The organism is Agrobacterium sp. CCNWLW32, from assembly GCF_037083425.1.
GTDB classification, from domain to species: domain Bacteria; phylum Pseudomonadota; class Alphaproteobacteria; order Rhizobiales; family Rhizobiaceae; genus Agrobacterium; species Agrobacterium radiobacter.
This window is the reverse complement of record NZ_JBAOJM010000010.1, coordinates 115344-173014: the sequence shown is the minus strand read 5'-3', so window position 1 is coordinate 173014 and position 57671 is coordinate 115344. Positions and strand designations below refer to the sequence as shown.

The window sequence follows — 57671 nt, the reverse complement described above, 5'->3', positions numbered from 1 at the left end:
ACCGGCGACAGGAAATCGTCTTCATCGGCTCCGATCCGATGAGCGAGGCACGCATCCGCGCGCAGCTCGATGCCTGCCTTATCGATACCGAAGCATTCACGCCGGATGTATGGCGGCACCTGCCGGACCCCTTCGCCAGCTGGGACAGGCAGGCAGCCTGATTGACTCCACCGCCCGCATTTTAGCCGAGCGGATGCGTCTTTCGCCTTCTCCCCGCCGGGGAGAAGGTCGCGGCAGCGGGTTGTGGGGGCAAGCTCTTCGCAAATCTCTGCGCTTGCCCCCTCATCTGACCCTTCAGGCCATCTTCTCCCCGACGGGGAGAAGAAACAAGCACCACCGTTTCGCGAAAATGAGCGTACGAAACACTACAGAAAATTCAGCGTTACCAACGCCAGCACAAGATAGCGCCCGACCTTGGCGATGGTGACCAGCAGCAGGAAGACCGGTAGCCGCTCCTTCATGATGCCGGCGGCAACCGTTAGCGGATCACCGATCAGCGGCGCCCAGCTGAGCAGCAGGGACCATTTGCCATAACGACGATACCAGTTCTGCGCGCGCTCCAGCGTCGCCTCCCCGACCGGAAACCAGCGTTCACGCCGAAAGCGCTCAATGCCGCGGCCGAGCAGCCAGTTGGCAAAGGAGCCTGCAACATTGCCGGCGCTGGCCACGGCGACCAATAGCCAGACAGGCTGGGATTTAAGAAGGATGAGGCCCGCCAGTGCCGCCTCCGACTGCATGGGCAGAATGGTCGCCGCGATAAACGCCGTCAGAAACAAACCCGCATATACTGCCAGATCGGCCATTGCCTGCCCTTCATCATCCGCGAATCTCACGGTCTTTGCCGAAGTGCCGGATGACGCCCCCGGCGTCAAGCGGGCGACGTCTCACACGGCCGGCACATCGGCGGCAATGGCCTGAACCACATCATGGCGGGCTACATCCAGCAGCGCCTTATGAACCGACAATTGCCGGGTCTTGCCGGATGCGGACAGAATGAGGATTACGGTTTCCTTCGGCGGGCAATTCGGCAGCGCGCAGGAAATCTCGTGGACGGAGACGATGTCGTCTTCTGAAAGAAACAGCAGCTCCCGCGTCCAATCCTTCATGATGCGGGCCTGCGAGACGATCGCGGAGCCGCTGCGCGCAAGCGGATTCGTTTTTACCGTCATCGGAATGCCTTCCGCCCCGCCTGCGAGGCCAATGTATCGAACAGATCGCGGATCGGCTGCTGCGGCATATCCACGCCGATCAGGACGATGCGCGTTGCGCGGTTGCCATCCGGCCAGCTTTCCAACCGGGTCAGTGGATAAAGCCGATGCTGCACCGCATGGGCGACAACCGGCCGCTCCGGGTCGTCAGTCGCACCGAAAATTCCCTTGAGCCGCAACAGGCCGGAATGCACATTGCTGGTGACGAGTTCAAGAAAAGTGACAATCGCCTGCGGATCCAAAGCGCCGTCAAAGGCGAGATCGAAGGCCTCGACCCCGACACCATGGCGGTTGATATCGTGCTGATGGGCGGCATGAAGGCTCAGCCTGTCGGCCGCCAACCATCCCGGCGCATCCTCCGGCTTGCCGCGCAGCGAATAATCCGATGCCTTAAATAACGACATCAGGTCGAAGCCGGCCGCATTACGGTCATGAAACGACGCCGCAGGATTGAGATCGGCGAGGCTTTCGCGGTCAATAGCCGCAGCATCCGCAAGATCGGTTTTCGTCAGGACGACGTGGTCGGCAAAGGCAAGCTGTTTCCAGCCCTCGATAAAACTGTCGAGCATCGCCGGGCCGGCGACAACGTCGAAAGCCGTCACCACGCCTGAAAGATGGAAATGCCGGGCGACAATGTGATCACGCAGGCCAAGCGCCGGCGTGCCGCCGGCGATCAGGCTGTTGATGATCGGTGCGGGATCGGCAAGGCCGGTGGTTTCGATAACGACGCGCGATACACCAGGCACCACCCCTTCCAGAAAGGCCTGATGCAGCTCGTAAAGCGAGGTGCGGATATCGCTGGTGGCGGTACAGCAGATGCAGCCCGTCGTCGTTCTGAAATATCGTTCAGAACCCGTCCGAACCAGACCGTGATCGATGGGCACCGCGCCGAATTCATTGACGATGACAGCGGCATCCCCCATGGTCGGCTCAGCCAGAAGCTCGTTCAGCAACGTCGTCTTGCCCGCCCCCAGAAAACCCGTCAGCAGGGTGACCGGCACCGTGCTGACGGATGGCGCGACGGTTGCGTCGTCCCTGCGCTCCACCGCCTTCTTCCGCTTCATTCCGAACACGTCAGCACCTTCGCTATCCATAAGATTCACCGCACCATAATACGTAATGTAATAACATATCAATGACGATTACGGGATTTCCGGCGAGAGCAATTCCCTTATGCCGGATAAGAAAATGTCATGGCCACATGCTCCCAACTCTCGGGCGCATGAAAAAACCACGGAACGAAGGAAATGGAATAATAAATCCGTTTCCTTCACTTTCGTTTTAATCGTTCCACGTTCTCTTGCATTTTCGTTAGAGTTCGCTTTTAATCGGTAGTGCTAATACAGTAAAGATCACCCGCAGCCGGATCGAGGAGGATAGGCTGCAATTAAGGGGCTGTATCTTTTACTGTTTTCATAATGGGAGGAATCACCTTGAAAAAACTCAGCTACCGCCTCGCCGCGGCATCCGCGCTTTCGTTTTTTGTCACATCGAATGCATATGCAGTAACGGAAATCCAGTGGTGGCACGCCATGACCGGCGCCAATAACGAGGTCGTGGATACGCTGGCGAAAGAGTTCAACGAGAGCCAGAAAGATTACAAGATCACGCCCGTCTTCAAGGGCACCTATCCGGAAACCTTGAATGCCGGCATTGCCGCCTTCCGCGCCAAGCAGCCGCCCGCGATCATTCAGGTCTTCGACGCCGGCTCGGGTGTGATGATGGGTGCCGCCGGCGCCATCAAGCCGGTGGCGGATGTTCTGAAGGAAGGCGGTTATACCTTCAACAAGGACGAATATCTGGCCGGCATCGTCGCCTATTATTCCAAGCCTGACGGCACCATGCTGTCCTTCCCCTATAATTCGTCCTCTCCGATCCTCTATTACAACAAGGATGTCTTCCAGAAAGCCGGCCTCGATGCCGCCAACCCGCCGAAGACATGGCCGGAAGTTTTCGAAGCCGCCAAGAAGATCAAGACCAGCGGTGCCGCCCAATGCGGTTTCACCTCCACATGGCTCACCTGGATTCAGACTGAAAACTTCGCCGCGTGGAACAACGTTTCCTATGGCAGTAATGAAAACGGGCTTGGCAGCACCGATGTGAAGCTTGCCGTCAACGCGCCGCTCTTCGTTGAACACTTCCAGGCGATTGCCGATCTGGCGAAAGACGGTGTCTTCCGTTATGGCGGCCGTACTTCGGAAGCCAAGCAGCTGTTCATGTCCGGAGAATGCGGCATCCTGACCGAATCCTCCGGCGGCCTTGGCGATATCGTCAAGACCGGCATGAATTACGGCATCGGCCAGCTTCCCTATTATGAGGGCCATGGTCCGCAGAACACCATTCCGGGCGGCGCGAGCCTCTGGGTCTTCGGTGGCAAGAGCGATGCCGAATATAAGGGTGTGGCCGAATTCTTCCATTTCCTCTCCCAGACCAAGATCCAGGCGCGCCTGCATCAGGTCTCCGGCTACATGCCGGTGACGATCGCGGCCTATGAGGAAACCAAGAAATCCGGCTTCTACGACAAGAACCCTGCCCGCGAAACGCCGCTTCTGCAGATGATGGGCAAGCCGCCGACGGAAAATTCCAAGGGCGTGCGCCTCGTGAATCTGCCGCAGGTGCGCGACATCATGAACGAGGAGTATGAGGCGATGCTGGCCGGCAAGCAGGACGCAAAAACGGCGCTCGACAAGATTGTCACGCGCGGTGATGCGGCCATCAAGCAGGCCATCGGCAACTAAACGATCCCTGCCCCCGCCCGCATCCTTATCCGGTGCGGGCGGCACTCCCATCTCATCAGGAGATCGCCGTGCAAAGCGTCGTATTCCCCAACAAGATCCTGCCCTATCTGCTGGTCGCACCGCAGATCATCCTCACGGTGATCTTTTTCTTCTGGCCTGCAAGCCAGGCGCTCTACCAGTCGACCATGCGCGAGGACGCCTTCGGGCTGAGCAGCAATTTCGTCGGGCTGGCCAATTTTTCCGCCGTACTTTCAGACGAGAGCTATCTGAACTCGCTGCAGGTCACGGTCATCTTCAGCATCCTGACCGCACTCGTCTCCATGGGGCTGGCGCTGCTTCTGGCGACAGCGGCGGACCGCGTGGTGCGCGGCAAGGGCTTTTACCGCACCATGATGATCATGCCTTACGCCGTCGCGCCCGCCGTGGCCGGCATGTTGTGGCTGTTCATGTTCAACCCGGCCATGGGAACCTTCTCCTATATCCTGCGCCGCAACGGCATCATGTGGGACCCGCTGCTCAACGGCAATCAAGCCATGCTGCTCGTCGTCGCCGCCGCGGCATGGAAGCAGATCAGTTACAATTTCCTGTTTTTTGTCGCAGGCTTACAGGCAATTCCTAAATCATTGCTGGAAGCGGCCTCCATTGACGGCGCGCGTGGTGCGCGACGCTTCTGGACCATCGTTTTCCCGCTGCTTGCGCCGACAACCTTCTTCCTGCTGGTCGTCAACACTGTCTACGCCTTCTTCGATACCTTCGGCATCATCCATGCCGTCACCGGCGGCGGGCCTGCAAAGGCCACGGAAACGCTGGTCTACAAGGTCTATAATGATGGCTTCGTGAACCTCAATCTCGGCTCTTCCGCCGCGCAATCCGTGATCCTGATGGTGATCGTCATCGCGCTCACCGCCTTCCAGTTCCGCTTCGTCGAGAAGCGCGTGCATTACGGCTGAGGATTTCCCATGATTGAAAATCGCCCCGTCGCACGCGTGATCGCCCATCTGATGCTGGTACTCGGCATCATCATCGTGGCCTTCCCGATCTATTACACCTTCGTCGCCTCCTCGATGACGTCGAACGACATCATCCGCCCGCCAATGTCGCTGCTGCCCGGCGGCCATCTCGGTGAAAACTATACCGACGCCATGGTCGGAGGCGTCGAGCGTGTCGTCGGCGTCAGCCTCGAGCGGCTGCTGTTCAACAGCTTCGTCGTGGCGCTCGCCATCGCCATCGGCAAGATCGTCATTTCGTTCCTGTCGGCCTTCGCGATTGTGTTTTTCCGCTTTCCCTTCCGCATGGGCTTTTTCTGGATGATCTTCATCACGCTCATGCTGCCGGTGGAAGTGCGTATCCTGCCCACCTACAAGGTCATCGTCGATTTAGGCCTGATCGATACCTATGCAGGACTGACACTGCCGTTGATGGCGTCGGCAACGGCAACATTCCTGTTCCGGCAGTTCTTCCTCACCATTCCCGGTGAGATGGTCGAGGCGGCACGTATCGATAATGCCGGCCCGTTCCGCTTCATGCGCGATATCCTGCTGCCGCTGTCGAAAACCAATATCGCCGCTCTGTTCGTGATCCTGTTCATCTATGGCTGGACCCAATATCTCTGGCCGCTGCTCGTGACCAACGACGCCAAGATGAACACGATCATCATCGGCCTCAAGCGCATGGTGGATTTCACCGATGCCTCGACGCCCTGGAATTATGTGATGGTGACGGCGATCCTCGCCATCATCCCCCCTGTTATCGTTGTGGTGCTGATGCAGCGCTGGTTCGTCAAAGGTTTGGTGGAGACCGAGAAGTAATGGCAAAAATTGCGCTGAAAGACGTCCGCAAGGTTTATGGCGGCAATGTCGAGGCCATCAAGGGCGTATCGATGGACATCGCCGACGGCGAGATGATCGTGCTCGTCGGCCCCTCCGGCTGCGGAAAATCCACCCTGTTGCGCATGATTGCCGGACTGGAGGGCATTTCGGGCGGCCAGATCATAATCGGTGATCGCGTCGTCAACGATCTCGAACCATCCGACCGCGACATCGCCATGGTGTTCCAGAATTATGCGCTTTATCCGCATATGACGGTGCGGCAGAACCTTGCCTACGGCCTGAAGAACCGCAACACGCCGAAGGACGAGATCGATCGGCGTATCACCGAGGCGGCCAAGGCGCTCGAAATCGAACAGTTCCTGGAGCGCAGGCCGCGCCAGCTTTCCGGCGGCCAGCGCCAGCGCGTCGCCATGGGCCGCGCCATCGTGCGCAAGCCGGCAGCCTTCCTGTTCGACGAGCCGCTCTCCAACCTCGACGCCAAGCTGCGCGTGCAGATGCGCGTCGAAATCCGCCGCCTGCAACGCTCGCTCGCCACCACCAGCGTCTACGTGACCCATGACCAGATGGAGGCCATGACGCTGGCAGACCGGCTGGTGGTGCTGAATGCCGGCCGCATCGAGCAGATGGGCACGCCGATCGAGCTTTACGAAAAACCGGCCACCACCTTCGTCGCCACCTTCATCGGCTCCCCCTCCATGAACCTGCTCAACCACGGCACGGCGACGGCCAACGGCTCTTCCGGTTGGTCGGTGCAGGGAACCACTGCACTGCCACAGGGCGTCGCAACGCTCGGCATCCGCCCCGAAGATATCACCCTTGCCGATGAAGCCCCTGCGGATGCCGCCTTCACCGGCACCGTACAGGTGGACGCCGTGGAACTGGTGGGTGCGGAAAGTTATGTGCACGGATCCTTCGCCGATGGCACTGCGATCGTTTTCCGCGTCCACGGCCGTTCGCAGCTGCGCATCGGCGAGACGCTGCGGATCGCCGCACAGGCAAAGGATTTCCATCTGTTCGATGCATCGGGCAAGCGGATTTAGGCTTGGTCACAGAAACGGGACACCCGCCACTCGGCGGGTGCTTGCGCCATCGCTAGAACCTTCAGCGCCTCCTTACCAGACGAGTTCCACCTGCGGCCGACCGTTGGAGGTTTTCTCCACCGTCCGGCCGGATGTATCGACGTTGCAGTGAACCCGCTGCCGGAAGGCGGAAAAGCTTTCGAAAGTCACCACATCCACCGGATCGTCGAGATGCAGGGTCAGCCGGTAGCGTTCGGGATCGCCGCCGAGCGCCTGTACGCCCAGCACCGAAGCCACGAAGGGCTGGCCTAGATAAAAGCCTTCCACCCTTGAGCCCAGAAGGTAGGGGTTGAAGGCGGGGCGGTTGCCGGCTGATGCGTGGAGGGTATTCCAGTCGCGGAAGCCATATTGCGCGGCGATGAGTTCCAGCGCTTTCGAATGGGTGATTGCCTGCCCCTCGCCTGCGAGAGCGGCGCGCAGGCGTTTCGCCTGTTCCTTCAGCCCCTCAAGCGCGGGAAGCGGTTTGGACACGTACATAACGGTTCTCCAACATGCGCATGCCGAATGTTCCGAAGGGGGTCCGCGTTGCCATCGACGACATGCAAAACATGGGGATGACCGTTATTCTGAAAAGAGCTTCACCAGGGGCGCAAACGCCTGCGGACGGCCGGGGCTCTTCTGCCCGTGGCCGTCCCTATAGCCGATATGACGCCGCCCGTCAAAGGCGGCGCAGCATCGAACCGTGATCAGAAGCGATAAGTAATACCCGCGCCGATCAGCCAGGGATCGAGCTTGGCCTTGCCGCTGATCGGCGTGCCACCCAATTCGGCAGTCCAGTCGGTCTTCAGGAAGATCTTCTTCACATCGAAGTTCACGCCCCAATGCTCGTCCAGCATATAGTCGAAACCGACCTGCACGGCCGCGCCGAACTTGTTCTTGACGTCCAGATTGCTGAAACCCGGCTTTTCGGACTGGTTGTAGAACATCGAATAGTTCACACCCGCGCCGATATAGGGCTTGAAGGCGCCGAAATCGGTGAAGTGATATTGCAGCGTCAGCGTCGGCGGCAGCAGCCATGTCTTGCCCACTGGCGTTCCGGCGAGCACGCCCTCGCCGTTGATCTTGGCGTAGGTGGTGCCAAGAATAAGCTCGGCGGCGATATTCGGGGTGAAGAAATAGCTGATGTCGAGTTCCGGGATCACCGTATCCGAATAGGACAGGTCCGCGCCCGGCAAACCGTCGACGCTGCCGCTGTCATTGGTGATGACGCCGAGGCCGCGCACGCGCAGCATCCACGGGCTTGCCGCGGCAATCGCCTCTTCGGCGGTGGGCGCCGGCGCTGCCGGGGCCAGATCGGCCGCCATGGCATTGGCGGATATCAGCGTGGCCGCAACACCAGCCATGACACTGGCAAGCAAAGCGGTTTTTCTGTTTCTGTTCGTCATTCCATCTCTCCTATAGCGCACCGCAGCCGGGCAAGTCCCCGGAAACCGGCTGATGACGGCGGGCCTGGCGAATCGTCGCCTGCCGCAACCGCTTGGGAGCCACTATGACGACGGGAAAGGCAGGCCGATTGAGATGGATCAAACCGGGATACGGATCGCGCAAAGGAACTGAGAACCGGCGCGCATTGTGATAATTTCGCAACAGATACGTTCGCGGTCTAGGAGCGGTACACTGCGCGCCCGGCACATATTCTGGGAAATACAAAAAGGCCTGCATCAACAGGCCTTTTTCAGTGCATCACCTTTCTCACGCGGTCTGGGGCGTGAGGTGCGCGGAACCGGGCTTGCGCAGAAGCAGAACCGAGACGGCCGCGATCATGCACATCAGACCGGCAATCTGCAGCGCGGGCATATAGGTGTCGAAGTCGCTCTTGAAGAAACCGGCGCCAAAGGCGGCGGTGGCGGCTCCCAGCTGGTGGCCGGCAAAGACCCAGCCGAAAACGAGACCGGCCTTTTCGCGACCGAAATTCTCGGCGGCAAGTTTCACCGTCGGCGGTACGGTCGCCACCCAGTCCAGCCCGTAGAAGACGGCAAAGACAGAAAGTTCCACGAAGCTGAACCCCGAGAATGAGAGATAGAGCAGCGACAGGCCGCGCAGACCGTAGAACCAGAACAGCAGGAAGCGATTGTCGAACCGGTCGGAAAGCCAGCCGGCGAAGATCGTGCCGAAGAAATCGAAGATGCCGATTACCGCCAGTGTGCCCGCCGCTGTCACCGCTGCCATGCCGAAATCACCGCAGATTGAAATCCAGTGTGTCTGGATAAGACCGTTGGTCGAAAGCCCGCAGACAAAAAATGTGCCGAAAAGCACCCAGAAGACCGGGTTGGCCGATACGCTCTTCAGCGTCACCAGCGGCGATAGCAATGTGGCGAGAAGATTGTGATCCTGCTTGACCGGCTTTGCCACCACGGTCTCGCCATAGGCCGGCAGGCCGACATCGGCAGGATGGTCGCGCATCAAAAGCAGGACGAGAACCATGGCCGTGGCAATTACCGCCACGGACAGGGTAAGGGCGGTTCGCCAGCCATAGGCTTCCGTCAGCGCCGCCAGCAGCGGCAGAAAGACCAGCTGGCCGGTGGCGTTGCTCGCCGTCATGAGGCCGATCACCAATCCGCGACGCTTGGAAAACCAGCGAGCCGCCACGGTGGCGCCCAATACCAGGGCGGTCATGCCGGTGCCGACACCGATCACCACGCCCCAGAGCAGCAGCAATTGCCATACCTCGGTCATGAAGAAGGAGGCGACGATGCCGCCCATGATCAGGGCAAGCGCAGTGGACACCACCTGCCGGACGCCGAAATGATTCATGAAGGCGGCGGCAAAAGGTCCAAGCAGGCCAAAAAGCACCAGCCTGACGGCCATTGCCGAGGAAATATCGGCAATATCCCAGCCGAATTCCTGATGCAGCGGCTGGATCATCACCCCTGCAGATCCCATCGCACCGGCGGTGGCCAGCATGGTCAGAAAGGTGGTTGCGGCAACGAGCCAGCCATAATGCAGATTTCTGCCGGCCATCCAGCTGGCGAGGCGTGTGGAGAGCATGTTCAAATTCCCTTTCCAGCGGCCGTGGCCGATATTTTACGGGTATATACCCTATATTGCGGGCAGATACCCGCATATCCCCAAAAATTACAGGGCTGCGAGCAGTTCCTGCAATTGTGCTGTCTTTTCGGGCCCAAGCCGGGCCTCGATTTCATCCTGTACCCCATCCCAGAGCGGCGCACCCGCCTTCAGGATCGCGTGTCCTTCCGTCGTCACCGTCAGCATCGCTTCCCGCTGATCCTCGCCATGGCCGATGGCCACCAGACCCATACGAGCCAGCACCTTGGCATTGCGGCCAACGGTGGAGCGATCCAGTTCCACCCGCGCGGCCAGATCGGTTAGCGAGACGGGCGCGGTGCGGTTGATGTTCCGCAGCAGGCTGAACTGACCGATATTGACGCCAAGCGGCGCCAGGGCCTCGTCATAATAGGACGAGACCTTACGGGATGCTTTGCGCAACAGGATGCAGTGGCAACTATCGTTTGGCATTTGTCTCGGGTATATACCCGTAAATTTTTGCGCGCAAGAGGTGCTCGGGAATTATCGGCGGGCAACGGCCACCTCCCTTGGCCATATAGCAGAAACAATAAACCCCGGCTTTGGGTCGGGGTTTGATATCAGCAGCGAGGTTCGTTCAGGCAGAGAGCCTGCGGCCGCTTGCCACCAGCAGACCGGCAGCGCCTTCCAGCCAGCCTGCTTTCAGTTCCAGCGCCAGGAAACGGCTGCGCTCGAACGGGCCGGGCATGATGAGATGCTGGGCCTTGTCGGCGAAGAAGCCGAAACGTTCGTAATAAGGGGCGTCGCCAACCAGAAGAACGGCGCCGTGGCCGCGCTTGGTGGCTTCGCCAATGGCGGCACGCATCAGCGCCGAGCCGATGCCCTTGCCCTCATGGGCGGCATCGACAGCCAGCGGGCCGAGCAGCAGCGCTTCGACGGCGCGACCTTCGCGGGAGATACCGGCCTCGACATTCCACAGGCGCACCGTGCCGATGACATGGCCATCCTCATCGCGGGCGACGAGTGCCAGACCTTCGGCCGGAACGCGACCGGCGCGCAGCTTCTCGGAAGACTTGCGGCGGCGGCCGGCGCCCATGGCGCGGTCCAGCAGGTTCTCACGGGCGACGACATCGCCCGGATTTTCCTGATCGACATGAAACGTCTGCGGTGTGAAAAATGCCCGTACCGAATTCAAAAGAGCGGCCATCCTTGGCCTCCCGTCACACTACCGCCCACACGCGGCCCTTGATAAAAAAATGGTGGAGCCGTTCCGGCCCGCCGACACGCTTTCCTCGGCTGGAAGAGGTGCAGCAAGCAGGGATTTGCGCATCAGCACAATCGGCAAAGCCGGAACGGAAGCTTGGTCGAGACGCCGCCCTGCTCAGCGGACGGCGTTCGGATCAGATGATGTAAGCCTTCAGCGGCTCGAAGCCATTAAAGGCAACGGCCGAATAGGTCGTCGTATAGGCGCCTGTGCCTTCGATCAGAACTTCGTCGCCGATGGTCAGCGAGACCGGCAGCGGGTACATGTTCTTTTCATACAGCACATCGGCGCTGTCGCAGGTCGGGCCGGCCAGAACGCAGGGCTCCATCTCGTCCTGGTCGCGCTCGGTGCGGATCGGGTAACGGATAGCCTCATCCATCGTCTCGGCGAGACCGCCGAACTTGCCGATGTCGAGGAACACCCAGCGGTGGTTGTCGTTGTCGGACTTGCGCGACACGAGAACAACTTCCGCCTTGATGACGCCGGCATTGCCGACCATGCCGCGGCCCGGCTCGATGATCGTCTTCGGGATCTGGTTGCCGAAGTGCTTGCGCAGCGCCGTGTCGATCGCCTGGCCGTATTCTTCGGCAGCCGGAACGTCGCGCAGGTACTTGGTCGGGAAACCACCGCCCATGTTGACCATCTGCAGGTGGATGCCCTGCTTGGCAAGCGAAGCGAAGACGCGCTTGGCATCGGCCAGCGCCGCATCCCATGCGTCGAGATTCATCATCTGCGAACCGACATGGAAGGAAACGCCGTAAGATTCGAGGCCGAGCTGATGTGCATAGACCAGAACGTCGACAGCCATCTGCGGCACGCAGCCGAACTTACGCGACAGCGGCCATTCGGCGCCTTCGCCATCCGTCAGCACGCGGCAGAACACGCGTGCGCCGGGAGCGGCACGGGCAACCTTCTCGACTTCCTCGTGGCTATCAACGGCGAAGAGATCGATGCCGAGCGCATGAGCGCGTGCAACATCGCGTTCCTTCTTGATGGTGTTGCCGAAGGAGATACGGTCGGAAGTCGCACCCGCATCAAGCGCCATCTGGATTTCAGCCACGGAGGCGCAATCGAAGTTGGAGCCGAGCGAAGCGAGCAGCTTCAGGATTTCGGGAGCCGGGTTTGCCTTGACGGCGTAATAGATGGCGCTGTTCGGCAGGGAGTGCCGGAAAGCGTTGAAATTGTCGCGCACGACGTCGAGATCAACCACGAGGCAAGGGCCTTCGGGACGTCGGGTCTTGATGAAGTCGAGAATGCGTGCAGTCGTCATCGATATATTCCCTGTTAAACCGACTTCGGAAAAATCCGAAGGACAAAGGACGCTCGAGATATGCATACGAATCAGCCGGTGGAGGCGCAGACTCGATAGCATACGCTCAAGGCGCGAATGTGAACGACGCCCTGCCAGAGCATCATTCGGCTTTGTCTGCCATCGATTGGAGGGAATGACCCGACCGCACTTCAGGCAATGATGGTGTGCCTCTTCAGTACCCCGGCTGATGGAAAGCCGGCAGAGAACCAGAAAGGCCCGCACCGTCGTTGCTTCATATGTCCTCGCATTTCCCGGTTGGCCGGAATAGCGACTGGAGGGGTTAGTTCCAGGTACCTTACCGAAATCCTCACCACATCGAGGACTCGGCGGACACACATGGGCACGTGCGACTTTGGGCAGCACGGGAGATAAGAATATTCGCAGTCATAATCAAGAGGAATTTTTCACCAAAGAGCGGATTTTTTCAGCAGTGAATTAAGGGTTGAACAGTGACTTGCGCACGTTCAATTATATGGAACGAACCGGAGGATTTTCATGGACACGCTGACCCGCATCCGCGCCTTTATCGATGTTGTCGAAGCTGAGGGGTTTTCCGCCGCGGCGCGCAAGACCGGGCGCTCCAAGGCGCTTCTGTCCAAATATGTGCGGGAACTGGAAGATGATCTCGGCGCACTGCTCCTCAACCGCACCACCCGGCAGTTCTCGCTGACGGAAGCCGGTCATACCTATTACCGCACCGCTTCCGATATTCTGAAGGAGATCGATAACCTCGCCGATCTGGTGCGTGAAAAGAATGCCGATCTGAAGGGGAAGCTCAAAATTTCCGTTCCCCGCACCTTCATCGATGCCGATGTCGGCCAGAGCCTGATCGATTTTGCCAAGGAAAATCCGGAACTGTCGCTGGAAATCGTTGCGGAAGACCGATTCGTCGACCTGATCGAGGAAGGTTTCGATCTCGCGGTTCGAATCACCCGACTGGAAGATTCGGGTCTGATCGCCCGCAAGCTTTCCGATTTCCGGGTCTATGCGGTGGCGACGGCGGATTTCGTGGCGCAACACGGGCCGCTAGACGGCCCGCAGGATTTCTCCCGCGTGCCTTTCATCATCGACACCAATACGCGTTTTCATAATACAGTGCGGTATCTGGAGCCGGATGGCGGCTCGAATTCGGTCACTATCAGTGGGCCGATCGAGGTCAACAGCCCGCAGGCGACGTTGCGCGCGGCGCGCGCTGGTCTCGGCATCGCCTTGGTGCCGGATTTCATCGCCAGACCCTACATCCAGTCCGGTGAGCTGGTGACGCTGTTCGACGATTATATTTCCAAGGACAGGGGCATTTATGCGGTCTATCCGCATCGCCGCTACCTGCCCGCCAAGGTGCGCAGCTTTGTCGATTATCTCTCGGCGTGGTTCAGGAAGAACGGGTAAGCCACCAAATGAAACGCCCGCCTTGCGGCGGGCGTAGATGTTAGCTGAAAATCAGATCAGAACGGCGAATCCGGGAAGTAGAACTGCTCGGCATTGTCCTTGGTGATCAGGGTCGCATCGAGGATATACTCACCCGCGACCGGCACCTGATCGTAGAAATGCCCGGCCGTCAGCTGCATGGCTGTCGCCACCATTGCGGGCGGATAGAGCACGTCGACCGGGACCAGCTTGTCGCCGTCCATGACCTTCTTGATCATGTCCTTGGAACCGGCGCCCGCAACGATATACTTGATATCGGTACGTTTCGCCTGCTGGATAGCCTCCAGCACGCCGATCGCCATGTCGTCGTCCTGACACCAGACCACGTCGATCTTCTTGTATTTGGTCAGATAGTCCTGCATCACGCGGAAGGCGTCGTCGCGGTTCCAGTTGCCGTACTGGCGGTCGAGAACCTTGACGCTGGAACCGGCAATACCCTTGTCGAAACCATCCTGGCGCTGCTGGTCGATCGGGATCGGCAGGCCGCGAATGACCACGACTTCGGCATCCGGCGTCGTCTTCTTGATGTATTCGCCGGCCACCTGGCCAAGCGCGGGGTTGTTGCCGGCAACGTAGAGATCGCGGATCGAATTGTCGTTGACGCTCGGCGCGCGGTCGACGAGCGCGACGAAGGTGCCCTTGTCCTTGATCTCCTTGATGGCGTTGACGAGCGGATCCGGATCGGACGGCAGCACGACAAGTGCATCGAGCCCCTGCACGGCAAGGTCCTGAAGCGCATTCGCCTGATTGGCGGCATCCGGCGACGTCTTGACGATGATGTTGAGCCCCGGATGCTCCTGCATCAACAGCTTCGCCACACGCTCGGCATGATAGACGACGCCTGCCGTCCAGCCATGGTCGGCCGCCGGAATGGACACGCCGATGGTGACCTTCTTGTCCTGTGCGTGTACTGAACCCGCAAGCACCGTGGCCAGCGCGGCAAAGGCCACGCCGATGAATTTACTACGCATAGTCTCTTTCCTCCCAAGACCGGGGCGTTCCTCCTTCAACCGCGCCTGCCCCACATGGCGCGGCGTGATACGTCACCTGCGGCTGAGCGAGCGCTGCACCAGCATGGCGATGATGATGATCGCGCCCTGAATGGCGCCGATCAGATATTCGCTGACGAAGTTCGACAGGATCATGATGTTGCCGACGATCTCCAGAATGAAGGCGCCGCAGATTGTACCCCAGATGCGCCCTACCCCGCCTCTCAGCGCCGTGCCGCCGACGACGACGGCGGTGATCGCCTGCAGCTCCCACAACATGCCTGTCGTGGCCGAGGTGGAGGCAAGACGCGGCACATAAAGCAGCACCGCAACGGCGACGCAGAGCCCCTGCACCACATAAGCGATGGTGCGCACCCGTGCGACCGAAATGCCGGAGTAACGCGCCACATCCTCACTGGAGCCGACGGCCGTGAGATGCCGGCCATAGCGGGTGCGATAAAGCACGAAGGCGGCTATTGCGGCGGTGACGAAGATGACGATGACAGGCACCGGCACACCAAAGACATTACCGAAATAGACCGGGCGATAAAGCGTCTGGATTTCCGGGTTGCGCAGCGTGATCGCGCCGCCCTGCGACAGCCACGTGGTCAAGCCGCGATAAATGCCCATGGTGCCGAGCGTGGCGATGAAAGGTTCGATGCGGCCGATGGTAGTGATGAGGCCGTTTGTCAGCCCGCAGGCAGCCCCGATGGCGAGCGCCAGCGCCATGGCGGTAAGCAGCATCAAAAGCGGACTGGCGATGAAGGCGCTATTCATGAACAGGATCATCAGGCTGGCGACAAATGCGACCATGGCGCCGACCGACAGATCAAGCCCGCCTGACGTGATGACATAGGTGGCCCCGAGCGCGATGATGGCGATGAAGGCGCTGCGGGTGACGACATTCAACAGATTATCGATGCCGATGAAATTGGGATTGGCGATGGTGCCGAGAACCAGCAGCAGGGCCAGCGCCACGAAAGGCGCAACCGCTCGCAGGTCCCAGTCCTTCGAGGTCTTCGGCGTTTTGCCGTTATCAAATGCGGCCTCAGTCATGTTTTCCCTCAGTTTCTTTATCAGGCCATATTTCCCGCGACACGGGCGCTCAGGCAGGTTCCTGCGTATGAACGCCCGTCGCCAGCGCCACGATGTCGTTTTCGGTCATGCGCTCACCTGTCACCTCACCGACGATCCGGCCCGAACGCATCACAAGAATACGATCGCAGATGCCGATCAGCTCCGGCATTTCCGAGGAAACAACGATGATCGAGCGCCCCTCATCCGCGAGCTTGGCGATAAAGCGGTAAATCTGCTCCTTGGTGCCGATGTCGATGCCCCGTGTCGGTTCGTCGATGATGACGATGGAGGGATCGAGCAGCATCATCTTGGCGAGCAGCAGCTTCTGCTGGTTGCCGCCGGAGAGCTGGCCCGCAAGCAAATCCTTGCGGCCAGTGCGAATATCGAAGTCGCGCACCGCATCATCGAGCGCCGCCGTTTCGCGCCGCGTGTCGATCTGGAACATCCGGCTGAATTTCCTGAGCGAGGCCAGTGTCAGGTTGATCCGCAGATCCTTGCCAAGCAGCAGCCCCTTGCCCTTGCGGTCCTCGCTCAGATAAACGATGCCGGCCTTCAGGCTGTCTTCCGCCTTTGCGAAATGCACCGGCCTGCCGTGATGCCGCACGGTTCCCCGACCGGCGCGCAGGCCGAGTATTCCTTCCATGAGTTCCGTTCTGCCGGCGCCAACGAGACCGGCAAAACCGAGAATTTCGCCCCTGCGCAGGCTGAAACCGGCATCCTCTGCATAACCCGGAACGGTAAAATGCTCCACCTGCAGAACCGGCTCGTGCTCGCCGCCGGCGGCGCGGTCCGGATAAAGCTTGGCTACGTCGCGCCCCACCATGAGCCGCGCCATATCGGCAGGCTCCAGCGCCGATGCCGGATGGGAGGCGATCAGCTTGCCGTCACGCAGAACCGTCACCCGGTCGGCAATCTCCTTCACTTCCGGCAGACGATGCGAAATGTAAAGCACGGCCACGCCCTTTGCCCGGATGTCCCTGATGACATTCAGCAGTGCATCCGTTTCGATGGGCGTAAGGCTCGCCGTCGGCTCATCGAAAATGACCACGCGATGCGGCACAAGCAGAACGCGGGCGATCTGCACCAGCTGCCGCTGGGCAATCGACAGGCTGCCGACAATGGCGTCCGGATCGATCGTACCGCCAAGATCGGCGATCGCCTTGCGGGCGCCGGCGCGCATGGCGCGGTCGTCCACCATGGCGCCCCTGCGTACTTCGCGGCCGAGATAGATGTTCTGCGCCACCGTCAAATCGGGCGCCAGCAATATTTCCTGATGCACGAGAACAATGCCGCGATGTTCAGCATCCACAGGGCCGCTCAGCGCCACGGCTTCGCCATCGATGCGGATTTCCCCGCCCGACGGCTTTTCATTGCCGGCCAGAAGCTTCATCAGCGTCGACTTGCCGGCGCCGTTCTCGCCTATGATCGCGTGGACCTCACCGGCACGCACCGCGATCTCGATATCTTTCAAAACCTGTACCGGCCCGAAAGACTTCGACAGCCCAACCGTCCGGATAAGGGCATGGTCTGGAGATTCGTCAGCAAAAGCCATGTGCCGTCACCGGTGTCCCGCAGGAACGGACGGCGCTTGCCCCTTAATTTTATTTGAAATGACCATCTACGAACTCCTCCCAAAGCTCGAAGAAGAAGCTAGCGTCCGTTTTGAGGTACGTAAAGCAATTTTCGCTGGTGTTTTAGAATACACTCAAATTTGACCGTATGAACCGCAAGCCAGAAGGTCGTGAAAGTCCTGTCAGGATGCGGAGGAGCGCTGGAAACCCTTCATCAGACGGTGCACGGCTTCGGCGCCCTCCTTGGCCAGATCGAAACGCTTGCCGAACAGCAGCCAGTCGGAGCACATGCCTTTCAGCAGCCAGTAGAGCGCGTCGAGCGCAGAGTCCGCCGTCCAGTTGTCGTTGAATGCACCTTCCGCCTGCGCCCGCGCGAAAGCGCCCTCGAGCCGATCCTTGTGATACCGGTCTAGTTCCTCCTGCGCGTGCAGCACCGGGGCGAACTCATCCGAGTAATTGGTGCGCAGGCTGATGGTCATGATGCGCTGGCGTTGCTCATCTTTTGAAAGAAGCGTCAGCCACTTGCAGGCCGCTTCCTCGATCTTGGCCAGCAGAGCCAGCCCCTTGAGGTCGGGGTCGCCGAAATCGAGCAGATCCGATTCCGGCAGGGACACCGATTGATAGAGGCCGATAAAGAGATCGCTCTTGCTGGAAAAATGCCAGTAGATCGCTCCGCGCGTGACGCCGGCGGCAGCCGCCACCTCATCGAGAGAGCTGTTGGCAACACCCTTTTTGAAGAACACCCGCTCGGCAGCGGCAAGGATCGCCTGACGCGTCTCTTCTGCCTCGGCCTTGGTTCGGCGCATGCTCATGTCTCCTTCCAATCGCGGCACGGCGCTTTCGCACCGTGCCTTCTTTGCAGTGCCGGGCTGTCAATCAGATGAACGCATTCACATGACTTTTGGCCCGGCCTTCACACACGTTTTATTCCGCCGGCGATACGGCGTCAGCAGCAATCTCTTTCTCCTTCTTCCGATCCCCGAAAATCTTCATGACAAAGACGAAGAAGACGGGGACGAAGAAGATCGCGAGGATCGTCGCCGAGATCATGCCACCCAGAACGCCGGTGCCGATGGCATTCTGGCTCGCCGCACTCGCACCGGAGGCGATCGCCATTGGCAGCACGCCGAGCGAGAAGGCAAGCGACGTCATCAGGATCGGCCGGAAGCGCAAGTGCGCCGCCTCCACCGTCGCATCATAGGTGGATTTTCCTTCCGCCCGCAAATCCTTCGCGAATTCGATGATCAGGATCGCGTTCTTTGCGGACAGGCCGATGATGGCGACGAGGCCCACCAGGAAGTAGACGTCGTTCGGCATGCCGCGCAGCATGACAGCCGCCACCGAGCCGATGACGCCAAGCGGTACCACCAGCATCACGGAGAGCGGAATGGACCAGCTTTCGTAAAGTGCTGCGAGCAGCAGGAAGACGAAGAGAACGCTGAGCCCGATCAATGCCGGCGCCTGCGAACCGGACTGGATTTCCTGCAGCGACTGACCGGTCCATTCGAAACCGAAACCAGCAGGCAATTCGCTCGCCAGACGCTCCATTTCGGCAATGGCGTCACCGGACGAATAGCCCGGTGCGGACTGGCCGCCGATACGGACAGCCGGATAGCCGTTATAACCGACCACCTGCGAGGGACCGCGCACCCATTCCACCGTGGCAAACGAACTCACCGGCACCATTCCGCCATTGGCATTGCGGACGTTGAGGTTCAGGAGATCCTCCGTCTTCATGCGCTGGCCCTGCTCCGCCTGCACCGTCACGCGCTGCATGCGGCCGGCATTGGGGAAGTCATTGACGTAGGACGAGCCCATATTGGCCGAGATGGTGGCGTTGATATCGCTGAAGGTGACGCCGAACGTATTGGCTTTCTCACGGTCGATGATCAGGTTGACCTGTGCCGCATCCGGCATACCTTCAATGCGAAGGCCGGCAAGGATGGGGCTCTGACGGGCAGCGGCCATCAGTTGCGCACCGGCAGCGCTGAGAGCAGCCTGTCCCGCACCCGCGCGATCCTGCAGGCGGAAGGTGAAGCCGCTGGAATTGCCGAGGCCCTGGATTGGCGGCGGCGACAGCGCGAAGGACATGGCGTCCGGAAGCCCCCACAGCTTGGCATTGACGCGCGCCGATATGGCGGCGGCGGAATCATTCGGTCCGCGTTCGCTCCAGTCCTTCAAGGTGGCGAAGGCCAGACCGGCATTCTGGCCGGAGCCGGAGAAGGAGAAACCCGAAACCGCAATCACACGATCCACCGCCGGCTCTTCCATGAAGATCTTTTCGATCTGCTGGATGGATTGCAGCGTACGATCACTGCTGGCTTCCGCCGGCGCCTGAATGTCAACAATCAGGTAGCCCTGATCTTCGTTCGGAAGGAACGAGCTCGGCAGTTGCATATACGCCCAGCCGAGGCCGACCAGCAACGCCGCATAGATGACCATGAAGCGTCCGGAACGCTTGATGATGCTGCCGACGGACGAGGAATATTTGTGCGAGGCCTTGTCGAAGCCGCGGTTGAACCAGCCGAAGAAGCCTTTCTTCTCATGGTGCCCGGCCTTGATGGGCTTCAGGAACGACGCGCAGAGCGCCGGCGTGAGCGACAGGGCGAGGAAGCCGGAGAACAGGATCGACACCACCATGGTCAGGCTGAACTGCTGGTAGATGATGCCGACGGCGCCCGGGAAGAAGGCCATGGGCACGAACACGGCTGTCAGCACCAGCGTGATGCCGATGATCGCGCCGGAAATCTGGCCCATCGCCTTGCGGGTGGCCTCCTTGGGCGACAGATGCTCTTCCGCCATGATGCGCTCGACATTCTCAACGACGACAATCGCGTCATCCACCAGAATGCCGATGGCGAGAACCATGGCGAACATGGTCAGAACGTTGATAGAGAAACCCGAGACATACATGATGGCGCAGGTGCCGAGCAGCGCCACGGGCACCACCAGTGTCGGAATGATCGTGTAGCGGATATTCTGCAGGAAAACGAACATCACCACGAAGACGAGGATGATGGCCTCGAGCAGCGTGTGAATGACCTTCTCGATCGAAATCTTGACGAAGGGGCTGGTGTCATAGGGAATTTCGTATTCCAGACCCGGCGGGAAATACCGCGACAGCTCCTCCATCGTGGCGCGAACGCCCTCGGAGGTCTGCAGCGCATTGCCGGTGGGCGAAAGCTGTACGCCGATAGCAGCGCTCGGCTTGCCGTTCAGGCGGCTCGAGAAGTTATAGCTTTCGCCGCCCACTTCCACGCGCGCGACGTCGCGCAGCCGGACGGATGAGCCGTCCGGATTAGCGCGCAGCACGATGGAACCGAATTCTTCCGGCGAGGTGAGCTGACCCTGCACGTTGACGGTTGCGGAAATCTGCTGGCCGATGGGATTTGGCGATGCACCGATGCGGCCGGCGGCAACCTGCGAGTTCTGTGCCTGGATGGCGCTGATGACGTCGTTCGATGTCAGGCTGAGGCCCAGCATCTTGTCCGGGTCCATCCAGATGCGCATAGAGCGCTGGGTAGCGAACAATTGCGCGCTGCCGACGCCGGGAACGCGGCGCAACTCACCCAGCACGTTGCGGCTGAGATAATCGCCGAGACCGATGGCATCTGTGTTGCCGTCGACGGAGGTGAGCGCCACCATCATCAGGAACGACGTGCCTGCCTGCTCGACACGCAGACCCTGCTGCGTGACTGCCTGAGGAAGGCGGGGTTCAACGCGCGCAATGCGGTTTTGAACCTCCACCTGGGCTTCACCAATATTGGAGCCCGGCGCAAAGGTGACGTTGATGGAAATGCGACCCGAGGATTCCGACGTCGATTCGAAGTAGATCAGCCCGGGAACACCGTTCAGCTCTTCTTCGATGGGACGCGTGACGCTCTGGTAAATATCCTCCGGCGACGCGCCAGGATAGGTGGTCGAGACGGAGATCTGCGGCGGGGCGACATTCGGATATTGCGCAATCGGCAGCATGGGAATGGCAAGCAGGCCCGCGAGCATGATGAAGATGGCGACGACCCAGGCAAAAATGGGCCGATCGATGAAAAAACGTGCCATGAAATCGGTCCTTATTGCTTCGCAGCGGGAGCCGCGCTCTCACTGCCGGCGGCAGTGGCGACATCGGCCTCATCAGACCACGGTTCCGGCTTCACCTTCGCGCCCGGAGCGGTCTTCTGGAAACCTTCGGCCACGACGCGGTCGCCATCCTTCAGGCCCTCGGAAATTACCCAGCGATCGCCGACGGAGCGGCCAACGCTGACGCGACGCTGCTCGACCGTGTCTTCGGCATTAACGACAAGCACACTGGCCTGACCGCCGGCATCGCGCTGAACCGCCTGCTGCGGCACGGCGAAGGCGGCTTTCTGGATGCCCTGCTGGATCTGCACGCGCACATACATGCCCGGCAGCAGATCGCCGTTCGGGTTCGGGAATTCACCGCGCAGCGTCACCTGACCGGTGGTTTCATCCACCGCGGCTTCAGAAAACAGCAGGCGGCCCGGAACGGGGTAGCGGCTGCCGTCATCGAACAGCAGGTTGACTTCGGCTTCGTTCGGGCCGGTCATCAGCTTGCCATCCTGCAGGGCCTTGCGCAGCCGGATGAGATCGGCGGCCGGCTGGGTGAAGTCGGCATAGATCGGATCAAGCTGCTGGATCGTCGCCAGATTTTCCGAGCCGGTGGCGCTGACGAGTGCGCCTTCGGTAATACGTGCGCGACCAATCCGGCCGCCGATCGGGGCTTTGACATCGGCATATTGCAGATTGAGCTTCGCTTCCGCGACGCCGGCTTCGGCCACGGCTACCTCGGCATCGGCCTGCGCCAGCTGGGCGATGGCATTGTCGAATTCCTGCTGGGAACCAACATTGGACCGGCGCAGCTGCTGCTGCCTGTCGGCGGTCTGCCGCGCCTGAAGCTGCGCGGCCTGCGCCCGGCGCAACGTGCCTTCGGCGCTGTCGACACGCACCTGAAACGGCGCGGGATCGATCCGATAGAGAACATCGCCTTCCTGCACCAGCGAGCCCTGTTCGAACACCCGCTCCACGATGATGCCGGAGACACGCGGACGCACTTCGGCAAGCCGCGTCGGCGCAATGCGCCCGGGCAATTCGTTGGTAATGGGAAGCTCTTCCTGCTTCACCGTCACGATCTTCACGGCACCGGGCGGCGGCGCGCCGGGCGCTGAGGCCTGCTCATCGCTACATCCGACCAAAACGATGCCTGTCAACAACACCGCCGCGATCTGCCTCAATCTCTTCGCCATACTGCGCTCCGAATCCATAAAAAAGGTCACATTTACATACATACTAAGACGTATGTAAAATTTGGCAATGAAATTGTTGCAGTGCAAAAGCCGTCTCACGCGCTTGTGAAGGCGTGAGACGGTTTGGAAACGGGAATGGCTATTGCAGAAATCGGGAAGGAGGGCCGCCCTTGCGGGAAGCGCCTGTGGCGGCAGTGAACCTGCGCGTGGCCATATCGCCAGAGCATCAAACGGAAATGGCGCAAACGGGACGGCAATGTGCCGTTTCCCGCCCGCTTAGAACAGACGCTTCAGCGAGGTGGCTTCCGGCGGACCGTTCTTCGTCGTGTCGCTATTATCGGCGGATCTGTTGCGCAGGGCCGCATAATAGGCGTTCTTCTGCTCGTACATATTCATATCGGCGCGGCGCACCAGCGATTCCATCGTCTCGCCGGCCTCGCTGGTCGCCACACCCAGCGACAGGCTGAGCGGCGCGCTGGAATAGAACTGGTTGTTGATCTTCAGCAACTCATAAACGGTTTCGACCATGGCGGCGGCAACCTGCTTGTCGGCGCCGGGAAGAAGGATGGCGAATTCGTCACCGCCGATGCGCGCGGCATGGTTCGGCGCGGTCACGACGCCGTTCAGCACCTCTCCCATGCGCCGCAACAAAGCGTCACCGGCATCGTGCCCCAGCTTGTCATTGGCGTCCTTCAGGCCATTGAGATCGATAACGATCGCAGAAACCGGCCTGAGCGCGCTGCGCTCCAGCCTGTTCAACTCATCCGAATAGAAGGCGCGGTTGTGCAGCTTGGTCAGCACATCGTGCTTGCCGAGATATTCGAGATAGGCTTCAGCCTTCTTGCGCGCGGTAATGTCCGTCAACGCCACCTGCACCAGCGACCAGTCGTGCTCATGGCCCGGAAAAACGGAAAAATGCAGGAGAACGTGCCGCTCCGAACCGTCAAGCGCATAATTCACCACCTCGCGATGGTGGTTGAGATTGCCGTTCCAAAGCTCCATCAGCTGTTCGCGGAACGGCTTTTCCATCTCGCCGCGGAAAATATCGCCAAGCCGCTGCAACAGAACCTGCCGGTCCGGCGCGCAGAACAGGTCGAGCGTCGCGCGGTTGACGTCGATGACGCGAATTTCGCTCATGCATTGCCGCACGAATTCGGGATGAACATCCATGAACACGCGGAAATCGATGATGCCGCGCTCCCTGACCTCCTCGATCAATCGCCGCACCCGGCTGAAATCTTCCACCCACAGGGAAACGGGCGAATGTTTGAACATGCCTTCGGCGTAACGGCGGTTGAGACGCTCCTTGCGGCGGGCCTCCTCCCGCTCCGTCACATCCTCGGTGGTCAAAAGCAGCCGCCCGAGTGTTTCTTCGTGGCCGGGGATGACCGCACCGCGCAACTGAATATCCAGCCGCTTGCCGCCGATTGAATAATTGACCGCGTTGCTGGTGAATTCCGTCTTGCCCGCCCAGAGTTCGGAAAGCTCGTTCACATGGCTTTCCAGCATGTCGTCACGAAAAATCCGGTGCAGATTGTCAACGAGATGCGCCTGATCACGCGCCTCGAACAGCTCCAGCGTCCTGACGTTGACCTTGATCACACGGATTTTCTGGGAGCAGGCCGCAACCCTTGATAAATCTTCGAGAAGAAACGTCCTGATATCCTCGACGCCCTGCGACCGCCAGATATCGAACTGGCTTTTCACGTCGCTGAAATCTTCTATCCACATCGCCACGGGCGCGAGGTTGAAGATGTTGGTATCGATCGTCTCACTCATGCGGGCATTCTTCTTGAGGTAAATGCGGATGAAGGCCGAAAGGGTGCGGGGCGGCAATGGCCGCCCGCATCACCGGATTTATTAGAGATATTCGATTTAACGCAAGCATTTATCGCGCAAACCTTCGGATTGCGCGATAATTCCCGGGTTCTGTGACTATGATGCCCGTTACCAGAGCTTCACGTGCCGGTTCACATCCTTGTAGAGCAGGTAACGAAAGCGGCCCGGTCCACCCGCATAACAGGCCTGCGGGCAATAGGCGCGCAGCCACATGAAGTCACCCGCCTGCACTTCCACCCAATCCTCGTTCAGCCGGTAGACGGCCTTGCCTTCCAGCACATAAAGGCCGTGTTCCATCACATGGGTTTCCATGAAGGGAATGGTCGCGCCCGGCTCGAAGGTGACGATGTTGAGGTGCATGTCGTAACGTACATCCTCCGGATCGATGAAACGGGTCGTTGCCCATTTGCCGTCCGTGTCGGGCATGGGCGAGAGAGTGTTTTCATCTTCATGCGTGAAGATCACCGGCGGCGGCTCCAGACCCTCGACCGCCTGAAACGCCTTGCGGACCCAGTGGAACTTGACAGGCGCCTTGCCCGAATTGCGAAGCTGCCAGCGGGAGCCGGCAGGCAGGAAGGCAAAGGAACCCTCTCGCAGGCCATGCTGCACGCCTTCGAACTCCACGGTCATTTCGCCGTCAACGACGAAGATCGCCGCCTCGGCCCGTGCGTCCGGTTCCGGCCGGTCGCTGCCGCCGCCGGGCTGCACCTCAACGATATATTGCGCGAAAGTTTCGGAAAAACCCGTCATCGGCCGGGCGATGATCCAGGCCCGGGTGCCGGTCCAGTGCGGCAGCACACTTGTCACGATATCGGACATGACGGTTTTGGGGATGACCGCATAAGCGGTCTTGAACACCGCCTTGCTCGACAGAAGTTCCGTCTGTCCCGGCAAACCGCCCATATCCGAATAATATCTCTTCATTTCAGCCATTCCATCCTGCAACGCATTCGGCGCGGATTCTTAGGCCCGCGACGAGGTTTAAGCAAATAGTTATTGGCAAGCAGAGACTGGCCGAAGGATGTCACGCCTTCTTACGCATCGTTGCGTAAACGATATTGTGGTTCTCCCCGAAGAACACCTCCGCCTCGATGCTGGAAGGATCAGCGCTGGCATTGACGATCCGCCACATATCCGCCTTGGAGCGCAACAGCAGCGCCCAGTTCATGAAGGTCTCCATGTAACCGTCGACGACGATGTCTTCCGAGAAATTGGCGAAGAGGAACATGCCGCCGGGTTTCAGCATCTCCATGCAGCGCCGCGTGAGCTTGATCGCCACACGGTCGTTCAGATAATCGTAGAGACCGGCCGCATAGATCAGATCGAAGGTGCCGAGTTCCTGCGTGCGCAGCACGATATCGCGCACGGAACCGTCGATCGCCTCGATGCAGCTGCCGTTAAAATCCCGGGCGACGGAACCGACGCTCAAGGGATCCTGATCGAGCGCCACCCAGCGCTTGATCCCGCCCTCTTTCAACGCCATGGACGCATCCGCCTCGCGCAGATGGCCGGACGCGATGGTGAGGATTTCCGTCTCATTGCCGTGCCGGGCTGCGGCCTCGTCAACGAAGCGTGTCAGCAAATCGCGCCGCTCGCGCACGGCGACCGAGGAACTGGCATCCTTCGTATAATCGTAAAGGGCCGCACCTAGCGGCGTAGCCTTCTTCACCAGTTCGGCAACACTGTCGTGACCATAAATGAAATCGAGCAGCTGCGCATCGCCCGAATAACCCCGCGGCTTTTCGAAAGACCACCGCGTGAACGGGTCCTCCAGAAAATGGCTCGAAACGGGGTGATTCTGTACCAGCGGAATCAGTTCAGCCCACACGCTGGAGTGGAGATTTTCCCGCAGGCCATGAAGTGCACCCGCCGTTCTATGTATTATCTCACGTGCCGAAACACGATTGTCGAATTGCTGTTGTGCCAATTCGAGAATGAGCGCCACCTCTGCTTTCGCAACTGCGAACTGCTCATCGAATGTTTCCGTCCTGCGTGCAAAAATCTCTTTTGCGACAGTATCCGGGGTAATCAGACTTGCCCCGTCAAGATTTTTCTTCTTTACCCGCACCACTTCAGCCTCCAGTATTAACACATTGTTAACTATACGTTTCTGGGAGACGGAAGGCCACTCGCTTTCGATTTTTGTGCGGTGTAGGGATACATTAGTAGATTAGCGTATTTTTTTGGTCACACTCGTGAGTACGGGAGAAAGCAGATACGCGATTTAGTGAAACTTAATGTTGCGAACGTATGATGCGTTCTTCCTTTCCATGTTCTCGGCCCACATCGGCGGAGATCGACGGGAACCCGCACTGGGTGCGACAGCACACGGAAAAGTGGAATAAGCAGTTACTTAATAAAGTATACGCAACACTATGGGAAAGTGCATGAAGCACACATTGGGAGAGGTGAGTGGACAGCAAGACTATCGGCGGCCGGACTCCCGGTTTTCTGATGAACTTCTTGCCCTTTACCAGCAGGAAGGTGAGCGCAGCCGCCGTGGTTCAATCCGACGGGGCCTGTGGACCGCTGTTTTCATCTATCTGCTGTTTGCCGCAACCGACATCATTCTGATACCCGATGTCGCATCTTACACCATTCTCGCACGCTTTGCCGTCGTCATCTCATCGCTGCTGACGCTGGAAATTCAGCTGCGCAATGGCGCCAGCACTGCGGCGCTTGATCTTACCTGCGCTACCGCTCTCGTCATGGGCTATATCGGCTGGCTGCTGCCTTCGCTACTGACCGACAATACCGAAAACATGTCCTACTACATGGTTTTCGGGGCGATCTTCATGATGGGCGCCAATCTGTTTTTCACCTTCCGCTTCCACCTGTCGCTGGTGTCTTCAGGCATTATTCTCGTTACCTATTTTCTGGCGGCAACGCAGTTTCCCGAAGATAGCTTCTACAAGTTCGCCTTCGGCACCTTCTACATATCCTGCTTCGTCTTCACCTCTTACGTGAACTGGAACCTGAACCGGGAACGCTACCACGTCTTTGTGAACGGGCTGGAGGCAAAAGCCCAACAGAAGGCCGCGGACGAACGTGGCCAGGCGCTGCTGCGCCTTTCCAATACCGACTCACTGACCGGCCTGCAGAACCGCCGCGCCATTGATCATCATCTGCGCCTGCTGTGGGACAATTGGATCAGGAAGGAAGAAGGCTTTGCCGTTTTTCTGATCGACGTCGACTTCTTCAAGAAATACAATGATCGTTACGGCCATCAGGAGGGCGACAAATGCCTGATGACTGTTGGCACCGCCCTGCAGGACGCCATCACCGAACACGGCGCCTCAATCGGCCGCTATGGCGGTGAGGAATTCATCGTGCTGGCGCCGTTCAAGTCCAAGCAGCAGGTTGGCGAGTTGGCCGAGACGATCCGCCACACCGTTGAAAACCTGTCGCTCGCCCATGACCAGCGCCGGGACGGCACCTTCATCGTCACTGTCAGCATCGGTGCGTCCTTCACCCGCCCCAATCCGGACGCCAAGCTGGAAAAGATCATCAATGAAGCCGACCGCGCGCTCTATATTGCGAAGGGCAACGGTCGCAACTGCATGAAGCTGTTCGATCCCGATGATCCGCAGACCAGCGACGAGACGGAGAACATTGCCGCCCTGCTGAAAATCGCCATCGCGGAAAATCTCGTTTCCCTCGTCTACCAGCCGATTCTCAACATCTCGACCAATGAGACCGCGGGGGTTGAAGCGCTGATGCGGCTTCGCCTGCTGGACGGGAACCCTGTTGCACCCGGTATTTTCATTCCGATTGCCGAGCGCACCGGCACGATCATGGAACTGGGCCTGTGGACCATCAAGACCGTCTGCAAACAGATACTGGCCGATGACAAGGTGGCTGTCGTCAGCGTCAACGTCTCGCCGATGCAATTGAAAAATCCGGGTTTTGCCACCTCGGTCGCGGCCATTCTCGTGGAGGCCGGCATTGCCGGCAACAGGCTCGCCTTCGAAATCACTGAAGGCGTCGACATGGAAATGCATTCTGACGTGCTGCGGTGTCTGAACGACCTGAAGACGCTCGGCATCAATATCTGGCTGGATGATTTCGGAACGGGTTTTGCCGGCCTTTCGTGGCTGCGCATGACGGATTTCGATACCGTCAAGATTGACCGCTCCTTCCTGCATGACAGCAAGACCCCGCGTGGCCGGGCAATGCTGCAGGACATGATCCGCCTCATCCGCAACCGCGGCCACAGAATCCTGATCGAAGGCGTGGAGACTGAGGAACAGCTAAGGCTGGTGCGGCAGATGGAGATCGATTACGCGCAGGGTTACTATATCGGTCGCCCCGTCGTCGCCGAAAGGCTGGGCCCGGCCGCCACCGCCTATCCGCACCCGAACATGCTGCTGCGCCCCGCCTGACTCTGGGCTGAAGGCGGAAAGCCGCAGGCAGATTTAATGATAGGCGGGCGGGCTAACCGAGAATCTTGCCGCGAGCTCCGAGAACGCCTCCCGCGTGACGGGATCGACAGGAGCCCCTTCCCTCTCCCGTTTTGCGGCCACCGCCCACTCCCGGTCACCCGGCGCCATGACCTTGCAGTCTTCCCGCGCCGGTGATTCCCGCAGGACCTCGAGATAACGTTTCATGCCCTCATCGAACGCCTCCCGCTCCAGGAAGGCTTCCGGCTTCAGCGCCAGAACGAAGGCCCCAAGCCCGCGCGGCGTGGCAAAATCCGGCCCGCCCATGGGAGCGATATCGAAGCTGAGTTTCATGCCTGTCAGCACAGCGCTGAAAATCTCCACCATTCCCGCAAGCGCCGCACCCTTGAACCCGAACTCTCCGCCGACCGGGGCAAGCATTTCAACGGCATGCGGATCGCGCGTATCGACGCCGTCTCCATCAGAGGCAACGCCTTGCGGCAGCTGCTGGCCGAGGCTCCGGTAAAGCAGAACGCGATTATAGGGCACCGCGCTGGTGGCCATGTCCAGCAGCCAGGGCATGTCATCCGCTGCCGGCACGCCAATGGCGATGGGGTTGGTGCCGTGGAAGCGCATGGCGCCATCATGCAGGCGCACGAAACTGTCCGAATTGCAGAAGGCGAGGCCGATATAACCCCGCCGCGCCGCTTCCAGCGCATAAGCACCTGCCGGGCCGAAATGTGAGGAATTCCTGATCGCCACCGCGCCGATGCCGAATTTTTCCGCAAGCGCCATGGCGCTGTCCATGGCCGCATAGGTGGCGCGGGCGCCATGGGCGTGGTCGGCGTCGATCGTTTCCACTGCGCCGAAGCCGGAAACACGGGCGATCTGCGGCCGCCGATTGAGACGCCCGCCTTCAAGCGCGGTGATATAATGGGCAAGCAGGCGAACACCATGGCTGTCCACACCGAGCCTCGTGCCATGCATCATGGCGCGCGTCGCCGCATCGGCCGTTTCGTCGTCGGTGCCAGCGGCAAGGAAAACGGCGCGGCAAAACCGCTCCAGCTCATCCAGCCTCGCCAGGACGGTGGCTTTTTCATTGCTGTGCGCCATGAGGGAATCCTCCCAATTCCAGAATCCATGCCGCACAAGCTATTCACGGGGCGCGTTTTTGCAATCGAATATCGCACGCCCGAAGGCTCAATCAGTCTTCGGCCCCCATGGCATCATAGGAAGAGCGTTCGCCGGCGATGATCGCGCGTTTGCCGACATGGTTGGCAGGCCCGACAATGCCTTCCTGCTCCATGCGCTCGACGAGCGAAGCGGCGCGGTTATAGCCCACGGACAGGCGGCGCTGGATATAGGATGTGGAGCACTTCTTGTCGCGCATCACCACCTTGACGGCCTTTTCATAGAGATCATCGCTGTCGTCCTCACCCATGGCGGACTTGTCGAAAACAGCGGTTTCCTCTTCCACCTCTTCGTCGGTTTCGTCGGCGTCTTCGGTAACGGTGCCGAGATATTCCGGACGTCCCTGCGTCTTCAGATGCGCGACCACCTTTTCCACTTCCTCGTCCGAAACGAAGGGGCCGTGGACACGCGCGATGCGGCCGCCGCCCATCATGTGCAGCATATCGCCCTGGCCGAGCAGATGCTCCGCGCCCTGTTCGCCAAGGATGGTGCGGCTGTCGATCTTCGACGTCACCTGGAAAGAGATGCGGGTCGGGAAGTTCGCCTTGATCGTGCCGGTGATGACATCAACCGACGGACGCTGTGTGGCCATGATGAGATGGATGCCGGCGGCGCGCGCCATCTGCGCCAGGCGCTGGATCGCACCTTCGATTTCCTTGCCCGCGACCATCATCAGGTCGGCCATCTCGTCGACGATGACGACAATATAAGGCATGGCCGTGAGGTCCATTTCCTCCTGCTCGTAGACCGCCTCGCCGGTGGCGCGGTCAAAGCCGGTCTGCACGTTGCAGAACACGGTCTCGCCCTTGGCGCGGGCGGCAGCGGCCCTTGCATTATAACCGTCGATATTGCGCACGCCGAGACGCGACATCTTGCGATAGCGATCTTCCATTTCGCGCACGGCCCATTTCAGTGCCATGACTGCTTTTTTCGGATCGGTGACGACAGGGGTCAGAAGATGCGGGATGCCGTCATAGACCGAAAGCTCAAGCATCTTGGGATCGACCATGATCAGGCGGCACTCTTCCGGCTTCAGACGATAGAGCAGCGACAGGATCATGGTGTTGATGGCAACCGACTTGCCCGAGCCGGTGGTGCCGGCGACCAGAAGGTGCGGCATCTTCGCCAGCTCGGCGATGACAGGTTCGCCGCCGATGGTCTTGCCGAGGCAAAGCGCGAGCTTCTGGCGGGTCTCGGCGTAATCCGTCGCTTCGATCAGTTCGCGCAGATAAACCGTCTCACGCACGGGGTTCGGCAGTTCGATGCCGATGACATTGCGGCCGGGCACGACGGCGACACGCGCCGAAAGCGCCGACATGGAGCGGGCGATATCATCCGAGAGGCCGATGACGCGCGAGGACTTGACGCCAGGGGCGGGTTCGAACTCATACAGCGTGACGACCGGGCCCGGGCGGACATCGATGATCTCGCCCTTGATGCCGAAATCCTCCAGCACGCTTTCGAGAAGCCCGGCGCTCTGCTCCAGCGCTTCCGGCGTCATGGTCGTGGTCTGCTGGACGCGGGCCTCCTGCAGAAGATCGATGGAGGGGTATTCATATTCGCCGTCCGCAAAGACCGGCGCTTCCCGGAACATCGGCTGCGAGGCCTGGATGGGCGCGCGCGGCGTGAAGCGCGGCTCGGCCGCAATTTTCTCCACCGGCTGAACCTGCTCCACAGGTCTCTGTGTCTCGACAACCATCGGCGCCTCCGCCACCGGCGGCGGCGCGATTTCCGGTTCAACGACCTGAATGGGGGCCGGGATGGCGGAATGATGCACACCGATTTCGCGGTAAAGCCTGATCGCGGAACCGCCGGGCACGGTGACAACAGGAGGCTCGGACGAAAGTACGATCGCAGCGGCGGCGGGCGATGCAAAGGCGACCGGCGCGACGACAGCAGATGCCGTGACCGAATTTGCAAGAACGGCACGCGCGGACGCAGAGACGCCCTCGCCGGCGCTGCCCGGCAGATCAAGCGTCATCACTTCCCAGAACAGCTCATCCGGCAGATGGGCGGCGAAAGCCGGAATGACGGCCTGCGGTGCGGTGGTCTGAACTGCATCGATGGCGGGCTCGACGGATGGCGGCTGAACCGGCGAGAATATCTGCTGCGCGGGCGCTTCTGAAGCTAGGGAAATCTCCGTCTGAACCGGCATCCGGGCAGCGGCAGCCGCCTCTTCCGCCTGCTTGCGGGCAAGCTCCAGCCGCAATTTGTAGGTCAGCGCCCTCGCACCCCGGGCATCCGGCGGCTGTGGCAGGAACGGCATGCGCGGCGGCGGCATGCGCTGCTCCGCCGGCTTTATGACCGGTTGATTGACAGGAGCAACCTCCTGCTGCACAGCCTGTTGCTGCTCCACCACTTCCGGCTCCACTGCTTCAGGCGGAGCGACAGCCGGGACTTCCTCCTCCGGAATATTGGGAGTCTCGACCGGCATGCGCCGCGCAAACGCGCTTTCCGGCGTGCGGGTGAAACGGACATTCGGGCCGAGCACAAAAGCATTCTGCCAGCCGGGCATCTCGGCGCGGCCTTCGATGGCGTCGGCTGCGCTGACATCGGCATTCGGCTTGGGTGCCGCGCTGGCCTTCATCGCCGCCGTCTGTTGACCGGCAACCGACTGGCCGCCGGCATGACGAGCCTTCTCGCTCCCCTCCCCTACGCTATTGGACGAATTCTGGAATCTGGATCGGGAGAAGCTCATGGCAGCGTGCACACTCATCATAAACGTACATATTTCGGTCTCCCTGAAATAAAAAATAAAGGTTAATTACCCCTTTCCAAACGGGGTCGACGCGGCAGATTTTCGTTCCGTCCACAGGCGGCACGGGACACATGCCATCGAGGGCACGGCATTCCAACCGTTTAATTTTATTAGGTTATATCAAATTTTCAGAGCATTACCGAGGGCAAGAAGGCAAGGTGAGAAAAGCGCAGCACCGCCGGAAAGCATATTGTTTCCGCAAAGGCCCTCGCAACGTAAAATCATTGCTGTAAAGCCCGCGAATTAACGTGGACACTGCCGAGGTTGCAGCCTTAAGATCGGCCGGCCGCGGACCAAGCGGAAAGGCCCGCCCAGCCCTCATTTCCGGAGTGAATCATGTCGCCTGTCCACCTGTCCCGTCGCTCGCTTCTCAAGACCTCGCTTCTTCTTGCCGCAACCACGGGGCTTGCGGGCATCGCCGCTGCACAGCAGGCGACGCCCGGCGGAAGGCTGATCGTCGCGGCCGATTCGGAGCCGAAAAACCTCAATCCGGCGATCGTCGCCTCAAACGGCGTGTTTTATATTGCCAGCAAGATCATCGAGCCATTGGCCGAGGCCTCCTTTAACGGCAAGGACGGCCTGGAACCGCGCCTCGCAACCGAATGGGCGGGATCGGATGACGGGTTAAGCGCCACCTTCAAGCTGCGCGAGGGCGTGACCTGGCACGATGGCAAACCCTTTACCTCCGCAGACGTGGCCTTTTCGGCGCTCTCCGTCTGGAAACCGTTGCAGAATCTCGGACGGCTGGTCTTTGCCAATCTCGAGAAGGTGGACACGCCGGATGACCACACGGCGATCTTCCGCTTCTCCAAGCCAACGCCGTTCCAGCTCATTCGCAACGCGCTGCCGGTCATTACCAGCGTCGTGCCGAAACATCTTTATGAGGGCACCGATATCGCCACCAACCCGGCCAATACCAAGCCGGTCGGCACCGGGCCTTTCGTTTTTGCGGAATACAAGCCCGGCGAATATTATCGCCTGACCCGCAATCCCAATTATTGGGGCAAGAACCAGCCGCAGCTCGATGAGATCATCTATCGCGTTCTGCCAGACCGGGCGGGCGCCGCGTCTGCGCTCGAAGCAGAGGAAATCCAGCTCGCCGCCTTTTCCGCCGTGCCGCTGGCAGATCTCGACCGTATCTCGAAGGTGGCAGGCATCAAGGTCATAGCCGATGGTTACGAGGCGCTGACCTATCAGCTGGTGGTCGAAATCAACCATCGCCGCAAGGAACTCGCCGATCTCAAGGTCAGACAGGCCATCGCCCACGCCATCGACAAAAAATTCGTCATCGACAAAGTCTTCCTCGGTTACGCCACGGCATCCACAGGCCCGGTGCCGAAAAACGCGCCGGAATTTTATACCGACGATGTCGAGACCTATGATTTCGATGTGGCCAAGGCCAATGCCCTGCTGGACGAGGCGGGTTATGCGCGCGGCGCGAACGGAACACGTTTCTCACTGAAACTTCTTCCGGCACCCTATTTCAATGAAACCAGACAGTTCGGTTCCTATCTTCGTCAGGCGCTACAGGAAATCGGCATTGATGCCGAGCTGGTCAATAATGATTCAGCCGCCCATCAGAAGGCCGTCTACACCGATCATGCCTTCGATCTCGCCATCGCGCCGCCGGTCTTCCGCGGCGATCCGGCGATTTCCACCACCATTCTCGTGCGTTCCGGCATTCCGGCGGGCGTCGGTTTCTCCAATCAGGGCGGTTACGAGAACAAGACGCTGGACGAACTGATCGACAAGGCGGCGGTAACGGTGGACACGGCGGCACGCACGGCGCTTTACAAGGATTTCCAGAAGCAGGTCACTGCCGATCTGCCGCTGATCAACGTCGCCGAATGGGGTTTCATCACGGTGGCACGCGATACGGTCAAACATGTCGCCAGCAATCCCCGCTGGGCCGTTTCCAACTGGGCGGATACGACCGTCGACACCTGAGGTCTCGCCGTGAAGCGTGCAACGACATTGCTGAAGCGAAGGGCAGTCAGCGCCATTCCGGTGTTGCTGATTGTTCTCGTCTTCACCTTCGTGCTGCTTGAAAATGCGTCCGGAGACGCTGTGGATGCCTATCTCGTCTCCATCGGCGGCGGCGATGCCGGGCTGCGGGATGTGCTGCGCGAACAATATGGGTTGAACGGTTCCGTGCTGGCCCGTTTCTGGCTCTATGCCAGCTCGGTGCTGCGGCTCGATCTCGGCTGGTCGCTTGCCTTCGACCGGCCTGTGCTGGGGCTGATCCTCGAGCGGCTGCCGAACACGCTTCTCCTGATGGGCAGCGCCACCACACTCGCCTTCATCCTCGGCACCGCGCTTGGCATCGTGGCGGGCGCGCGTCCCGGCGGGCTGGCGGACCGCGTGCTTTCAACGCTTTCGCTGGCGCTTTACGCCACCCCCGGCTTCTGGCTTGGCCTCGTGCTGGCCATCGTCTTCGCCGTTCAACTCAAATGGCTACCCACCTCAGGCGTAGAAACCATCGCCTCGGGCAAGCAGGGATTTGCAAGGGCTCTCGACATCGGCCGTCATCTCGTGTTGCCGGTGGCCAGTCTCGGCCTCATCTACCTGGCTCTTTTCCTGCGCGTCACGCGCACCGCCATGGCGGCGGTCTGGCCGCTGGATTTCGTGCTGTTCGCCAGATCAAAAGGGCTTTCCAAACGGCGGATCGTGCTGCGCCATGTCGCGCGCAATGCCGCTCTTCCGCTCGTCACCGTGCTCGGCCTGCAGGCCGCAACCATGCTGGGCGGCAGCGTGGTGATCGAAAGCGTCTTTGCCATTCCCGGTTTTGGCCGGCTGGCGCAGGAAGCCGTCAGCGGCCGCGACACGCCGCTTTTGATGGGCATTATTCTGACCAGCGCCGTCTTCGTCATCCTCGTCAATCTCGCCGTCGATATTCTCTATGCCGTTCTCGATCCGCGCATCGGCAGCGGGGAGCGACAGGCATGAGTTTCGCTCTCCGGCTGCTGCGCAGTTTCGAAGGCGCCACCGGCGCCATCATTCTGGTGCTGCTTGCCATGACGGCGCTCGCCGCACCCGTCGTTTTTCCGGGCGACCCGCTGGCCATCGTCGGCGAGCCCCTGATCGCACCCTTTACCGATGCCGCCCTGCCTCTCGGCACCGACCGGCTGGGCCGCAACGTGCTGGCAGAACTTGCCCATGGCGCGCAGGCCTCCCTGCTCGTCGGCATCGGCGCCGCCGCCGCCGCATTGGTTATCGGCACCGTCATCGGCACCATTGCCGGATTTGCCGGCGGCCTCGTGGATGAAGCTTTGATGCGCGTCACCGACGCCTTTCAGATCGTGCCGAATTTCCTGCTCGCACTCGCCTTCGTCAGCACCATCGGCCCCTCCATGCCCATTGTCATTCTCGCCATTGCGCTCGGCGCATGGGCTGATCCGGCGCGGCTGATGCGGGCGCAGGTCTTGAGCATCCGCGAGCGCGATTATGTTCAATCCGCCCGCGCCATCGGCATGCATCCGCTGGAAATCGCGTTCAGGCAGATCCTGCCCAACGCGCTGCCGCCGGTTCTGGCGCTCGCCGCCATCATCGTCGCGGCAGCCATCCTAACCGAGGCGGCACTGTCCTTCCTCGGGCTCGGCGATCCCAATATCGTCACCTGGGGTTCGATGATTGCCGAAGGACGTAACGTCCTGCGCTCAGCTGCGTTTTTGTCCGTCATCCCCGGCATCGGCCTTCTGGTCACGGTTCTCGGCGTTTATCTTCTCGCAGAAGGCATCAACAGGGCGATGGCGACAAGGAGGCAAGCGCCATGAGCGGCAATGCGCTGTGCCGGATCGATGATCTCAGCGTTTGTTATGCGACAGGCGATGCGCCTGCCTTGCAGAATGTTTCGCTGACCATCCGGCAGGGGCAGAGGCTGGCGATCATCGGCGAAAGCGGGTCGGGAAAATCTACGCTCGGCAGAGCCATTGCCGGGCTTCTCCCCGGCAATGCGCGCGTTTCCGGTGATATTTCCTGGAGCCGCGATAGCGGCCTGTTTCAAGGCAGGCCGCTGCCGGGGCGCGATATCGGCACGATCTTTCAGGATACCGGCGCGACGCTAAACCCGGTTCTCACCATCGGCGAACAGGTGGCGGAAGGGGCCGTGCGGCATCTCGGCCTGTCATGGAGGCAAGCGCGCGATCTTGCCCGCGGCCTTCTGGAGCGGGTGCGGCTGCCGCATCCCTCCCATCTGCTCGCCACTTATCCGCACCAGCTTTCCGGCGGCCAGAGGCAACGCGTGGCAATTGCTGCCGCGATTGCAGCCAGTCCTTCGATCCTGATTGCCGACGAGGCCACGAGCGCGCTCGATACGGTCAGTCAGGCCGCCATCGCCACGCTGCTGGACGATCTGGTGCGGCAGGAAAACAAAACGCTGGTCTTCATCACCCATGATATCGGCCTTGCTTCCAGCCTTGCCGACGAGATCGCGGTCCTACGTGCGGGCCGGTTAGTGGAACACGGTTCGACACGGCGGGTGCTTTCCGCACCCACCCATGACTATACGCGTGCGCTGCTTGCCGATTATCTCGATCTCTCGACCCCGCCGCTGATCAGCGAGGCCGCGTCATGAACGAAGCCCTTCTGAGCGTCGACGGACTGTCGAAAACCTATCGCACCGGCGCAAGAACGGTGGCGGCGCTTTCCGACATCTCCTTTTCGCTTCAGCCCGGCGAGACGCTGGGACTTGCCGGTCCCTCCGGCTGCGGAAAATCGACGCTGGCGCGCATTCTGATGCGGCTGATCCCGGCTGACGAAGGCACGATCCATTTCAAAGGCCGCGACTGGCTGGCGCTTGACGGCGGGAAGCTTCGTGCCGCCCGCCAGCACATGCAGATGGTGTTTCAGGATACGCATGGCGCATTCAATCCGCGCGCGAGCGTCGAAGACGCCATCGGCGAACCGTTGCGCGTTCATCGCATGGCCGCAAGACGCGAGCGTGCAGCAGAAATACACCGTCTCCTCGACCGCGTGGGCCTGCCCGCCAGCTATGCCAGCCGATCGGTCTTCGAGCTTTCCGGCGGCCAAAGGCAGCGCGTCGCGATCGCGCGGGCCATTGCGCTCAAGCCGTCGCTTCTCATTCTGGATGAAGCCGTCTCCGCGCTGGATGTTTCGGTTCGCAGGCGAATCCTCGAACTACTGGTGGAAATACAGCGGGAGACGGCCGTTTCCTGTATTTTCGTCTCCCACGACCTCGCAGTCATCCGCGCCGTCTGCCACCGCGTCGCCATCATGGAAGCGGGACGGATCGTTGAAATCGGCAGGACGGGAAATATCGTCTCGGCGCCGCAATCCTCGACCGCAAGAACACTGATCGACGCCGCACCGCGACTGACCATTACCACGTAAGGAAAAGACATGCCCGTTCCCGATTATGCGTTACTGCTCGACCCACCCGCTTTTCCTGCGGAGCGTTATGCCGTTCTTGCCGACCGGCTGGCAGCCTTGATGGGCACGAGGAACGACGTCCTTCTCATACAGGCGGAAGCCGTGCTGGCGCTCGAGGCAGCAGCGACAAGCCTTGCACGACCGGGCCTGCGGGCGCTCAACATCGTTACCAGCCCCTATGGCGCGTGGTTCGGCGGTTGGCTGGAAAGGGGTGGCGCGACGGTGCGCAACCTGACGGCCAGCCCGGCAAAGCCGGTCACACTGGAGGAGGTGGAGCAGGCACTGGACGAAGGGCTGGATTTCGATCTTCTCGCCATCGTCCACGCGGAATCGGCAAGCGGCATTCTCAACCCTCTGCCCGCCATCGCCACGCTCGCTCGGCAAAGGGGCATCGTGACCCTCGTCGATGCCGTCGCGTCCATCGGCGGACATGCCTTCGAGGTTGACCGGCTGGGCATCGATATCGCCGTCATCGGCCCGCAAAAGGCGCTGGCCGGGCCGGCCGGGGTTTCCGCGATTTCCGTCAGCGAAAAAGCGTGGGAGCTTCTTTCGCACGAGAATGCGTCCGACAACTCCATGCTCTCGCTTATGGACCAGAAGAAACTCTGGCTCGATGCCGGCCGCGGAGCGCTGCCCGGAACGCCCGCTCCGCTGGAATTCTATGCCCTGGAGGCCGCACTTGACCGGATAGAGGCGGAAGGTCTGGCATCTGCCAATGAACGCCACGAAAGGGCGGCCGCGGCCACCCGGAACGGCATCAGGGCGCTCGGTATTCCAACCTGGGTGAAGGAGGCGCACGCCTCCGCCCTCGTTTCCACAGCAATCCTGCCGGATACCGTCGAAGCCAAGGCATTCCTCGCCGCTGCATCCCAAAAGCATGGCGCGGATATTTCCGCCGGGGTCGGCCCCGGCGCGGAACGGCTGATAAGGCTCAACCACACCGGTCGACGGGCGCATCCGGAGGCGGTGAAAGCCAATATCGTGGCCTTCTCCAGTGCCTTGAAAAGCCTCGGCCATGCCGCAGATACCGATTCCGCGCTGGAAGCGAGCGAAAAAGCCTATTCTGACGCCGATCCGAACCGCGTTTGAAGGTGGCGATAAACATTCATTGCGCAAAATCCGGCAGCAGTGAAACGTCAGTCACGACATTGTTGTTAAAAATGGTAGACAAATTCCTCGGTCAATCTTGACGAAATCATGGCAACGCGCGAAACTTAACACACCGTTAACTCGCGTGAAGAAGGGAACTGGCCATGGTAGCAGGGTTCAACATGCTCTCCTTTGACCTCTTTGGCATCGGCCGAAGGATGCCCGTCGTCAATGAGCGGGTGGAGACCGAGTTTCAGGACAAAACGCCGCGCAGACCGGACGACGAGTCGCATGACGACGACCGCGATCAGGAATATGAACTGTTCTTCTGGTCGCTTTATCCGGTGATCTAGGAGGTTTCGGTAGCCTGCCGGGCATGAAACTTGCCAAGGGCCGCCGGTTCATTCAATGATTGGCGCATGCGCCGGTTCGGAAATGATAAAAACTCTGCAAACAGAGACTTGAAACTGCTGCGCCGTCTTCTGCGCGCCAGGGATCATATGGATGCCGCACCCCATGAGGCGTGGCCTGTTTCACGACTTGCCAGTGTCAGCGGCGCCTCGCAGGCCCATTTCGCGAGATCGTTTCGCGATGCCTTCGGCATACCCCCTCACCGCTATCTGCTGACCCGCCGGGTGGAACGCGCCGTGGCGCTTCTGCGTGACACGGACCTTGCGATCATCGAAATCGCGCTGCAGACCGGCTGGAACAGCATCGGTACATTTGGCCGTGTTTTCCGCGATGTGACGGGGGAAAACCCGAGTGAATTGCGGCGACGGATGCGGCTTTCGCCTGCCGATCTCGAGCAGGTTCCCCATTGCTTCGTCAGCGCCGCAAATCGCCCTCATCTCACAATCGCAGTTTCGGAGAAGCGCCGACGAACGAAAAGCGCTAGGCACGACGAGCGAAAGGGAGATATCTCATGAAAAATGGTGTTCAAGTTGTCGGGCTTTACGTTCATGATCAGGACGAAGCGCTGCAATTCTACGTCGAAAAACTTGGATTTCGTGTGCACACCGACGCGCGCAACGGCGATTATCGCTGGTTGACCGTGCAGCACCCGGACCAACAGGATTTCCAGCTGGGCCTGTTTCGGCCACAGGCTCCGACCGTTGACGAGGCGACGGCGCAAAATCTGAACGAAGCCGTGGCCAAAGGCGCGATGCCGCCGCTGGTTCTGGTGGTCGAGGATTGCCAGAAAGCCTTTGACGTGATGCACAAACGCGGCGTCGAATTCACCCAGGAACCGATCGCCCGCTACGGCTCGGTGGATGCGAGCTTCCGCGATCCTTCCGGCAATGGCTGGAAGCTCGTTCAGGCCCGCTGAAGCGCCCATGTGTCACATTCCATCATGGATGCTTTTTCTTGGGGGCGACTTTGATCTTGCGAAACTGGATAAGGCAGAGCCATCGGTGGCTGGGCATTCTGCTGACCATCACCATTCTGGCGAACTTCATCTCGATGGCTTTCGGTCCGACGCCATCGGTGATCGTCTATGCTCCGCTGTTGCCGCTGACTTTGCTTATTTTCAGCGGGCTGTACATGTTCTTCCTGCCATATCTGGGAAAGCCGCCAGCCCCATCGGGGAAGTAGGCAGATAAGCAACGAAACTATCATGCTCTTCGGCCGCCCGCAAAGTTTACGCGGTTGCGGAGCACGGTATTTTAAAATGCTTCAGCCCCGGGTTTTACCCCGGGGCTGATTAAAAAGCGGTCGGCCGAAACGGCCTTGCCTTAGTGGTTGTCGCGCGGCAGGCCCTTGGTCTGGGCGATGCGCTGATACTTCACGGCCGGTTCCAGAACCGCGCCGGTTTCCATCTGGCTGACGATGCCACGCTGGATTTCCTGCCATGGCGTCTGATGGTCAGGGAACTTGTAACCACCCTCGGCGGAAAGCGCTTCGTAACGCTTGGCCAGTTCCTCACCTGATATCAGGATATCGGCCTTGCCGCGACCCACATCGATGCGAACGCGGTCACCCGTCTGCAGGATGGCGAGACCGCCACCGGCCGCAGCTTCCGGGGAAGCGTTGAGGATGGACGGGCTGCCCGATGTGCCGGACTGGCGGCCATCGCCGATGCAGGGCAGCGAATTGACGCCTTCCTTCAAGAGATAATCCGGCGCGCGCATGTTCACCACTTCCGCTGCACCCGGATAACCGATCGGGCCTGCACCGCGCATGAAGAGGACGGTGTTGGCGTCGATGCCGAGCGACGGATCGTCGATGCGGTGGTGGTAATCTTCCGGACCATCGAACACTACGGCGCGGCCTTCGAAGGCCTCCGGATCGTTCGGGTTGGAGAGGTAACGGTTGCGGAATTCTTCCGAAATCACGCTCGTCTTCATGATGGCGGAGGAGAACAGGTTGCCGCGCAGAACGCGGAAGCCTGCACGCTCCTTGAGCGGCTGGTCGTAAGGACGGATGACCTTTTCGTCTTCGATGATGGCGCCACGGCAGTTGTCGCCAATGGTCTTGCCGTTGACGGTCATCGCGTCTTCCTTGATGAGCCCCTGGGTCATCAGCTGGTTGACGACTGCCGGAACGCCGCCGGCATGGTAATAGTCCTCACCGAGATATTCACCTGCTGGCTGCAGGTTGACAAGCAACGGCACGTCTTCGCCATAGGTCTGCCAGTCATCGACGGTCAGTTCGACACCGACATGGCGTGCAAGGCCGTTCAGATGGATCGGTGCGTTGGTGGAGCCGCCAATGGCCGAGTTGACGCGGATGGCGTTGATGAAGGCATCCTTGGTCATGATGTCTGATGGTTTCAGGTCTTCCTTGACCATTTCGACGATACGCAGGCCGGTCAGGTAGGAGACTTCCTGACGGTCGCGGTAAGGCGCCGGAATGGCGGCCGAACCCGGAAGCTGCATGCCGAGCGCTTCGGCAAGCGAGTTCATGGTCGTTGCCGTGCCCATGGTGTTGCAATAACCGGTGGACGGAGCCGACGAGGCGACGAGCTTGACGAAGCCCTGATAGTCGATCTCGCCCTTGGCCAGAAGTTCGCGCGCCTTCCAGACGATGGTGCCGGAACCGGTGCGTTCGCCACGGAACCAGCCGTTCAGCATGGGGCCAACGGAAAGGGCAATGGCGGGAATGTTGACGGTGGCCGCCGCCATAAGACAGGCAGGCGTGGTCTTGTCGCAGCCGATGGTCAGAACGACGCCGTCGAGCGGATAGCCATAAAGCACTTCCACGAGGCCGAGATATGCGAGGTTACGGTCGAGACCGGCGGTCGGACGCTTGCCGGTTTCCTGGATCGGATGCACCGGAAACTCGATGGCGATGCCACCCGCTTCACGAATGCCTTCGCGCAGACGGTTAGCGAGTTCAAGATGGTGGCGGTTGCAGGGCGAAAGGTCCGAACCGGTCTGCGCAATGCCGATGATCGGGCGGTCAGACTGAAGTTCAGCCTGGCTCAGGCCGAAATTCATGTAACGCTCGAGATAAAGCGCCGTCATATCCGCATTGGCGGGGTTGTCGAACCACGCGCGCGAACGAAGCTTGCCTTGGGTTGCGGGCAGATTGTCGGATTTGGTCATGATGCGGTCTCCAGCCGGAAGTGGCCAACGGTAAAATATTACGAAATGCGACAAGCTTATGTTGTGCGCAAGGAAAATGGAATCAGCTTTCGGAGATCACGCATAACCGACAGTGAGAGCCCAGACGAGTAGGCTTGGGCTGCTCTGCGGCTTTAACCGAATATTTTTCGGCATTTACGGCCATCGCAGGATTGCGCAAAGGAATCTCCCTCCCTCTTTTGCCGATTGAACTCCGATCACAAGACCCAAAATTCCGGCAAAAATCATCTTCTTATTTGTATTACTATTAGACACAGCCATATGCTGTCAAGCGCTATAGCGGTGTGAGCAGCAGCAGTGCCGGCTGTTCGAACCACAAAACATGAATCATTTATCCATTTGATATTAATTGATATATTTCAAAATCCGAGACCAGACACACCATTCTGAAATTGAAATATGCGAAAATGCCTCTTTTCAAGAGTATTACTATATGCTCATAGTGTCTCCGTCACGCTGACATCATCTCTGGGAGGATTAAGATGAGAAAAGCTCTCGCGACAGTTACTGTCGCCGTTTCGCTGTGCCTTGCATCAAGTGTTTCCGCCAAATCGCTTACCGTCGGCTTCTCGCAGATCGGTTCGGAATCCGGCTGGCGCGCGGCTGAAACCACCGTCACCAAGCAGCAGGCAGAGAAGCGCGGCGTCACGCTTAAATTCGCCGACGCGCAGCAGAAGCAGGAAAACCAGATTAAGGCCGTTCGCGGCTTCATCGCGCAGGGCGTGGACGCGATCCTGATCGCGCCGGTCGTCGCGACCGGATGGGATGCCGTGCTGAAGGAAGCCAAGGAAGAAAAAATCCCTGTCATCCTGCTCGACCGCCAAATCGAGGCTCCGGACGATCTTTACCTGACCGCCGTAACCTCCGATCAGGTTCATGAAGGCAAGGTTGCCGGCGACTGGCTGGTCAAGGACGTCGGCTCAAAGGATTGCAAGGTGGTAGAACTGCAGGGCACGACCGGCTCTTCGCCCGCCATCAACCGCAAGAAGGGCTTCGAAGAGGCCATTGCTTCGCACAAGAACATCAAGATCGCACGCTCGCAGACGGGTGATTTCACCCGCACCAAGGGCAAGGAAGTGATGGAAAGCTTCATCAAGGCCGAAGGCGGCGGCAAGGACATCTGTGCGGTCTACGCCCACAATGACGACATGGCCGTCGGTGCGATCCAGGCGATCAAGGAAGCCGGTCTGAAGCCCGGAACCGACATCAAGATCGTCTCCATCGATGCCGTGCCTGACATCTTCAAGGCCATGGCAGCCGGTGAAGCCAACGCCACCGTCGAGCTGACGCCTGACATGGCCGGCCCGGCCTTCGACGCGCTCGAAGCCTATCTGAAGGACAAGAAGGCGCCAGCGAAGTGGATTCAGACCGAATCCAAGCTTTACACGGCATCCGACGACCCGATGAAGGTCTACGAGGCGAAGAAGGGTCTGGGTTACTGATACCCCATTCTTCGGAAGGAGCGGCGCGTCGTTCGTGCCGCTCCATCATGGCATTCTTCATGCGGAACCTGCTCAATGTCCGAAACGGCACCACTTCTGGAAGCACGCGCCATCGGCAAATCCTTTCTGGGGATCACGGCGCTCGATGGCGTCGATTTTTCGCTCGGGCACGGTGAAATCCATGCCCTGCTTGGCGAAAACGGCGCGGGCAAATCGACGCTCATCAAAATCCTGACTGGCGTTTATCACCGCGACAGCGGTTCGATCTTTCTGGAGGGCAGCGAAATCTCGCCCACCAATGTGGGCGAGGCGCAGGCGCTTGGCATCGGCACGGTCTATCAGGAAGTGAACCTTCTCGAAAATCTCACGGTCGCCGAAAACCTGTTTCTCGGCCGCCAGCCACGCCGCTTCGGGCTGATCGACCGCAGCACGATGCAGAAGAATTCGCAGGCGCTGCTCGCCCAATACGGGCTTTCCATCGACGTCAACGCCCTGCTTTCCAGCTATTCCGTCGCTATCCGCCAGATCATCGCCATTGCCCGCGCCGTCGATCTTTCCGGCAAGGTGCTGGTGCTGGACGAACCGACAGCCAGCCTTGACGCCCATGAGGTCGAGATGCTGTTCGGGGTTTTGAAAAACCTGCGCGCCCGCGGCATCGGCATCATCATCATCACCCACTTCCTCAATCAGGTCTATGATATTGCCGACCGGGTGACGGTGCTGCGCAATGGCCGCCTCGTCGGCACCCGCGACATCGGCAGCCTGCCGAGGTCCGAACTCATCTCGATGATGCTCGGTCGCGAGCTTCAGCATATTACCCACGAACATCAGGCCACCGAAGATACGGTCGCCGAGGGCGAGCCGCCAATCCGGTTCGAAGCCTATGGCAAGCGCGGCAGCATCGCCCCCTTTGATCTCGGCATCCGGCCGGGAGAGATCGTCGGCGTCGCCGGTCTTCTTGGCTCCGGCCGAACGGAGACCGCCTTCCTGCTGTTCGGCATCGACCGTCCCGATACCGGCACGGCGATGATTGACGGAAAACCGGCGGCGATTTCGTCTCCCGAGGCCGCCATTGCGGCCGGGTTCGGCTTCTGTCCGGAAGAGCGCAAGACGGACGGCATTATCGGCGACTTTTCCGTCACCGATAATATCGCTCTGGCGCTTCAGGCGCGGCAGGGCTGGGCACGGCCACTATCGCGCCGACAGAAGGCGGAGCTTGCCGAAAGCTTCATCAAATCGCTCGATATCCGCCCGGCCGACCCCAACCGGCCGATAAAATTCCTGTCCGGCGGCAATCAGCAGAAGGCCATTCTGGCACGCTGGCTCGCCACCCAGCCCAGACTGCTGATACTCGACGAGCCGACACGCGGCATCGATATCGGCGCGCATGCGGAAATTCTCAAAATGATCGAAAAACTCTGCGGCGAAGGCATGTCGCTCGTCGTCATCTCCTCCGAACTGGAAGAACTGACGGCCGTTGCGCATCGTGTGGTCGTGCTTTCCGACCGCCGCCATGTCAGTGAATTGAAAGGCAGCGAAGTGACCGCCGACAACATCATGCGGGCAATTGCGGATGCGGCGAAAACGGAGGCGGCGTGATGGTGGCTGTAACACGACGCTTCAAAAGACTTGCTCCCCAGCTTGCCGCGCTCTTTATCATTCTGGCAGCGATTACAATCATTTCGCCGGGTTTTCTGCATGTTTCTTTCCAGAATGGCCGGCTCTATGGCAGTCTGGTGGATATTCTCGTGCGCGCCGCTCCCGTGGCGCTGCTGACCATCGGCATGACGCTGGTTATCGCCACCAAGGGTATCGATCTTTCCATCGGCGCGGTCATCGCCATCTGCGGCGCGGTCGCGGCCACGCTCATCAGCAATGGCCATTCCATTCCCTCGGTCATCGTCATCTCACTTGCGGTGGGCATTGCCTGCGGCCTGTGGAACGGCGTGCTGGTCGCCATTCTCGATATCCAGCCGATCATTGCCACCCTGATCCTGATGGTGGCGGGACGCGGCATCGCCCAGCTTATTACCGAGGGTGTCATTCTCACCTTCAACAATGACAGCTTTGCCGCCATCGGTTCCGGCTCGTTCGCAGGCATCCCGCTGCCCGTCATCATCTGGGTGGCCGCGGCGCTGTTGATCGGCCTTCTGGTGCGTAAAAGCGCGCTCGGTTTCCTGATCGAGGCCACAGGCATCAATCGCCGTGCAGCGGCGCTCGCCGGCGTGCGGGCGCGCTTCCTGCTGTTTTTCGTTTATGCCGTCTCCGGCCTCTGCGCGGCCATTGCCGGCATGATCGTGACCGCCGATATTCGCGGCGCGGATGCCAACAATGCCGGGCTGTGGCTGGAACTGGACGCGATCCTGGCGGTCGTGATCGGCGGCACATCGCTAAATGGCGGCCGTTTCTCCATCACGGCCTCATTGATCGGCGCGCTCATCATCCAGACCATCAATACCGGCATCCTCGTCTCGGGCTTTCCGCCGGAATTCAACCTCATCATCAAGGCAGGCATCATCATGGTGGTGCTCACATTGCAATCGCCTGCAATCATGGCCGTCCTCGGTTTCGTGAAAGCGCCGAAGCCGCACGTCAAACCGGCGGCGACCAATGGCATGACCAAGGAAGGAACCGCGCGATGATCCACAGCCGCAATCTGCCCTTCCTCACCACGCTGACGATCTTCGTGGTCGCCTATTTGCTGTGCGTGCTGCAATATCCGTCGATCCTGTCGACGCGCGTGATAGGCAATCTTCTGACCGATAATGCCTTCCTCGGCATCGCGGCGGTGGGCATGACCTTTGTCATCCTGTCGGGCGGCATCGATCTCTCCATCGGTTCGGTCATCGCCTTCACCAGCGTCTTCGTGGCGGTCATGGTCGGCACCTATAACATCCATCCGCTGCTGGCCTTCGCCATCGTGCTGGCAGTCTCGACGCTGTTCGGCTGCCTGATGGGGGCGATGATCCGCTTCCTGTCGATCCCGCCTTTCGTGGTGACACTGGCGGGCATGTTTTTGGCGCGCGGCGCGGCCTATCTGATTTCCACGCAGTCGGTGCCGATCTCCCACCCGTTCATCGATGCGATACAGGGCTTTTATTTCCGCTTTCCAGGCGGCGGCAGGCTGACGGCGCTGGCCATGCTGATGCTTCTCGTCTTCGCCGCCGGCATGCTGATCGCCAGCCGCACCCGCTTCGGCGCCAATGTCTATGCGTTGGGTGGCAATCCGCAATCGGCCGAGCTGATGGGGGTGCCGATTGGCGCGACGACCATCGGCATCTATGCGCTTTCCGGTTTCCTGTCGGGCCTCGCCGGCATCGTTTATACGCTCTACACCTCGTCAGGTTATTCGCTGGCGACGGTGGGCGTGGAACTGGACGCCATCGCCGCTGTCGTCATTGGCGGGACGCTTCTGACCGGCGGCACGGGGCTGGTGGCGGGAACCTTTATCGGCCTTCTGATACAGGGGCTGATCCAGACCTACATCGTTTTTGACGGGACGCTTTCTTCCTGGTGGACGAAAATCGTCATCGGTGTGCTGCTTTTCGTCTTCATCGTGTTGCAGCGCGCAATCATCTGGTATTCAAACAGGAGACTGGCCGGACCGCATCCGGCATAATTGCCAAGGGAGGCTTGCTTGGGGCTGCTCGAAACGACGATAAGCGGGCGAAAACGCCGGAACAGCCACGCCCATGTGGTCTCCGAACTCGGCAGCGCCATCGTCTCGGGCAGGATTGCGGAAGGCTCCCTGCTGCCCAATGATGCCGAACTTTCCTTGCGGTTCGGCGTCTCCCGCACCGTGCTGCGCGAGACGATGAAGACGCTGGCGGCGAAGCGTCTGGTGGAACCAAAGGCCAAGGTGGGCACCCGCGTTCTTGACCGCTCCAGCTGGAATTTCTTCGATCCCGACGTGCTGGGCTGGCGCTGCGAGGCCGGCATAGATCAGGAATTCGTCACGCATCTGGCGGAGATACGCCTGGCGCTGGAACCAGCGGCGGCGGCGGCGGCGGCGCTGCAGGCCTCCAATGACGATATCGTTTCCCTTTACGTCATCGCCGCCAAATTCGACAATCCGAAACATACGCCGGAAAGCATCGCCAAGGTCGATCTCGAATTCCACCTTGCGGTCGCGCATATGTCCGGCAACCCCTTCATGCGCTCCGCAAGCGGGCTGATCGAAGCCGCACTTGCGATATCCTTCCAGCTCTCATCGCCGGCCGCTTCGCCTGGCACCATCGCCGAGATCGCGTCCAATCATCTGCGCATCGTACACGCGATTGCGGCGCGTGACGCGGATGCGGCGGTGAAAGCCATGCGCCATGTGATCGAGGTGGGCAAAGACCGGACACAGAACGCGATAAAGGCGCCCTAAAGACGGAATAACGCCTTCTCTTCTCTTAAGACCCGCACGAAGGCGGTTTTTTTTCTCCGAGGGGTGGCTTACCCCTGCGAGGCCTCGACCTGTGGCACCACACCGCGGCGCGACGCCATCAGCGATGCACCGAGAAGGGCGGCAATCGCCACGAAGACGAAGACCATCGTCGCACCCTGAAGATCGATCAGCAGACCGCCCAGAACCGCACCGCTGGAAATCGCGATCTGGAAAGTGGTAAGCAGCAGCGCGCCGGCACTTTCCGCCTCATCGGAAGCGGCCCGGGTGATGAAGCTCTGTACGCTGACCGGAAGCGCACCGAAGGCAAAACCCCAGGAGGCGATGGCAAGGCCGGCAATCAGGGGCGACGCACCCGCCACGACCAGAACGGAAGCCGATGCGGCGATCAGGGTGGCGGCGAACGTCACCGCCCATGCCGTGTTTTTCTCGGAGAGGAAACCGCCGAAGAGATTACCGAAAAAGCCGCCGACACCATAAACCAGAAGGACGAGCGAAATCGCCTCGACGCCAAGAAGCGTCACATCCTCCAGGAACGGACGGACATAGGTGAAACCGGCAAAGTGACCCGCAACAATGAACAGCGTCGTCAGAAGGCCGATCCGGACCTGCGGCCGCTGCAACAGGCGGAACATGGTGGAAAGACCGGGTGCACCGGCCGGCGGCAGCGACGGAACGGTGAGCAATTGCACGACGAGCGCAATGACACCGAGCACACCCGCAACGACGAAGGCCGAACGCCAGCCAAGTGTCGCGCCGATCCACGCGCCCACCGGTGCGGCACAGACGGTGGCGACCGAAACTCCTGTCAGGATGATGGCCATCGCACGCGGCATTTTATCAAGCGGTACGAGTCTCAGTGCCAGCGCCGCGGACATGGCCCAGAAGCCGCCAAGGCCGATGCCGAGCAGGACGCGCGAGGCAAACAGCATAAAGAGACCGTTTGCGAAGGCGGCCAAAGTGCTGGAGATGATCAGCAGCGTGGTCAGCCCAAGCAATGTCCAGCGGCGATCGATGCTGCGTGTGCCAATGACAACGCCGGGGCCGGCGACCGCCGCGACCAGCGCCGTAACGGTAATGGATTGGCCAGCGATGCCGGAGCTGACGGCGAGATCGGCCGAAAGCGGCGTCAGCAGACTGACCGGCAGGAATTCCGCCGTCACCAGCCCGAAGACGCCGAGCGAAAGCGAAACCACGGCGGCCCACTTCGCATCCGGCTCTGTCTTGCGCGGCACATATTCGAGTTCGTTTATGGTCCGGTTGCTCATGAAAATCTCCTGATGCGCATTTCCGGAACGCGCTCTGAAACGGAATGGCAAAATGGTGAAACCGGTGGGAGGCCAGTTCATATTCTGCAAATCAATGGTCGTAAGCTATGCGTGACAGCCCGGCGTTTCCATGCTAGAAAATCCGTATTCCTTAACCAAACATCCAAATTTGCGAGAGCGCCATGAATGATGCCCTGACGGAAATGTTGCGTGGCCTGAGGCTCGACGGCGTGGAATACGGCCGATGCCGCATGGCCACCCCCTGGGCGACAGCTTTTCCCGAGCAGGAAGCGGCACGGTTCCATTTCATCGGTGTCGGCCAGGCGAAATTGCGCAAACCCTCCGGCGAGTGGCTGACGCTGACATGCGGCGACGCCGTTCTTCTGCCCCGCGGCCACGCCCATGTGTTGGGTAGCGGCGAGGATGTGACGCCTACCCCCTTCGACCGTTTCGGCAAGAAGGAAGTCTGCCAGGGCGTTTTCGACCTGCAATGCGCCAGCGCCGGCGGCGATACCGTGGCCTTTACCGCTTCGATGCGTTTCAACATGGATAATCTGCACCCCCTCCTGCAGCTGATGCCGGATGTGATGTTGACCAGTGATCTCGCCAAAAGCGATCCGGCCATTCCGCATCTGCTGGAGGCCATGACGCGTGAGGTGGAACTGAACCGTGTTGGTGCGGGCGGCATTCTGGCAAGGCTTGCCGATGTGCTGACCGCGACGTTGATCCGCACATGGGTGGAATATGGCTGCGGCGATTCCAGCGGCTGGCTGGCTGCGGTGCGCAACCCCGAACTCGGACGGGTGCTGGCCGCCATCCACCTCAATCCCGAAAAGGACTGGAGCGTGGAGGAGCTTGCTTCCCTGATGGGCGCTTCCCGCTCCAGTTTCGCGGAGCGCTTCACCCGCGTGGTGGGCGAAAGCCCGGCGCGCTATGTGGTGCGCGTACGCATGCACCAGGCACGGCTGTGGCTGCGCGAAGGCATGCGCGTGACGCTGGCGGCGGAAAAACTCGGTTACGATTCCGAAGCCTCCTTCAGCCGCGCCTTCAAACGCGTGCTCGGCGCACCGCCCAGCCAGTTTCGCCGGAAGGACACGGCCGGGTTGGAGGATGCGGCTTAAAAGCTACAAACAAACCGGATAGGATATCCGCGTGAGAGCAGATCCGCCCGAAGCGGAAGGGCGCCGTCCGGGGAGCATCCACCATGAGTATTGCCGACGACGCCCGTTTCTGGAACCGGACCGCTCGGAAATATGCAAAGGGCAGGATTTCGGATGAGGCCGGATATGAGCGCACGCTGGAGCGGACCCGTGCCCTGCTGAATCCGGATGACAGGGTATTGGAACTGGGTTGCGGCACCGGGACAACGGCGATCCGGCTTGCGTGCAGCGTCAAAGACTATCTTGCGACGGATATTTCCGCCGGCATGATCGCAATCGCCGAGGAAAGAAAACACGCCGCCGGCCCTCTCCCGAACCTCGTTTTCAGCACTGCGACCGTGGAAACGCTTGCCCCCGACCCTCATCAGTTCAACGTGGTGCTGGGTTTCAACTATCTTCATCTGGTGCGCGACCTGCGCGGCACATTGCAGCACATTCATTCCCTGCTTGGCCCGCGCGGGCTGTTCGTCACCAAGACCCCCTGCGTTAGGGATATGAACCCGTTTATCCGCCTTGTCCTGCCGGCGATGCGTGCGATCGGCAAGGCGCCCTTTGCCGGCGTGTTCAACGCGGCCGAGCTTGGCCGGCATATAAACGCCGGCGGTTTTGACATTCTGGCCACGGAAATCCACGCGACAAAGGGCAATGACAATCGTCCTTACATCGTGGCGCGCAAAAGGTGATCTGAGCCGTCTTCAGTGAAAATTGCGGGAAATGACCTTTATCCGCTCCACCTCCTCCGCATCGTCCACGGCAGGCGGCGGATGCTTCCTGATAGTGCGGTGATCATCCGGTGGAATGCCGTGGTGGAACTCATCGCCACGCCCATGCGGCAGGGGAAAGGCATGGTTGCGTTCGCCCACGCTGGCCAGCGCCTCCGACAAATCTGTCAGCCGATGGGCGACCAGATGCACCACCTCACCCTCCCGCTGGATCTTGCCGTAAATACCAACCATGCCGGCGGACAGCACCACGCGCCGGTATTTTTCGAAGGTTTTTACCCACAGCACCGCATTGGCGATGCCCGTCTCATCCTCCAGTGTCATGAAGATCACCCCCTTTGCCGAGCCGGGGCGCTGGCGCACCAGCACCAGACCCGCCGTTTCCAGCCATGCGCCATCACGGGCGCGCACGGCCTCCGCACAGGTGACGATACGGCGGCGGGAAAGATCGCGCCGCAGGAATGTCATGGGATGTTCGCGCAGCGTCAGTCCGACATGGCCGTAATCCTGAACTACCTCACCACCGTCAGTCATGGGCCTGAGCGCGACGGAGGGTTCCTGAAGCTCATCCACCACGGCATTTTCCCGACTGGCGGCGGCGGCGAAAAGCGGCAGCGGCTCATCCCGCAAGGCCTTGATGGCCCAGAGCGCCTCGCGTCTGGCAAGCGAAAGCGACGGTAAAAAGGCATCGGCTTCCGCGAGACAGACGAGGGCAGCGGCGGGAACGCCCGCCCTTCGCCAGAGATCATCCACCGAGGCAAAAGACCGATCCTGCCGGGCGGCGACGATATCAGCTGCGTGATCGTTAGAGAGTCCCTTCACCATGCGCAGGCCAAGCCGCACGGCGTAGCGCTCTTTACCATTCCCATTCTTCTTGCCCGTAGGCTCCAGCGTGCAATCAAAACGGCTGTTATTAACGCAGACCGGACGCACCTCGACGTCATGATCGCGCGCATCACGCACGATCTGCGCCGGGGCGTAAAACCCCATGGGTTGCGAATTGAGAAGCGCCGTACAGAAAATATCGGGATGATGGCATTTCAGCCATGAGGAGGCATAGGCGATCAGCGCAAAGGAGGCCGCATGGCTTTCAGGAAAACCATAGCTACCGAACCCTTCGAGCTGCTTGAAGATACGTTCGGCAAATTCTTGCTCATAACCACGCTCCACCATGCCCGTGACGAGCTTTTCCCTGAATTTGGAAATGGTACCCACATTCTTGAAGGTCGCCATGGCTCGGCGCAACTGGTCCGCCTCATCTGCGGTAAAACCGGCGCAATCCATGGCGATCCGCATGGCCTGCTCCTGAAACAGCGGAACACCCATCGTCTTTTTCAGAATATTTTCCAGTTCCGGTTTTTCATAACGAACCGGCTCCTTTCCCTGTCGGCGACGCAGATAGGGATGCACCATATCCCCCTGAATGGGGCCGGGGCGAACAATGGCGACCTGAATGACGAGGTCATAAAACTCCTTCGGCCTCAGGCGCGGCAACATCGACATCTGCGCCCGGCTCTCGATCTGGAATGTGCCGAGCGTATCGGCCTTCTGGATCATGGCATAAGTGGGCCCATCATCCGGCGGCATGGCGGCGAGATCGTATTTCTCTCCAGTGCGCGCCTCCAGCAGATCGAAGCCGCGCTTCATGCAGGAGAGCATGCCGAGCGCCAGGCAATCCATTTTCATGAATTTCACGACATCGATATCGTCCTTGTCCCATTCGATGATCTGGCGATCATCCATGGCGGCGGGTTCGATCGGCACCAGTTCGTCCAGCCGGTTATGGGTCAGCACAAAGCCGCCCGGATGCTGGCTATGATGGCGCGGTGTGCCGACAAGTTGGTTGGCCAATTCGAAGGCAAGCTTCAGGCGACGATCCTCCATATTGAGGTTCAGTTCCTTCACCTGCTTTTCACCCACCCCCTCGCTCCAGCGCCAGACCTGCGAGGATAGAAGCTTCGTCAGATCTTCCGGCAGGCCCAGAACCTTGCCGACATCGCGCAGCGCCCCACGCCCGCGATAACGGGTGACAACGGAGCAGAGCGCAGCCTTGTCACGGCCGTAGGTGTCATAGACCCACTGGATAACCTCCTCGCGCCGCTGGTGTTCAAAATCCACGTCGATATCAGGCGGTTCTCCCCGGTTTTCGGAAACGAAACGTTCGAAGACGAGATTGCTGAAAAGAGCGGGATCGATGGCGGTGATGCCAAGTACAAAACAGATAATCGAATTGGCTGCCGAACCGCGCCCCTGACATAGGATATCTTTTGAACGCGCATAACGGACAATGGCACTCACGGTCAGGAAATAGGAGGCATATTGCAACCTGCCGACAACCGCCAGCTCATGCTTGAGCGCCTTTTCCACCTTCTCCGGCAAACCTTGCGGATACCGCCCCGGCACCGCTTCCCAGACCATCTTCTCCAGCGCCTGCTGCGCCGTCAGCCCCGGCAGGCTGCGCTCCTCGGGATATTGATAGACCAGTTCCTTCAGTGAAAATTTGCAGCGCTTCGTGATTTCGAGACTGCGGGCCAGCGCTTCGGGGTAGCGGGCAAATAGCCGGTGCATTTCCTCCGGCGGCTTCATATAGCGGTCGGCATGCCGCTCGCGGCGGAAACCCGCCTCGTCGATGGTGCAATTATGCCGGATGCAGGTGACGACATCCTGCAGCATGCGCCGCTCGGGCACATGGAACAGTACGTCATTGGTCACCACCGTCGGTATACCTGCGACTTGAGCCATATTGGACAATTCGAAAAGCCGCATCTGGTCATTGGGACGTCTTCTGAGGCTGAGCGCCATATAGGCGCGATCCGTAAAAGCGGCTTTCAGCCGCCGCAGGCGAAGTGCGCAGAGATCATCGGCGAGATCGGCGAGCAGCACCACGATCAGACCTTCGCCATAGGTAACGAGATCGTCCCATGTGAGCCGGCATTTGCCCTTGCCACCCCTCTTTTTGCCAACGGACAGCAGGCGGCAAAGCCGGCCGTATGCCGGGCGATCCATGGGGTAGACAAGCACGGAAAGATCGTCATCCAGATCGAGCCGGCAGCCGATGACGAGCCGGATGCCGTGGGTGCTTGCCGCCTCGTAGGCGCGGGGAATGCCCGCAAGGCTGTTGCGGTCGACAATGCCGAGCGCCTCGATGCCGAGGTTTTTGGCCTGTTCGAAAAGCTCCTCGCAGGAGCTTGCGCCGCGCAGGAAGGAAAAATGCGTGGTCACCTGAAGTTCGGCATAACGCGGCGTGCTCATGCAAAGACCCCGTGGATGAACCAGCCCTGCGAGCCTGTCTCGGCATGTTCGCCATCGCCGGAGCGGAAAATCCAGAAGCGCTCGCCGCTTTCATTTTCCACCGTGAAATAATCGCGCACGGCTTCCTTTTCCCGGTCGCGTTTCCACCATTCGCCGAACACCCGTTCCGGCCCGTCGGCGCGCCGCACATTATGGCGCACGCCTTTCCAGATGAAATAACGCGGCGGATGGTCCGGCAGCAGCGCCAGCGTCTCGATGGGTTCCGGCCTTGCAAAAAGCCTGACCGGACGAGGCCAGTGGCCGGGCCAGCCGAGGGTAGCCTCAGATGCAAGCGCCGCAACGCGGGCAACGGAGCGTTCCGGCACATCGCTTGCCACCGCCGCATAACGATAGACCCTGTGGCCGCGATTGAGGATAACATCGACCGTATCGGCGATGTCCGCACGCCCCTCCTCCAGAAGCGAGGACCGGGCCTGCGCGGCGAGAAGCGGCTCGGCATGGGTGGCGGTCAGCACCATCATCTCGATGCCGAAACCGGGATCAATGGTGTCGATACGGTCGGTCAGAAGCCGGACAAGCTGCTTGATGTCGCGCACCGGTCTGGAGGTGCCTGCGCGTACCGCCTGCAGGCCGCTATCGACCCGGTGCAGCACCAGATCGACCCGGCGGGCACCAAGGCCGCGTTTTTCAAGTGCTGAGCAAAGCCCCGTGACCAGCTTCTGCGTATAACGGGCAATCGTTTCCGCCGCCACAATCGGCTCGGGAAAGGCGCGACGCACCTCCACCAGTTCGGCCACGCGCACCGGCTCTATGGGTTCGCCGATCTCCCCGAAAGCCTGGGAAAGACGCCGGACGAGTTCGGGGCCAAAACGCAGGGTCAGCGGCGCGCGCGGGGCTTCGGCAAGCTCGCCGATGCTGCGAAAGCCGAGTACCTTCAACCCGGAAACGATACGCTCCTCCAGCCTCAACGCGGCAAGCGGCAACCCGCTGATCGCTGCCCGCTGTCCGCCCGGCGGTATGATGCTGATCTGCTCGCGGCCGAAGCGGGCCAGCGCATGGGCAGCACCCCAGCTATCGGCAATGGCAGCACGGGCGGCAAAGCCTGCGGCATGCAGGCGGTTGACCATGCCGCTCAGCATCAGCGTCTCATCGCCGTGCAGATGGTCCGCTCCCGCCGTGTCCAGCACCAGCCCATCAGGCGTATCGGCGGCGACGATGGGGGCATAGATGCGCAGAAAATGAAAGGCCAGCTGCTGCAGGGCGCGGGCATCTCCAGCTGCATCCAGATCTTCCACCAGAAGGCCCGGCACCAGCGCCTGCGCCTTGCTGACCGGCGTGCCGGGCCGGATGCCCGCCGCCTTTGCCGCTTTGTCGAGCGCCAGCACCAGCCGGCGGCTGCCCTGGCGGCCGATCATGACCAGCGGCTTTTCAACCGGCGGCGCGTTCTCTCCCGAAAGACGCCGGAAGCGATCCGTCGGCCATGTCGGCAGGTAGAGCGATACGACCCTTTGCATCACAGGCTTCCACTTCAAATTCAGCGCTTTCGCCGCCGCGACATCGCAAAAGCTCGAGAAACCAGCGCGGCCTGCCCACCCCCGGCACCGGCAAGGGCGAAGAAGGACGGACGGAGATGCGCCAGCGGGTCACCGCCGCCGTCGGTTCGCCGTACAGCGCCGCATCGGCCGCACGCCGGAAACGGCGGATGGCGATGCCGGTAACACCGGAGGTTTCCGCCGCCAGTTGCAGCCGTCGCGATGCGTTCATCGGCAGTTTTGCCACCTCACCCATCACCGCGCCGAAACCATTGCAGCGCAAGCCCTCCTCGAAACAGTCGAGCACGCCCTTCTCATCGCGGCATTCAACAATGATGAGCCGGTTCTGCGAAAGGCCGGCCTGCGTCAGCCCCGGCATGAACAGATCCCGCCGGGTGACGCACCATAAAACCTTGCCGGAAAGCCTTGCCGCCACACCGGCCGCAAAAAGGGCGGCCGCCGCACCATCGGCAGCGCCATTGCCGCCGCCGCTCAGCTCATGCAGACAGCCGAGCTTGAGCCCGCCTCCCGGCAGGCGATGGTCGATGGCATCCACGCCGAAAGGCAAGGTCTCGTGCAGCCGCTCAGGACCGTTACCGATCCTTTCCAGCCTTTCACGCAGCTCTTCGACAACGAGCAACTGATCCGCGCGCTTTTGCATGGCATGACAGGTTTCAATTCCGGTTATTCATCTCTATTGTTCTTGTTTTGTTCCTATTTCAGCAAAGAGTCAAGCAACAGGTCACCACTCTTCAACAGTTTGCACGGGAAGAGGAGATTCTGGCCTTGCAGCCCTTCGTGCCACCGTTAAAACGGAAGTGTCCGCTCGCCACCTGTTCACCCTGACAACGGCTACGGACATCATGGTTTGGAGGAAACCGCCGATGATCGCCAGCATTCTGATTGCCGTGGTTGCGGCCATCCATATTTACATCG

50 protein-coding genes (2 of these 50 cut by a window edge) are annotated in these 57671 nt (G+C 60.3%); 25 read left to right on the top strand and 25 right to left on the bottom strand.

From position 1 onward, the window contains the following. Window positions 1-161, top strand: partial view of a zinc metallochaperone GTPase ZigA gene (gene zigA, locus V6R85_RS19675; protein ID WP_065695022.1) — the end only. 1045 nt of this gene lie to the left of the window's left edge; only the last 161 of its 1206 coding nucleotides appear in the window; the start codon falls outside the window, past its left edge; its stop codon occupies window positions 159-161. 204 nt (window positions 162-365) lie between these two features. Here zigA and V6R85_RS19670 read toward each other — a convergent pair whose 3' ends face one another. The 3 genes from V6R85_RS19670 to V6R85_RS19660 all read right to left on the bottom strand — a co-directional run bounded on the left by V6R85_RS19670 (window position 366) and on the right by V6R85_RS19660 (window position 2302). Beyond that, complete coding sequence (locus V6R85_RS19670) at window positions 366-803, bottom strand: YqaA family protein (RefSeq protein ID WP_060724971.1); 438 nt, start codon at window positions 801-803, stop codon at window positions 366-368. 81 nt (window positions 804-884) lie between these two features. Next, window positions 885-1169, bottom strand: coding sequence for a hypothetical protein (locus V6R85_RS19665; protein ID WP_003506739.1), 285 nt, complete (start codon window positions 1167-1169; stop codon window positions 885-887). Next, window positions 1166-2302, bottom strand: coding sequence for a GTP-binding protein (locus tag V6R85_RS19660; protein ID WP_162724173.1), 1137 nt, complete (start codon window positions 2300-2302; stop codon window positions 1166-1168). Before V6R85_RS19660 ends, V6R85_RS19665 begins: the two co-directional genes overlap by 4 nt. Window positions 2303-2635: 333 nt before the next feature. Between V6R85_RS19660 and ugpB the strand changes: the two genes are divergently transcribed. From ugpB to V6R85_RS19640, 4 genes are all read left to right on the top strand, one after another. Next, complete coding sequence (gene ugpB, locus V6R85_RS19655; RefSeq protein WP_174014776.1) at window positions 2636-3946, top strand: sn-glycerol-3-phosphate ABC transporter substrate-binding protein UgpB; 1311 nt, start codon at window positions 2636-2638, stop codon at window positions 3944-3946. Between the two features lie 68 nt (window positions 3947-4014). Beyond that, a complete protein-coding gene (gene ugpA / locus V6R85_RS19650; RefSeq protein WP_003506735.1) occupies window positions 4015-4896 on the top strand; it encodes a sn-glycerol-3-phosphate ABC transporter permease UgpA in 882 nt (293 codons plus the stop codon). Window positions 4897-4905: 9 nt separating this feature from the next. Continuing rightward, the gene (ugpE, locus tag V6R85_RS19645; protein ID WP_003506733.1) at window positions 4906-5754 is read left to right on the top strand and encodes a sn-glycerol-3-phosphate ABC transporter permease UgpE; all 849 of its coding nucleotides are present in this window, start codon (window positions 4906-4908) and stop codon (window positions 5752-5754) included. Further along, the gene (locus V6R85_RS19640) at window positions 5754-6815 is read left to right on the top strand and encodes a sn-glycerol-3-phosphate import ATP-binding protein UgpC (protein ID WP_099087121.1); all 1062 of its coding nucleotides are present in this window, start codon (window positions 5754-5756) and stop codon (window positions 6813-6815) included. Before ugpE ends, V6R85_RS19640 begins: the two co-directional genes overlap by 1 nt. A gap of 72 nt (window positions 6816-6887) precedes the next feature. On the opposite strand, the gene V6R85_RS19635 is transcribed toward V6R85_RS19640, so the two are convergent. The 6 genes from V6R85_RS19635 to odc2 all read right to left on the bottom strand — a co-directional run bounded on the left by V6R85_RS19635 (window position 6888) and on the right by odc2 (window position 12373). Further along, window positions 6888-7331 (bottom strand): glyoxalase superfamily protein, encoded by a 444-nt coding sequence (locus tag V6R85_RS19635; RefSeq protein ID WP_112212285.1) that lies wholly within the window; start codon window positions 7329-7331, stop codon window positions 6888-6890. Window positions 7332-7540: 209 nt separating this feature from the next. Further along, on the bottom strand, window positions 7541-8239 hold the full coding sequence (locus V6R85_RS19630) for an OmpW/AlkL family protein (protein WP_336377139.1): 699 nt from the start codon (window positions 8237-8239) through the stop codon (window positions 7541-7543). A 307-nt stretch (window positions 8240-8546) separates the two neighbouring features. Then, the gene (locus tag V6R85_RS19625) at window positions 8547-9842 is read right to left on the bottom strand and encodes an MFS transporter (RefSeq protein ID WP_112958644.1); all 1296 of its coding nucleotides are present in this window, start codon (window positions 9840-9842) and stop codon (window positions 8547-8549) included. 87 nt (window positions 9843-9929) lie between these two features. Further along, the gene (locus tag V6R85_RS19620) at window positions 9930-10331 is read right to left on the bottom strand and encodes a MarR family winged helix-turn-helix transcriptional regulator (RefSeq protein ID WP_020813368.1); all 402 of its coding nucleotides are present in this window, start codon (window positions 10329-10331) and stop codon (window positions 9930-9932) included. Between the two features lie 145 nt (window positions 10332-10476). Beyond that, window positions 10477-11046 (bottom strand): GNAT family N-acetyltransferase, encoded by a 570-nt coding sequence (locus tag V6R85_RS19615; RefSeq protein ID WP_003506595.1) that lies wholly within the window; start codon window positions 11044-11046, stop codon window positions 10477-10479. 193 nt (window positions 11047-11239) lie between these two features. Then, on the bottom strand, window positions 11240-12373 hold the full coding sequence (gene odc2 / locus V6R85_RS19610; protein WP_003506594.1) for an ornithine/lysine decarboxylase: 1134 nt from the start codon (window positions 12371-12373) through the stop codon (window positions 11240-11242). A gap of 537 nt (window positions 12374-12910) precedes the next feature. Here odc2 and V6R85_RS19605 point away from each other — a divergent pair. Then, complete coding sequence (locus tag V6R85_RS19605; RefSeq protein WP_003506591.1) at window positions 12911-13804, top strand: LysR family transcriptional regulator; 894 nt, start codon at window positions 12911-12913, stop codon at window positions 13802-13804. 56 nt (window positions 13805-13860) lie between these two features. Here the strand turns inward: V6R85_RS19605 and V6R85_RS19600 are convergent, their stop codons facing one another. From V6R85_RS19600 to V6R85_RS19560, 9 genes are all read right to left on the bottom strand, one after another. Beyond that, the gene (locus V6R85_RS19600; RefSeq protein ID WP_020011756.1) at window positions 13861-14814 is read right to left on the bottom strand and encodes a substrate-binding domain-containing protein; all 954 of its coding nucleotides are present in this window, start codon (window positions 14812-14814) and stop codon (window positions 13861-13863) included. A 72-nt stretch (window positions 14815-14886) separates the two neighbouring features. Beyond that, the gene (locus V6R85_RS19595; protein WP_112958643.1) at window positions 14887-15888 is read right to left on the bottom strand and encodes an ABC transporter permease; all 1002 of its coding nucleotides are present in this window, start codon (window positions 15886-15888) and stop codon (window positions 14887-14889) included. 49 nt (window positions 15889-15937) lie between these two features. Continuing rightward, window positions 15938-17461 (bottom strand): sugar ABC transporter ATP-binding protein, encoded by a 1524-nt coding sequence (locus V6R85_RS19590; RefSeq protein ID WP_080864946.1) that lies wholly within the window; start codon window positions 17459-17461, stop codon window positions 15938-15940. Between the two features lie 201 nt (window positions 17462-17662). Next, complete coding sequence (locus tag V6R85_RS19585) at window positions 17663-18286, bottom strand: TetR family transcriptional regulator (RefSeq protein WP_031234023.1); 624 nt, start codon at window positions 18284-18286, stop codon at window positions 17663-17665. A 118-nt stretch (window positions 18287-18404) separates the two neighbouring features. After that, a complete protein-coding gene (locus V6R85_RS19580) occupies window positions 18405-21539 on the bottom strand; it encodes an efflux RND transporter permease subunit (RefSeq protein ID WP_080864945.1) in 3135 nt (1044 codons plus the stop codon). Window positions 21540-21550: 11 nt separating this feature from the next. After that, window positions 21551-22741: an efflux RND transporter periplasmic adaptor subunit gene (locus V6R85_RS19575; protein ID WP_003506580.1), complete on the bottom strand. Its 1191-nt coding sequence runs from the start codon at window positions 22739-22741 to the stop codon at window positions 21551-21553. 276 nt (window positions 22742-23017) lie between these two features. After that, on the bottom strand, window positions 23018-24520 hold the full coding sequence (locus tag V6R85_RS19570; RefSeq protein ID WP_035213033.1) for a sensor domain-containing diguanylate cyclase: 1503 nt from the start codon (window positions 24518-24520) through the stop codon (window positions 23018-23020). Window positions 24521-24688: 168 nt separating this feature from the next. Beyond that, window positions 24689-25513, bottom strand: coding sequence for a bifunctional allantoicase/(S)-ureidoglycine aminohydrolase (locus tag V6R85_RS19565; protein WP_035213010.1), 825 nt, complete (start codon window positions 25511-25513; stop codon window positions 24689-24691). A 91-nt stretch (window positions 25514-25604) separates the two neighbouring features. After that, window positions 25605-26651 (bottom strand): class I SAM-dependent methyltransferase, encoded by a 1047-nt coding sequence (locus tag V6R85_RS19560; protein ID WP_161974198.1) that lies wholly within the window; start codon window positions 26649-26651, stop codon window positions 25605-25607. Window positions 26652-26967: 316 nt separating this feature from the next. Here V6R85_RS19560 and V6R85_RS19555 point away from each other — a divergent pair, with 316 nt between their 5' ends. Beyond that, a complete protein-coding gene (locus V6R85_RS19555; RefSeq protein ID WP_003506574.1) occupies window positions 26968-28962 on the top strand; it encodes a putative bifunctional diguanylate cyclase/phosphodiesterase in 1995 nt (664 codons plus the stop codon). A gap of 33 nt (window positions 28963-28995) precedes the next feature. Here V6R85_RS19555 and V6R85_RS19550 read toward each other — a convergent pair whose 3' ends face one another. Both V6R85_RS19550 and V6R85_RS19545 read right to left on the bottom strand, forming a co-directional pair. Further along, a complete protein-coding gene (locus V6R85_RS19550; protein WP_003506571.1) occupies window positions 28996-30072 on the bottom strand; it encodes an Ldh family oxidoreductase in 1077 nt (358 codons plus the stop codon). Window positions 30073-30163: 91 nt separating this feature from the next. Then, a complete protein-coding gene (locus V6R85_RS19545; RefSeq protein WP_035213009.1) occupies window positions 30164-32869 on the bottom strand; it encodes a DNA translocase FtsK in 2706 nt (901 codons plus the stop codon). Window positions 32870-33244: 375 nt separating this feature from the next. On the opposite strand from V6R85_RS19545, the gene V6R85_RS19540 reads away from it, so the two are divergent. The 10 genes from V6R85_RS19540 to V6R85_RS19495 all read left to right on the top strand — a co-directional run bounded on the left by V6R85_RS19540 (window position 33245) and on the right by V6R85_RS19495 (window position 40978). Continuing rightward, window positions 33245-34855, top strand: a complete 1611-nt coding sequence (locus tag V6R85_RS19540; protein WP_112212282.1) for an ABC transporter substrate-binding protein — start codon at window positions 33245-33247, stop codon at window positions 34853-34855. Between the two features lie 9 nt (window positions 34856-34864). Further along, window positions 34865-35854, top strand: a complete 990-nt coding sequence (locus tag V6R85_RS19535) for an ABC transporter permease (protein ID WP_003506565.1) — start codon at window positions 34865-34867, stop codon at window positions 35852-35854. After that, complete coding sequence (locus V6R85_RS19530; protein WP_111785056.1) at window positions 35851-36681, top strand: ABC transporter permease; 831 nt, start codon at window positions 35851-35853, stop codon at window positions 36679-36681. The genes V6R85_RS19535 and V6R85_RS19530 overlap by 4 nt, the downstream gene beginning before the upstream one ends. Then, window positions 36678-37481 (top strand): ABC transporter ATP-binding protein, encoded by an 804-nt coding sequence (locus V6R85_RS19525; RefSeq protein WP_112958642.1) that lies wholly within the window; start codon window positions 36678-36680, stop codon window positions 37479-37481. Before V6R85_RS19530 ends, V6R85_RS19525 begins: the two co-directional genes overlap by 4 nt. Further along, window positions 37478-38257 carry an ABC transporter ATP-binding protein gene (locus V6R85_RS19520; RefSeq protein ID WP_112958641.1) on the top strand — a complete coding sequence of 260 codons (780 nt, stop codon included), beginning with the start codon at window positions 37478-37480 and terminating at the stop codon, window positions 38255-38257. Before V6R85_RS19525 ends, V6R85_RS19520 begins: the two co-directional genes overlap by 4 nt. Before the next feature lie 9 nt (window positions 38258-38266). Further along, entirely contained in the window at window positions 38267-39385 is a 1119-nt protein-coding gene (locus tag V6R85_RS19515) for a pyridoxal-phosphate-dependent aminotransferase family protein (RefSeq protein WP_087745548.1), read from the top strand. 164 nt (window positions 39386-39549) lie between these two features. Further along, complete coding sequence (locus V6R85_RS19510; protein WP_003506556.1) at window positions 39550-39738, top strand: hypothetical protein; 189 nt, start codon at window positions 39550-39552, stop codon at window positions 39736-39738. 66 nt (window positions 39739-39804) lie between these two features. Beyond that, entirely contained in the window at window positions 39805-40311 is a 507-nt protein-coding gene (locus V6R85_RS19505; RefSeq protein WP_112958655.1) for a helix-turn-helix domain-containing protein, read from the top strand. Beyond that, entirely contained in the window at window positions 40308-40712 is a 405-nt protein-coding gene (locus tag V6R85_RS19500) for a VOC family protein (protein ID WP_003506554.1), read from the top strand. Before V6R85_RS19505 ends, V6R85_RS19500 begins: the two co-directional genes overlap by 4 nt. A gap of 38 nt (window positions 40713-40750) precedes the next feature. Beyond that, on the top strand, window positions 40751-40978 hold the full coding sequence (locus tag V6R85_RS19495; protein WP_003506553.1) for a hypothetical protein: 228 nt from the start codon (window positions 40751-40753) through the stop codon (window positions 40976-40978). Window positions 40979-41118: 140 nt separating this feature from the next. On the opposite strand, the gene V6R85_RS19490 is transcribed toward V6R85_RS19495, so the two are convergent. After that, complete coding sequence (locus V6R85_RS19490; RefSeq protein WP_003506552.1) at window positions 41119-42930, bottom strand: IlvD/Edd family dehydratase; 1812 nt, start codon at window positions 42928-42930, stop codon at window positions 41119-41121. A 521-nt stretch (window positions 42931-43451) separates the two neighbouring features. On the opposite strand from V6R85_RS19490, the gene ytfQ reads away from it, so the two are divergent. The 5 genes from ytfQ to V6R85_RS19465 all read left to right on the top strand — a co-directional run bounded on the left by ytfQ (window position 43452) and on the right by V6R85_RS19465 (window position 48783). Continuing rightward, window positions 43452-44411, top strand: a complete 960-nt coding sequence (gene ytfQ / locus V6R85_RS19485; RefSeq protein WP_003506544.1) for a galactofuranose ABC transporter, galactofuranose-binding protein YtfQ — start codon at window positions 43452-43454, stop codon at window positions 44409-44411. Between the two features lie 75 nt (window positions 44412-44486). Beyond that, window positions 44487-46010, top strand: a complete 1524-nt coding sequence (locus V6R85_RS19480) for a sugar ABC transporter ATP-binding protein (RefSeq protein ID WP_003506542.1) — start codon at window positions 44487-44489, stop codon at window positions 46008-46010. After that, the gene (locus V6R85_RS19475) at window positions 46010-47053 is read left to right on the top strand and encodes an ABC transporter permease (RefSeq protein WP_153315986.1); all 1044 of its coding nucleotides are present in this window, start codon (window positions 46010-46012) and stop codon (window positions 47051-47053) included. The genes V6R85_RS19480 and V6R85_RS19475 overlap by 1 nt, the downstream gene beginning before the upstream one ends. Then, the gene (gene yjfF, locus V6R85_RS19470; RefSeq protein WP_003506538.1) at window positions 47050-48030 is read left to right on the top strand and encodes a galactofuranose ABC transporter, permease protein YjfF; all 981 of its coding nucleotides are present in this window, start codon (window positions 47050-47052) and stop codon (window positions 48028-48030) included. The genes V6R85_RS19475 and yjfF overlap by 4 nt, the downstream gene beginning before the upstream one ends. An 18-nt stretch (window positions 48031-48048) precedes the next feature. Further along, window positions 48049-48783 (top strand): FadR/GntR family transcriptional regulator, encoded by a 735-nt coding sequence (locus V6R85_RS19465; RefSeq protein ID WP_020011781.1) that lies wholly within the window; start codon window positions 48049-48051, stop codon window positions 48781-48783. A gap of 68 nt (window positions 48784-48851) precedes the next feature. On the opposite strand, the gene V6R85_RS19460 is transcribed toward V6R85_RS19465, so the two are convergent. Then, window positions 48852-50069, bottom strand: coding sequence for an MFS transporter (locus V6R85_RS19460; RefSeq protein ID WP_099087357.1), 1218 nt, complete (start codon window positions 50067-50069; stop codon window positions 48852-48854). A gap of 182 nt (window positions 50070-50251) precedes the next feature. Between V6R85_RS19460 and V6R85_RS19455 the strand changes: the two genes are divergently transcribed. Together V6R85_RS19455 and V6R85_RS19450 are read left to right on the top strand one after the other, a co-directional pair. Further along, a complete protein-coding gene (locus V6R85_RS19455; protein WP_003506534.1) occupies window positions 50252-51190 on the top strand; it encodes an AraC family transcriptional regulator in 939 nt (312 codons plus the stop codon). 83 nt (window positions 51191-51273) lie between these two features. Continuing rightward, the gene (locus V6R85_RS19450) at window positions 51274-51912 is read left to right on the top strand and encodes a class I SAM-dependent methyltransferase (protein WP_112354816.1); all 639 of its coding nucleotides are present in this window, start codon (window positions 51274-51276) and stop codon (window positions 51910-51912) included. A 12-nt stretch (window positions 51913-51924) separates the two neighbouring features. On the opposite strand, the gene V6R85_RS19445 is transcribed toward V6R85_RS19450, so the two are convergent. The 3 genes from V6R85_RS19445 to V6R85_RS19435 are packed head-to-tail and all read right to left on the bottom strand — an operon-like array spanning window position 51925 to window position 57396. Further along, window positions 51925-55203: an error-prone DNA polymerase gene (locus tag V6R85_RS19445; protein WP_112958640.1), complete on the bottom strand. Its 3279-nt coding sequence runs from the start codon at window positions 55201-55203 to the stop codon at window positions 51925-51927. After that, complete coding sequence (locus tag V6R85_RS19440; protein ID WP_174054501.1) at window positions 55200-56717, bottom strand: Y-family DNA polymerase; 1518 nt, start codon at window positions 56715-56717, stop codon at window positions 55200-55202. The genes V6R85_RS19445 and V6R85_RS19440 overlap by 4 nt, the downstream gene beginning before the upstream one ends. Next, on the bottom strand, window positions 56632-57396 hold the full coding sequence (locus V6R85_RS19435; RefSeq protein ID WP_065695018.1) for an ImuA family protein: 765 nt from the start codon (window positions 57394-57396) through the stop codon (window positions 56632-56634). The genes V6R85_RS19440 and V6R85_RS19435 overlap by 86 nt, the downstream gene beginning before the upstream one ends. A gap of 223 nt (window positions 57397-57619) precedes the next feature. Between V6R85_RS19435 and V6R85_RS19430 the strand changes: the two genes are divergently transcribed. Next, window positions 57620-57671 carry the start of a DUF1304 domain-containing protein gene (locus V6R85_RS19430; protein ID WP_060724711.1) on the top strand. 302 nt of this gene lie beyond the right edge of the window, so 52 of the gene's 354 nt are visible here — the first part of the coding sequence; it begins with the start codon at window positions 57620-57622; its stop codon lies beyond the right edge, outside the window.

Bases quoted from the DNA above. Each gene is read 5' to 3' on its own strand.
- V6R85_RS19670 (WP_060724971.1), bottom strand. From the start codon at position 803: ATGGCCGATCTGGCAGTATATGCGGGTTTGTTTCTGACGGCGTTTATC.
- V6R85_RS19665 (WP_003506739.1), bottom strand. From the start codon at position 1,169: ATGACGGTAAAAACGAATCCGCTTGCGCGCAGCGGCTCCGCGATCGTC.
- V6R85_RS19660 (WP_162724173.1), bottom strand. From the start codon at position 2,302: ATGGATAGCGAAGGTGCTGACGTGTTCGGAATGAAGCGGAAGAAGGCG.
- ugpE (WP_003506733.1), top strand. From the start codon at position 4,906: ATGATTGAAAATCGCCCCGTCGCACGCGTGATCGCCCATCTGATGCTG.
- V6R85_RS19640 (WP_099087121.1), top strand. From the start codon at position 5,754: ATGGCAAAAATTGCGCTGAAAGACGTCCGCAAGGTTTATGGCGGCAAT.
- V6R85_RS19635 (WP_112212285.1), bottom strand. From the start codon at position 7,331: ATGTACGTGTCCAAACCGCTTCCCGCGCTTGAGGGGCTGAAGGAACAG.
- V6R85_RS19630 (WP_336377139.1), bottom strand. From the start codon at position 8,239: ATGACGAACAGAAACAGAAAAACCGCTTTGCTTGCCAGTGTCATGGCT.
- V6R85_RS19625 (WP_112958644.1), bottom strand. From the start codon at position 9,842: ATGCTCTCCACACGCCTCGCCAGCTGGATGGCCGGCAGAAATCTGCAT.
- V6R85_RS19620 (WP_020813368.1), bottom strand. From the start codon at position 10,331: ATGCCAAACGATAGTTGCCACTGCATCCTGTTGCGCAAAGCATCCCGT.
- V6R85_RS19615 (WP_003506595.1), bottom strand. From the start codon at position 11,046: ATGGCCGCTCTTTTGAATTCGGTACGGGCATTTTTCACACCGCAGACG.
- odc2 (WP_003506594.1), bottom strand. From the start codon at position 12,373: ATGACGACTGCACGCATTCTCGACTTCATCAAGACCCGACGTCCCGAA.
- V6R85_RS19605 (WP_003506591.1), top strand. From the start codon at position 12,911: ATGGACACGCTGACCCGCATCCGCGCCTTTATCGATGTTGTCGAAGCT.
- V6R85_RS19600 (WP_020011756.1), bottom strand. From the start codon at position 14,814: ATGCGTAGTAAATTCATCGGCGTGGCCTTTGCCGCGCTGGCCACGGTG.
- V6R85_RS19595 (WP_112958643.1), bottom strand. From the start codon at position 15,888: ATGACTGAGGCCGCATTTGATAACGGCAAAACGCCGAAGACCTCGAAG.
- V6R85_RS19590 (WP_080864946.1), bottom strand. From the start codon at position 17,461: ATGGCTTTTGCTGACGAATCTCCAGACCATGCCCTTATCCGGACGGTT.
- V6R85_RS19585 (WP_031234023.1), bottom strand. From the start codon at position 18,286: ATGCGCCGAACCAAGGCCGAGGCAGAAGAGACGCGTCAGGCGATCCTT.
- V6R85_RS19580 (WP_080864945.1), bottom strand. From the start codon at position 21,539: ATGGCACGTTTTTTCATCGATCGGCCCATTTTTGCCTGGGTCGTCGCC.
- V6R85_RS19575 (WP_003506580.1), bottom strand. From the start codon at position 22,741: ATGGCGAAGAGATTGAGGCAGATCGCGGCGGTGTTGTTGACAGGCATC.
- V6R85_RS19570 (WP_035213033.1), bottom strand. From the start codon at position 24,520: ATGAGTGAGACGATCGATACCAACATCTTCAACCTCGCGCCCGTGGCG.
- V6R85_RS19565 (WP_035213010.1), bottom strand. From the start codon at position 25,513: ATGGCTGAAATGAAGAGATATTATTCGGATATGGGCGGTTTGCCGGGA.
- V6R85_RS19555 (WP_003506574.1), top strand. From the start codon at position 26,968: ATGAAGCACACATTGGGAGAGGTGAGTGGACAGCAAGACTATCGGCGG.
- V6R85_RS19550 (WP_003506571.1), bottom strand. From the start codon at position 30,072: ATGGCGCACAGCAATGAAAAAGCCACCGTCCTGGCGAGGCTGGATGAG.
- V6R85_RS19545 (WP_035213009.1), bottom strand. From the start codon at position 32,869: ATGATGAGTGTGCACGCTGCCATGAGCTTCTCCCGATCCAGATTCCAG.
- V6R85_RS19540 (WP_112212282.1), top strand. From the start codon at position 33,245: ATGTCGCCTGTCCACCTGTCCCGTCGCTCGCTTCTCAAGACCTCGCTT.
- V6R85_RS19530 (WP_111785056.1), top strand. From the start codon at position 35,851: ATGAGTTTCGCTCTCCGGCTGCTGCGCAGTTTCGAAGGCGCCACCGGC.
- V6R85_RS19525 (WP_112958642.1), top strand. From the start codon at position 36,678: ATGAGCGGCAATGCGCTGTGCCGGATCGATGATCTCAGCGTTTGTTAT.
- V6R85_RS19520 (WP_112958641.1), top strand. From the start codon at position 37,478: ATGAACGAAGCCCTTCTGAGCGTCGACGGACTGTCGAAAACCTATCGC.
- V6R85_RS19515 (WP_087745548.1), top strand. From the start codon at position 38,267: ATGCCCGTTCCCGATTATGCGTTACTGCTCGACCCACCCGCTTTTCCT.
- V6R85_RS19510 (WP_003506556.1), top strand. From the start codon at position 39,550: ATGGTAGCAGGGTTCAACATGCTCTCCTTTGACCTCTTTGGCATCGGC.
- V6R85_RS19505 (WP_112958655.1), top strand. From the start codon at position 39,805: ATGCGCCGGTTCGGAAATGATAAAAACTCTGCAAACAGAGACTTGAAA.
- V6R85_RS19500 (WP_003506554.1), top strand. From the start codon at position 40,308: ATGAAAAATGGTGTTCAAGTTGTCGGGCTTTACGTTCATGATCAGGAC.
- V6R85_RS19490 (WP_003506552.1), bottom strand. From the start codon at position 42,930: ATGACCAAATCCGACAATCTGCCCGCAACCCAAGGCAAGCTTCGTTCG.
- ytfQ (WP_003506544.1), top strand. From the start codon at position 43,452: ATGAGAAAAGCTCTCGCGACAGTTACTGTCGCCGTTTCGCTGTGCCTT.
- V6R85_RS19480 (WP_003506542.1), top strand. From the start codon at position 44,487: ATGTCCGAAACGGCACCACTTCTGGAAGCACGCGCCATCGGCAAATCC.
- V6R85_RS19475 (WP_153315986.1), top strand. From the start codon at position 46,010: ATGGTGGCTGTAACACGACGCTTCAAAAGACTTGCTCCCCAGCTTGCC.
- yjfF (WP_003506538.1), top strand. From the start codon at position 47,050: ATGATCCACAGCCGCAATCTGCCCTTCCTCACCACGCTGACGATCTTC.
- V6R85_RS19460 (WP_099087357.1), bottom strand. From the start codon at position 50,069: ATGAGCAACCGGACCATAAACGAACTCGAATATGTGCCGCGCAAGACA.
- V6R85_RS19455 (WP_003506534.1), top strand. From the start codon at position 50,252: ATGAATGATGCCCTGACGGAAATGTTGCGTGGCCTGAGGCTCGACGGC.
- V6R85_RS19450 (WP_112354816.1), top strand. From the start codon at position 51,274: ATGAGTATTGCCGACGACGCCCGTTTCTGGAACCGGACCGCTCGGAAA.
- V6R85_RS19445 (WP_112958640.1), bottom strand. From the start codon at position 55,203: ATGAGCACGCCGCGTTATGCCGAACTTCAGGTGACCACGCATTTTTCC.
- V6R85_RS19440 (WP_174054501.1), bottom strand. From the start codon at position 56,717: ATGCAAAGGGTCGTATCGCTCTACCTGCCGACATGGCCGACGGATCGC.
- V6R85_RS19435 (WP_065695018.1), bottom strand. From the start codon at position 57,396: ATGCAAAAGCGCGCGGATCAGTTGCTCGTTGTCGAAGAGCTGCGTGAA.